Raw genomic sequence first — 57,671 nt, 5'->3', positions numbered from 1 at the left:
CGCGCCAGGCTCTCGCGCTGGCTGCGGCTGCGCGTGATGCGCCCCACCAGCGAGCGCACCGTGCGGGCCCCCAGCACGAACACCACCAGCACCACCAGGCCAAAGAAAATATTGGGCAAGGCCAGCATCAGGTCGCGGCCAATCTGGTGCAGCTTCTGCCAGGCAAGGGAAAAATCCATGGAATAGAAAAATAAGGCGTAGCGCCGTTGGCCCGAAGTGGCAGCCGGGCCAACGGCGGCGGGGCTTTCCTTACGGGCAAAACGCCGCTGGGTGGGGAGCCGGGCGGGCGGGCCTACCCTCGCCTACCCAGCCGGGCGGCCCCCGCCCCCTAGGTAGCTACCCGGCGGCAGCCCGGCCGTTGGGCCCCGGCGCCCGTATCCTACCGAATGCCCGAACTCTCCTCCCGCTACGCCCGCGCCTTGGCTTGGCTCGACCAGCGCATCATCCGCCCTTTTTACACTGACCGGGTGCGGCGGCTGATTTTGCAGAGCTTCCCGTTCTGGATTGCCTCGGTGCTCACGGGCGTGGTGGCCGTGGGCTACGAGAAAGTATTTGGCTGGGCCGAGGAAATAAGCTTTGCCTGGCTGGAACGCGCGCCCTGGCTGGCGTTTGTGCTCACGCCGCTGGCCTTCGGTGTCTCGTGGCTGCTAGTGCGGCAGGGCGCCCCGGCGGCGCGGGGCAGCGGCATTCCGCAGGTGATGGCGGGCATCGAGCTCTCCAACGCCAGCCAGCACCGCCGCACGGCGTATTTGCTGAGCCTGCGGGTGGCCATCATCAAGGTATTGAGCAGCGTGGTGCTGCTGCTGGGCGGCGGCGTCATCGGCCGCGAGGGGCCGACCATTCAGGTGTCGGCGGCCATCTTTCGGGCCATTAATAAGTTGCAGCCCGCGGGCTGGCCGCAGCTCTCACGCCAGATTGCGCTAGTGACGGGCGGCGCGGCGGGCCTGGCGGCGGCCTTCAACACGCCCCTAGGTGGCATCGTGTTCGTGGTGGAGGAGCTGACCCAGATGCACATGGCCCGGTTTCGGATGGCCGTGTTCACGGCCGTTATCATCGCCGGCCTCACGGCCCAGACGTTTTTGGGGCCTTACCTGTACCTAGGGTTTCCCAAGATTATTCCGGTGGCCGGCTGGGGGCAATTGCTGGTGGTAGTGGTGGCGCTGGTTTGCGGGCTGGCGGGCGCGGTGTTTGCCAAAACGCTGCTCTGGCTGGGGCGCTACCGGCAGCGGTTCACGACCTTGGCGGCTCAGGCGGGCTGGGTGCTGGGCTGCGGGCTGCTGCTGGGTGGGCTGGCCTACCTGGTGGGCCGCGAGGGCGTGGGCACGGGCAAGCCCATCATCAACCGGCTACTGTTTCAGAACGACGGGGCCACGCCCTGGTATCTGTTTCCGGTGCGCTTCGCGGGTATGGCGCTCAGCTACAGCAGCGGCGGGGCGGGCGGCGTGTTTGCCACTTCGCTCAGCGCCGGGGCCATCCTAGGCGACGGTATTTGCCAGGTATTCGACGTGGCCGTGGCCGACCGCAACTTGCTGATTTTGGTGAGCATGGTAAGCTTCCTCACCGGCGTGGTGCGCTCGCCCTTCACGGCCGCCATTCTGGTGCTGGAGATGACGGACCGGCACTCCGCTATTTTTCAGTTGCTTCTCAGCGGCCTGCTGGCCCAGGGCGTGGCCGCGCTGATAGACCCGCACTCGCTCTACGAGCACCTCAAGGTCGGCTTCATCCGCGAAACGGGCGAGCAGGAGCGGGCCGCCCGGCTCGCCCCAGGCGCACCAGCACCGGCCCAGGAGCCGGACTAGGCTCCTGCTTCGGCGTTAGTATTTCCGTAAGTGCTAGCTCGACCATCGCATTAGGAGGTAATTAGTATCCACGCCGGCCCGCCGGCCGTAGATTGCCCCGTCCCTACCCTATGCCGGACGAGTAGCGCTTGCTTCTACCGGCCTTCTACTGTGCTGCTTGTATGACTGCTGCGGTTCCACTCGCCGATTTATTTACGGCGCAAGACTGGCTTACCCTCCTCGATGTCTCGCTGACGGGCATCCACCTGGTGCGGCCCCTCTACGAGCCGAATGGGCCCGCCATCGTGGACTTCGCCCTGGAGTACCTCAACCCGGCCGCCCAGCGCATGGCGGGCTTGCCCGAGCAGCCCGGCGGCACGCTACTGGGTCACTTCCCACACACGCTCGCCGAAGGGATTTTTCAGTACTACCAGCGGGTGTTTGAGACGGGTGAACAGCTTACGTACCAAACTAACTACCAGGCCGATGGGCTAGACAACTACTTCAAGCTCAGCGCCCGGCGCAGCGGCGAGCATTTGGTTGTCAGCTTCACCGATACCAGCGACCAGGACCGCAGCGCCGTCGAACAAGCCCTGCGCGACAGCCAGGCCCGCGAGCAGCGGGCCCTGGCCGAAGCCGAGCGCCAGCGGGCCGAGCTGCAGCGCGTCTTCCAGGACGTTCCCGTGGCGATGGGCCTGCTGCGCGGACCCAACTTTGTGATAGAGTGGGCCAACCAGCCTATGGGGCAGCTCTGGGGGCGGCCGGTGGCCCAGGTGCAGGGGCGCCCGCACTTTGAGGCCCTGCCCGACCTGGCGGGCCAGGGCTTTGAGCAGGTCTTTGCCGATGTCCTCGCCACGGGCCAGACGCACGTCTCGCAAGAATTGCCCGTCCGCATCGCGCAAACTCAGCAAGCCTACCTAGGCTATTTCAATGTCACCTACCTGCCCGTGTACGACGGGCCAACGCGCATTACGGGCGTCTTGTGCGTAGCAATCGACGTGACGAGCCAGGTGCGCGCTCGCCAGCAGCTAGAGCAGCTCAATGCCGACCTAGGGGCCCAGGTAGCCAAGCGCGCCGGCGAGGCCCTGGCCTTGCAAGCCGCCCTGCTGGCCACCGCCCAGCGCCAGGCGCAGGAGCGGGAAGAGTTTTACCGGCTGTTCGAGCAAATACCCGTTATCGTGGCGCTGTTGCGCGCCCCGGAGCACGTTATCCACTACTGCAACCCCGCTTTTCAGCGGCTCTTTCCGGGCCGGGCCCTGCTGGGCCGACGCTACGCCGAGGCCATGCCCGAAATTGTGGCCGCCGGCCTGATTCCGGAGCTGGACCGGGTGTACGCCACGGGCCACCCCTACTACGGCTCGGCGCTGCCCGTCGTCACCACGCCGCCCGATGGCTCCGCCCCTCACCAGCGGTACTACGATTTTAGCTACCAGGCTTACCGCGAAGACGAGCACATCGTGGGTGTCTCCATTTTTGCGTACGATGTAACCGAGCAGGTGCTGGCCCGCCAGGCGCGCGAGGCCCAGCAGCAACTGGTGAGCATCGTGCTAGAGCAGGCGCCCGTGGGCATCGCCATTCAGACCGGACCCGATTTGGTATACGAGTTTCATAACCCTAGCTACCTGCGCATGGTACCCGACCGGCAGCTAGTAGGGCGGCGCTTTTTTGACGTGTTCCCCGAAATGGCCGGTACCACGGTCGAAACCCTGCTCCGCCACGTGTATGAAACGGGCGAAACGCAGCAGGAGCACGAGCTACTCATCCCCGTGGCCCGCGCCGACGGCAGCACCGAGCTGGAGGACCGCTACTTCACCATCGTGTACCAAGCCCGGCGCAACGAGCAGGGCCGCATCACCGGCATTCTGGCGTTCGTGATGGAAGTAACTGAGCAGGTGCGGGCCCGCCAGCAGGTGCAGGCCCTGAACGGGGCGCTGGCGGCCATCAACCAGGAGCTGCTTGAGAGCAACCGCCAGCTCACGCGCACCAACGTGGACCTGGACACCTTCGTGTACACGGCCTCGCACGATTTGAAAGCGCCGATTACCAACATCGAGAGCATCGTGCTGGCCCTGCGCGACACGCTGCCGCCCGAGCTGCAGCAAAACGGGCTGGTGGCCCACCTGCTCGACCTGCTCAACCAGACGGTGGCCCGCTTTCAATTCACCATCGCCCAGCTCACGGACATTTCGCGGCTGCAGCTGGCCCACGTGGGGCCCGCCGAGCCGGTAAACCTGGCCGCGGTGGTGCAGGACGTGCGCCTGGACCTGATGCCCGCCATTGCGGCGGCGGGTGCCCAGCTCACGGTGGCGGTGCCGGCCGGGCTGGTCGTGTCCTTCTCGCCGGCCAACCTGCGCAGCATCGTCTACAACCTGCTCAGCAACGCCGTGAAGTACCGGGCGCCCGACCGCGCTCCGCATGTGCAGGTGCGCGCCCAGCACACGCCGCAGGCCGTGGTGCTGGAAGTGCAGGATAATGGCCTGGGCATGAGCGCGGTGCAGCAGCGCCAGCTTTTTGGCTTGTTTCAGCGCCTGCATACCCACGTGGAGGGCTCGGGCGTGGGCCTCTACATCACGAAGCGCCTGATTGAGAACGCTGGCGGCACCATTACCGTGCAGAGCCAGCCCAACGCGGGAACCACTTTCACCGTTAGGTTCCCTAGCTAAGTATCCGCTTCCCATCTATATGCTACCCTTACCCAGTGTGTTGCTGGTCGATGACGACCCCACCACCAATTTTCTCAATAAGCTGCTGCTAACCAATATGGGCGTGACCGAGCAGGTGCTCGTGGCCGAAAACGGCGAGCAGGCCCTGCGCACCCTCGACCAAACCTGCACGGCGCTGGCTAATGTGGCGTGCCCTAGGCTCATTTTTCTCGACATGAACATGCCCGTGCTCAACGGCCTGGGGTTTCTGGAAGTCTACGTGCAGATGCCGCTGGCGCAGCAGCAAGCCATTGTCATCGTCATGCTCACTACTTCGCTGCATGAGCACGACTTGGCGCGGGCGCAGCAGCTCCCCATTGCCGGCTTTCTCAACAAGCCGCTGACCCGCGAGAAGGTCACAACTTTGCTGGAGCAGCACTTCGCCAGGTAAATCCCGATTAGAGCGCTGCCCGGCGTAGCGCTGAGCACAATAGCCGGGTGCGTATTGCAGCTTAATATACTATTGGCTAGCGCGATGAAGCCTATAACAATATAACTGCCGGTGGCAGCGGGAACGCTAGGGCGATATACCGTGTAGCTTGCGCTACGCTTACTTACCAGCTAACCGTATGGATGTGTTGAAACGGCACCGCGTCAGCGTGTCCGGCACGGGGGCCCGACCCCTAGTATTTGTGCACGGCTTTGGCTGCGACCAGCACATGTGGCGGCTGGTGGCCCCCGCCTTCGAGGCCGAGTACCGGGTGGTGCTGCTCGACCTGGTGGGGGCCGGCGGCTCCGACCTGGCTGCCTACGACCCGGCCCGCTACAGCACCCTAAGTGCGCATGCCGAGGACGTGCGCGAGGTGCTCCGCGCGCTGGACTTGCACGACGTAGTATTCGTGGGCCATTCGGTGAGCGCGATGATTGGGGTGCTGGCCGCCGTGCAGGAGCCGGCGCGGTTTGCCCGCCTCGTGCTGGTGGCGCCCTCACCGCGCTACCTCAACGCGAGCGGCTACACGGGCGGCTTCGAGCCGGCCGACATTGCCGAGCTGCTGGAGGCCATGGATACCAACTACCTAGGGTGGTCGGCGGCGTTTGCGCCCGTGGTGATGGCCCACCCCGACCAGCCGGAGCTGGCCGCCGGGCTGGCCAACAGCTTTTGCCGCACCGACCCGGCCATTGCCCGGCACTTCGCCGGCGTCACATTTCTGGGCGATAACCGGGCAGACCTGCGCCACGTGCGCACCCCCGCCCTGATTTTGCAGAGCGCCCAAGACTTGCTCGCGCCGCTGGCCGTGGGCACCTACCTGCACCACGAGCTGGCCGGCAGCCAGCTCGTGGTGCTGGATACCAGCGGCCACTGCCCGCACGTCAGTGCCCCGGCGGCTACCATTGCCGCCATTCGTGCATATTTGCAGGCAGCCCGCTCGCTCCCTGCATGAAAGCCGATGACGACCAGTCCACTCCACCCCTCGACCTGCGCCTGACGCAGGAAAGCGCCGAGGACCTCTACGAGCAAGCGCCGTGCGGCTACTGCTCGTGCCTGCCCGACGGCACGCTGGTGAAAGTAAACCAAACCCTGCTGACCTGGCTGGGGTACACCCGCCCGGAGCTGGTGGCGCAACGCAGCCTCCAGCAACTCCTGACCCTAGGTGGAGCGCTGCACTTCGAGATGCACGGCATGCCCCTGCTGCTGCTGCAAGGTTACGTGCGCGAGCTGAGCTACCAGCTGCGGCGCAAGGATGGCACCACCCAGCCCGTGCTGCTGACGGCTACGCTGGTGCGCAATCAAGATGGCTCGCCGCTGGTGGTGCGGGTCATGCTCTTCGACATCACCGCCCGCCAGCAGTATGAGCAGGAGCTGCTGCGGGCCAAGCAGCTGGCCGACGACCAGCGCGCGCAGCTGGCCCAGGCCAACGCCGCCCTCACCGAAAACAATCAGCTGCTCACGCGCACCAACGCCGACCTCGACACGTTCATCTACACGGCCTCGCACGACCTGCGGGTGCCCATTGCCAACATCGAGGGCCTGCTGGCGCTGCTGGGCAGCGAGCTGCCCGCCGCGGTGCGGCAGGGGCCGGAAGTGGCGCACATTCTCGCCCTGATGAAGACGTCGGTAGACCGCTTCACCACCACCATCCACCAGCTCACCGACATCACCCAGCTGCAGCAGTCGCAGACCACACCCGCCGAGACGGTGGACCTGGCCGCGCTGTTCGACGCCGTGTGCCTCGACCTGGCCCCGCAGCTGCCCGCCGCGGCCCAGCTCACCCGGGCGGTAGACCAGTGCCCGCACTTCTTCTTCGCCTCCAATCACTTGCGCAGTATTCTCTACAACTTGCTCAGCAACGGTATCAAGTACTGCCACCCCGACCGGCCGCCCGTGGTGCAGGTGCGCTGCCGCCGGGCCGGCCACCAGGTTGTGCTAGAAGTGCAGGACAATGGCCTGGGCCTGAGTGCCGAACAGCAAGGCCAGCTCTTCGGCCTGTTTCAGCGCCTGCACAACCACGTGGAGGGCACCGGCATTGGCCTCTATATGGTCAAGCGCATTGTCGAAAATGCGGGCGGCACCATCACGGTGCAAAGCCAGCCCGATGTGGGCTCCACCTTCATAGTCACCCTGCCGGCCGGCGTTGCGTAGGGGTTGTGGAAGGCTAAGCGAAGCCCACCAGCAAGCCGATGCCGCAGTGGCCTACTGCCCGCTGGCGCAACCTAGGCCGCTGCTGGCCAGGTGCTGCTGCACCAGCTGGTGCAACACGGACTGCGTAAGCGGCTTGGTTACGTAAGCGCTGGCCAGTGCTTGGGCGCGCTCCCTATCCGCCTCCGCGGCTGAGGAGGACACAACGACGGTGGTCATCACCTGGCAATGAAGGGCGGGCAGCGCCTGCTGCTGGCGCAAAAATTCCAGGCCGTTCATCACGGGCATGTTGATATCAACCAGCACGAGCACAGACAAGGGCGGCTGCGTCGAGGCGCATAACTCCTGCAGTACCTCCAGCGCTTGCTGGCCATTGCTGGCTTCCAGTACCCTGCCCGGCACCTGCTCCTGCCGCAATAAGCGGCAAGTAAGAAAGCGAGCAACGGCATCATCATCTACCACCAGCGTCACCGAAGAAGTATCCATAGCTACAAGGCATAATGTGCGTAACCCACCCATTCTCTACGGGTTTTACCCAGCAGTTGGTTTACCGCTGGGTGTGTTTAGGATGAAATAAGCTAGGTAGCCGCGTGAGTATGAAGTTTTGTTGAGGGCAAAAAAATGTGGCTAGCCCCCCGATTTCGCCCCGCAAGCCGCCGCCGCCTAGCCAACAATTGCCAGCTCGCTACCCGCTCTGGCCCGCCCCAGGAGCACCGGGGCCGTAGCACACCCACCAGCAAAGCCCAGCAGCCGGCCGGCCGCGCCCTGGGCTACACCGCCCACAAAACGGAGTGGGCCAGCCTCACTAGGCCTCCCGCATACCAACAGCCGCAACCGGCGCACCGGGTAAATGAGGCGCCGGCGCGGCGCGGAAGCCAGCACCCAGGCCGCTACCCGGCGCAGACCGCTTCAGCGGCCTTCTGCCCGGCTGAACAAAACAATTTTTAAACGCCGCGTTCGGGCGACGGGCCTCCGGATTAACACGGACTTATCTGGGAAGCAAACTCATAGCTCGAACTACGTATCTTACCATAAGCATAACCTAATGCGTAGAAAAACAAGTAGTTTTACTACGAAAGCTAAAACACAGGTTATTATATAAATTTATAGATATACTTTTCGTCCCATCGCGTTTCTTCATCAGGCTGCCCCATGCCAACTCTCGTCATGCTCCCCGAGCCCGTCGGGCAGGTGTTCGAAACGCTGCCCGACCTCTACCTGGTTCTCTCGCCCGAGCTGCTGGTGCTCACCGCGTCGGACGCCTACCTAGGCGCCCTGCAGCTGCCGCGCGCCGCCCTGCTGGGCCAGCCCTGGCCGGCCGCGCTGCCCACCACGCAGCCGGCCCTGGTGGCGGCCAGCCTGCGCCAGGCCTTGGCCACCCGGCAGCCGCAGGCCCTGCCCCCGCACCCCTACCAGGTGGGCCCGCCCGGCGGCCCCGCTGCACCGCGCTACTACACCGCGCTCACCACGCCCGTGCTCGATGCGCAGGGCCAGCTCGCCTACCTCGTGCACCGGCTGGAAGCAGCCGCCCCGCCCGACGACCCGGCGCAGCCACCCGAAAAAACGCTTTTACAGAAAGCCGAGATAATCGGCCAGATGGGTAGCTACGAGGGCGACGTGGCGACCCTGCACTTCTACTTTTCCGACAACCTATTTCGGCTGATGGGCTACGCGCCCCAGTCCTTCGTGCCCACGCTCGACTGGCTCGACTCGATTTCGGAGCCCGAGGATGCGGCGGCCGTGCGCCAGGTTATCGAGCAGGCCCTGCGCACCCGGCAGACTTACCAGTACCACCGCCGCATCTGGCGGCCCGATGGGCAGCAGCGGCACCTGGTGAGCACCGGCCAGGTGGCCTGCGATGCCGCCGGCCAGCCCACCAAGCTCCTGGGTACGGTGCAAGACGTGACCGAGCAGCAGCAGGCCCAAGCCGAAATTCAGCGGCAGGCGCACTTCATTCAGCAGGTGGCCGATGCCGTGCCGGGCACCATCAGCGTGTTTGACTTTGCCGAGCAGCGCATAGTGTACATCAACCGCGCCCAGTTTTTGCGCCTCGGCTACACCGAGCAGGAGCTGGCTGCCCTAGGCGACCTGCGCTGGATAGAGGAGCTGGTGCACCCCGCCGACCAGCCCCTGCTGCGCCAGCACCTGGCCGCGCTGGCCGCCGCCCCCGACGACGAAATTCGCAAGCTCGACTACCGCCTGCGCCACCGCGAGGGGCATTGGGAATGGCGCCGCACCCGGGCCAAGGTATTCCGGCGCGATGCGGCCGGCGTGCCGCTCCAGTACATCAGCCTCAACGAGAACACCACCCGCGAAAAGCAAGCCGAAGAGGCCCTGCGCAACGAGCACCGCCGTCTCAAAGAAGCCCAGGCCCTGGGCCACCTAGGGTGGTTTGAGTGGCGCGTGGCCACTGGGCACATGCACTGGTCAGAAGAGCTGTACCACCTGCACGGCCTGGCGCCCCAGGCCGACATCAGCCTCGCCGACGCCCAGGCCTTTGTGTACCCCAGCGACTTGCCCGCCTACGAGGAGCTGCACCGCACGCTGGGCGCCCGGCCCGGCACCGCCCAGCACCAGCAGCGCATCGTCACGGCCCAGGGCGAGGTGCGGGTGGTGGCGCGGCAGCTCGAAAGCCTGGCCGACGAGCAGGGCCGCGTGTGGCTGGTGCGCGGCACCGTGCACGACGTAACCGAGCAGGTGCAGGCCGCCGCCGCCCTGCAGCAGCACGTGCAGCGCCTGCAGCAGTCCGAGGAAGTAGCCAACCTAGGCAGCTGGGAATACACTGTGGCCACCGGCGCGCTGGTGTGGTCCGAGGGCCTGTACCGCCTGCTGGGCCTGCCGCCGGGCCGCCTCGTAGGGCCGCGCACCTACCTCGACGTAGTGGTGCCCGCCGACCGCGCCTTGGCCGAGCAGCTGCTGCGGCAGGCCCGGCAGGGCCACCTGGCCTACGAGGAAAACGTGCGCGTGCTGGTCGAGGGCCAGATAAAAACGTTGCGCGTCAAGGCCTTGCAAACCACCGACGCCAGCGGGCACGCCGAGCGCCTGCTGGGGGTAGCCTTCGACATCAGCCCTGTGACGCGACTGGAGGCCGAGAACCTGCACCTGCGGCTGCGCCAGCAGCAAGAGCTGCTGGCCGCCACCGTGCAGGCCCAGGAAGAAGAGCGCCGCCGCATTGCCGAGAGCCTGCACAACGGCCTGGGGCAGCTGCTCTACGCCACCAAGCTGCAGCTCGACCAGCTCACTAGCGCGCCCCTGCTGGCCAGCGCGCCCGAGTTGGCCGCCACCCACCAGGCCACCAAGCGCCTGCTGAGCGAAGCCATGCGCCAGACCCGCACTATCTCGCACGAGCTGATGCCGGGCCTGGTCGAGGAGTTTGGCCTGGAAACGGCCTTGCGCGACATCTGCCGGAGCATGCACAGCGCGTCGTTTCAGCTGCACTGCCTCAGCTTCTTAGACGAAGCCCACCCCCTGCCCCGGCCCCTGGAAGTAGTGCTCTACCGCCTGGCCCAGGAGCTGACCCAGAACGTGGTGAAACACGCCCGGGCCACCCAGGCCACCCTCGAAATCGAAACCCTGCCCGGCTGGGCCGTGCTGCGGGTCGAGGACAACGGCCAGGGCTTTGCACCCGCCACCGCCCAGGCGGGCATCGGCCTGCGCACCCTGCACGAGCGCGTAGCCCAGTTTGGGGGCACCGTGCACATCGACTCGGCGCCCGCGCAAGGCACGCACGTGCAGGTGCGCCTGCCTCTGCCGAATGGAGACGCCTAGGGGCGGAGCGGAATACGAATGCGGACGTAGGCGCCGGCCCTGGGGTGCGTGCCCACCTGCATAGCCCCGCCAAGCAGCGTTACCTGGTCGCGGATGCTGCGCAGGCCCAGGCCGGTGGAAGCGGCGGGCGGCGTGGCAAAGCCGGGGCCGTTGTCTTCGGCCCGCAGCAGCACCGCGCCCGGCATGGTTTCGAGCTCCAGGCTGGCTTCGGTGGCACCTAGGGCGTGCTTCACAATGTTTTGGGCCAGCTCCTGGGCCATGCGGTAGAGAGCCAGCTGCAAGGCCGGCGCCAGCGGGGCCACCTCGGCATCGAGCTGCACCAAGCAGTGCAGGCGCCGCTGCGGGCTGCTCATCTTGTGGCAGATGTCTTGCAGGGCCGCCGCCAGGCCAAACTCTTCCAGCACCAGCGGCACCAGCTCGTGCGAGAGCGTGCGGGTTTGGCGGATGGCCTCGCCCAGCAGCTTGTCGGCCTCGCGATGGGCGGGCTGCCACGCGCCGCCGGGCAGCGGGCGCAGCTGGTCGAGGCGCAGCTTGGTGGCGTACAAAATCTGGCCGATGCCGTTGTGCAGGCCTTCGGCGATGCGGCGGCGCTCGGCCTCCTGGGCGGCCTGCACCGCCTCAAACAGCGCTTGCTGTTGGCTCAGGCGCAGGCGCAGGTTTTCCTGCTCCAGTCGCTGCAACTGGCTGATGTCCAGGTCCACGCCCAGCACCCGCGCGGGCTGGCCCGCCTCGTCGTGCAGCACCACGGCCTTGAGGCGCACGGTCTTGACCTGCCCGCCCACGCGCAGGTGCAGAATGCCCTCGGCATCGGCGGCGCCCGTCGTGAGTTGGCGCACCAGCTGCTCGGCCCGGGGCCGGTCGGCGTCCACCACGTGGTCGAGGTAGATGGCGGGCGTCACGGGCTGGCCCAGGGGCAGGCCTAGCAGCTGGTACATGCCGTCGGACCAGCGCATAGCGCCCGTGGCCAGCTCGTAGTCCCAGCTGCCTAGGCCCGCTACGGCCTCGGCCTGCTCTAGCAGGCGCAGGTTTTTGATACGCTCCTGCTCGGCGTTTTTGCGCTCCGTAATGTCGAGGTTGGTGGCCACCAGGGCATCGCCCATGCGCACAAACTGGCACGAGAACCACTGGTTAAAGCCCTCGTAGTCGTAGAAATACTCCATGCCCTGGGGCCGGCCGGTGGCCAGCGTGCGCAGCATCAGGTCGTAGATGCCGGTGAGCCGCACGCCGGGGTATTCCTGGGCGTAGAGCTTGCCCACCAGGTCGGTGCGCCCGGTTTCGCGCTCCAGCTCCCGGTTTACCAGGTTGATGCGGAAGTCCTGCACCCGCCCGGCCTCGTCGCGCACGGCGTGCAGCACCGACATCGAGAGCAGGCTGGTGTCGAAGACCGAGCGCAGCAGGTCGCGGTTTTGTTGCAGCTCGTAGGTGCGCTCGGCCACCAGCTGCTCTAGGTGGGCGTTGAGCTCGGCCAGCTGCTGCTGCGCCTGCTTGCGGGCCGTGATGTCGGTGGCCGTACCAATCCACTCGGCCAGCTCGCCCTGCGCATCGAGCAGCGGCACGGCCCGCGACGCCACCCAGCCCTCGGTGCCATCGGCGCGGTACACGCGGTGCTCCAGCTCGTAGGGGCTTTTGCTGATAATGGCGGCCTGAATGGCGGCCCAGGTGCGGGCCTGCTCGGCCGGCGGCAGGTAGCGCTCGGCCCAGGTAGTGCTCGGCTTCGGGGTGTCGGCCAGGAAGTTTTTACCTTCCAGAATCAGCATCTGCCGCCAGTCGGGGCTCATGCGGTAGAGCGTGTCGGAACTGGCCGTGACGAAGAGGCGAAACTGCTCTTCCGACTTTTGAAGGGCGGCTTCGCTGCGGGCGCGCGCCAGGCGCAGGTAGACGCGGGCGGCCAGCTCCCGAATGAGCTCCTGCTCATCGGGGCGCCAGTCGCCGGCCTCGGCCCGCCCCACGGTCAGCAGAAATTTCCAGCGCTCATCCTGCACGTAGGGCACGTCTAGGAGCGAGCCAATGCCGAGCGCGCGCAGCACCTCGGCGGGCGCCTGCACCAGCGCGCTGGGCGGCGCGGCGGTGAGCGCGGCCGGCTGGCCGGCCGCATAGTGCTGGCGGCCGGCGGCGGTGAGGTAGTCCGAAATGCGCGCCGCGCCCAGCCGGCCCGGCAGGTGGGCATCGTGCCGCCAGTCGTACACCACTTCGAGGCGGTCGGCGGCCTCGTCCACCATTGCAAAGTGGCAGCGCGCCAGCTGCAAATGGTCGGCGAGGCGGCCCGCGATGCGACCTAGGATATCTTCGGCGCTAGCCAGCGGGGCAAAGTCGGCGCTGGTTTCGGCCAGAAAAGCCAAGTTGGCTTCGTAGCGCTTGCGCGCCGTGATGTTGGTGAGCACGTTGGCCAGGGTGCGGCTGCCGGGGCCGCCCACCCGCGCGGTGTACACGTCGAACCAGCGGCCCAGCTCGGGCACGTACTGCTCGTAGCGAATGGACTCCCCGGTCTGCGCCACGTGGCCGAGCCGCGCCAGCCGGCTTTCCTCGATGTTGGGCATCAGCTCGCGCGCGCGCTTGCCCACCGCCGTGCGCGGCAGGCCGCTCATTTTTTCGTGCGCCTGGTTCATCTCCAGAATGCGGTAGTCCACGGCCTTATCCACCTCATCCACAAGCACTTCCACGGTGGTAAAGCCTTCGTCGATAGAGTCGAACAGGGTGCGGTATTTTTCTTCGGAGCGGGCCAGCGCTTCCTCGGCGCGGGCGCGCTCCACGGCGGCCCAGGTGCGGTGGGCCGTTTCCTCCACCAGCGCCACCTGCTGCGGCGTCCAGGCGCGGGGCGCGCTTTGGTTGGCCACCAGGGTAGCCACCAGCCGCCCCTGCCGCAGCAGGGGCACCACCACGGCGGCCCGAATGTCGTTGGCGCGGTAGTCGGGGCGCTGCGCCTCGGGCAGGGTGGGGTCGGTGTCCACGTCGTGGCACACCCAGGTCTGGCCATCGGCCAGCCAGGGCATGGGCCAGTCGCCCAGCGGGTAGCGGCGGGCGTGGCTGGGGGTACCCAGCCGGTGCCAGTCGTGGATGACGACGTACCGCTCGGCGGCTTCGTCGATGTCCACGTAGTAGGCCCGGTCCACGCCTAGGTGCTGGCCCAGCACACGGGCGGCCGTGGCCTGAATATCGACCGAGCTGGTGAGCAGCCGCAGCGCATCGCTGAGCTGGAGCAGAAACGCCTGCCGCTCTTCGGCCTGCTTGCGGGCGGTGCTGTCTTTAAAAAACACCGACAGCCCACCGGCCTGGCTGGGGTAGATGCTCACATCGACCCAGGTGCCGAGCACCGGCGACACCGTTTCGTAGTGCGCCGGCTGGCCCGTCTGCCGCACCAGGTAGTGCTGGCGGTACGACTCGCCGCCCACGGCCTGCGGAAACTCCGTCCAATGGTGGCGGCCCACCAGGGCGCCGGCCTCGCGGCCCCAGAGCTGGGCGGCCCTTTGGTTGACGTAGGTGTAATGAAACCCGGCATCGAGGTCGTAGAAGGCGTCGCTGGTGTTTTCGAGCACGCCCACCAACTGGGCGTGCGCCGCCTGCAGGGCGGCTTCGGCCCGGGCGCGCTCGAGGCGGGCGTAGAGGCGGGTGGCCATCTGCTGCAACAGCTCCACCTCGTCGGGCCACCAGTCGCCGGGCTGGGCGCGGGCGGCGGTCAGCATAAAGCGCCAGCGCCCATCCACGAGGTGCGGGATGTTGACCAACGAGCCGAACCCAAACGAAACCAGGGCTTCGGGGCCGTTGGTGAGCAGCGGGTTGGGCGCCTGGCCGGTGCTCACCAGCGGCCGGCCCGCGCCTAGGTGCTGCTGGCCCGCGGCCGTTACGATGGCCGAAAGGGCGTGCTCGCCCAGCCGCGGCGGCAGGTGCGTGGCCTCCCACCGCCAGTCGAAAATAATTTCGAGGCGGTCGGCCTCGGGGTCTACCACGGCCAGGCAAAAGCGCGACAGGTGCAGGTACTCGGCCAGCTGCTCGCCCACGCGGCTCATAATCTGCTCGGCACTGAGCAGGGGCGCAAAATCGACGTTGAGGTCGGCCAGAAAAGCCAGGTTGGCTTCGCGGCGCTTGCGCTTAGTCACGTTGCGAAAAATGACCCCTAGGTGCCGGCTGCCGGCCCCGCCAATGCGCGACACCGTGAGCTGAAACCATTGGTGGCCCAGGCTGTGCAGCTCGTATTCGAGGTGCAGCGGCTCGCCGGTGGCCACCACGGTGGCGTATTTTTCCAGCAGAAAGTCCAGCCGCTCCGGTATCACTTCGGAGCGCCGCTGGCCGCGCAGCTCCCGCCCCACGTGCTTCACGAAGGCCGGGTTGGTTTCCTGGTACACAAAATCCACGGGCTGGCCGGCGGCATCCACCAGCAGTTCCAGGATGGCAAAGCCCTCGTCGGCGGTGGCAAACAGGGCCCGGTATTTTTCTTCCGGGCCCGCCGGGGCAGCGGCTTCGGCGGGCGGGCGGGCGGGGCTGGCCTGCCAGTACACCACCACCTGGCCCGCCTGCCGGGCGCTGGTCTGGGTTATCCACTGCTGGGTGGCGGGCAAAAAAAACTCGGCCGGCGGCAGCGTGGCGCCGGCGGCCAGCGCCCGCAGCGCCTGGTAGAGGTCGGGGGGCAGGCCGGTGGGCGCGAGCGCGGCCAGCGGCTGGCCCAGCACCACCGCCGCCGGCTGGCCCCACCACGCTGCGCCCTGCCGGTTGAGGGCCTGCACCGTGGCATCGGCCCCGAGCACTAGCACGCCCCAGGGCAAGGTATCGAGCAGCAAACTAGCCGAAAGGTCGGCTGCAATCAAGTGGTCCATGAGAAAAAGCGCGGGTGCGGCGGGGCGGGCTGGGTACTGGCAATTACCTTGCCGCTACCCTAGGGCGCCCCCCTGGGCAGGGGCCGCCCTAGGGTAGCGGCAAGGGCATGGCCTTATACGAAGTAAACCAGCTGCGCGGACCTAGCAAGGGCGCACCGACCAGCACACCGGGCGGCGGGGCCGCGGGCCGCCCGGGCGGCGTTGGGGCCAGCCAGCGCGGGGGCAGCAAGGGTAGCAAAGACGAGCGGCAGGTGGTGGGCACCTGTTGCGCAGCACCGTTTTCGGAACGAGAGTAAAAGAGAACAGCAGGCGGCGTGAGCTAGCGAAGATACTGGCCCTGGGCCGGCCCACGCTGAAGTATTGCGCAAAAATGCGGCGGCCGGCCGGGCGCTCATCCAGCCCGCCGCACTCGTGGCAAGGCGTTCGTTGGGGGCGCCGGCCGGCAAGTACCTAGGGGATAATTACGTGTTTTGCTTGCCCAAAACCAGTAGCCGTCCCCTTGGGGGAGAGGCCGCCACTTCAGAATTTTGTGTGGTCCTCTACTCACTACTTCATACGCTATGACCTACGACCCTAAGTTTGGCCCCGCCGCGCAAACGCCGGCGCAGCGCGCCTGGGTACTGGCCCAGATGCAGCGCATGCTGCCGGGCCTTGCCAAGAAGATGAGCGCCTGCACCCAGCAGCTCTACGCCCGCTACGTGGCCGGCGAGCTTACCTGGTATCAGGTCAGCCAGGCCCGGGAGGCGGCCCTCGCCACGGGCGGCGGCCCGCTTTAACCGCTTCGACACTACCCCCGGCCGCTTGGCCGCCCGGTCAAAGTCCAGCGTCGGCCCCCATACCGGCTGCTGGCACTATTTAAAAAAGCCTCGCCCACCCAGGCAAGGCTTTTTTAATGCTGTTGATTACCAGTCGTTACCGCCCTGGGCTGGTTATTTATGGCTGGGTAGCCGCATCCAAATGCCTCCCCTTCTTTAGTTTGCGGCGTCTGGATAGTTACCTTTTGTAGCGCGCGTATCTTTTCGCGCCCCTTTGCGCTGCCATGCCCCCTGCTTCTTCGTTGCAGGTCCTTGACCTGTTTCCCGCCGACGCGCTGCTCACCACGGTCCTCGACCTGTCGCCGACGGGCATGGTGCTTTGCGCACCCGTGCACGACCAAGCCGGCCACCTCGTGGATGTGGCGCTGGCCTACCTCAACCCCGCCGCGCAGCGCCTGCTGCACCTGCCGGCGCAGCCCGGCACCACCTTCACGCAGCAGTTTGCCGGTAGCCGCACCGATGGCAGCTGGGCGCTGGTGCACGGCGCGTTTGGGGCGCCCGCGCCGGGCCACCCGGCGGCGGCGCCCGCCGTGCGCGGCCCCCAGCACCGCCTGCACCTGGCGGCCCAGCGCGTGGGCGGCGGGCTACTGCTGAGCTTCAGCGAGGCGCCCGCCGGGCCCGAAGCGCCCGCCCCGCCTGCGGAGCCGGGCCGCCTGGCCGAACGCAGCCAGCAGCTCGAGCGCTTCGATGCGGTGCTGGGCAGCTTGCAGGAGTTCGTGTATTTATTTGACCTGGAGGGCCGCTTTCGCTACGTGAACCAGCCGCTGCTGGACCTGTGGGGGCTGCCCCTAGAGCAGGCCCTCGGCAAGAATTTCTTTGACCTAGGATACCCCGCGCCGCTCGCCACGCAGCTGCAGACTCAGATTCAGCAGGTGGCCGCCACCCGGCAGCCCGTGACGGGCGAAACGGCCTACACCAGCCCCACCGGCGAAACCGGCGAATTTGAGTACACCTTCGTGCCCCTGCTCGGCCCCGATGGCGCGGTGGAGGCCGTGGGCGGCCGCACCCACCCCGCAACGGAGCACCGGCGGGCCGCCGCCGCCCTGCGCGCCAGCGAGGCCAAGTACCGCACGCTCTTCGAAACCATCGACGAAGGTTTCTGCCTGATTGAGATGCTGTTCGACGGTGCGCAGCGGCCCGTGAACTACCGCTTTGTGGAGGTGAACCCCGCCTTTGAGCGGCAAACGGGCCTGGCCGGCGCCACCGGGCGCACCATCGGCGAGCTGGCCCCGCAGCTCGAGCAGCATTGGTTTAACACCTACGGGGCCGTGGCGCGCACCGGCCAGCCGGTGCGCTTCGAGCAGCGGGCCGCGCAGCTGCACCGCTGGTTCGACGTGTACGCCTTTCGGGTGGGCGAGCCCGGGCAGCACCGGGTGGCCGTGCTGTTCACCGACATTTCGCAGCGCCGGCAGGCCGAGGAAATCCTGCGCCAGAGCGAGCAGCAGCACGCGTTTCTGCTGCAGCTCAGCGACCAGCTGCGCCCGCTGGTAGACGCGGCCGACATTCAGTACCAGGCCGCCTGCGCCCTGGGGCGGTACCTAGGGGCCAGCCGCGTGGGCTACGCCGAAGACCTGGGCGACGGCCAGCACATTGAAGTCACGCGCAACTACACCCAGCCGGGCGTGCCCAGCCTCGCGGGCCATTACCACTATGACGACTACGGCCCCGAGCTGCTGCAAACCCTCAAAGAAGGGCGCACCGTGGTGCGCCCCGACATTGCCCACGACCCCACGCTCACGGCCGCGGAGAAGGCGGCCCACGCCGCGCTCCAGCTCGGGGCTACCGTCAACGTGCCGCTGCGCAAGGATGGGCAGCTCAGGGCGGTGCTGTTTATGCACTACCCCACGGCCCACGCCTGGACCGCCGACGAGCTGGCCCTGCTCGAAGAAACGGCCGAGCGCACCTGGGCCGCCGTGATGCGCGCCCGCGTAGAAGCGGCCCTGCGCGAGTCGGAAGAGCGGTTTCGGGTGATGGCCGACGCCGTGCCGCAGATAGTGTGGATAATGGACGCGGACGGCCGCACCGAGTTTTTCAACCGGCAGTGGGGCCTCTACACCGGCGGCCCCCTGGAGCCGAGCACGGCCGCCACGGTGGCCAACAACTACGTGCACCCCGACGATGGCGCCCCCACAATACGGGCTTTTGAGGAGGCGCGACGCACCGGTACCATCTTCCAGGTCGAGCACCGCATTCGGGCGGCCGATGGCACGTACCGCTGGTTTTTGGTGCGCGCCGAGCCCTTCCGCGACCCTACGAGCGGCCAGATTCTCCGCTGGTTTGGCTCTTCCGTCGACATCCACGACCGCAAGCAGGTGGAGGAAGCGCTGCTCCGCAGCCAGGAGCGGCTGCAAAAAGCGCTCTCCATCGACACGGTGGGCATCCTGTTTTTTGACCTGGCGGGCGACCTGCACGACGGCAACGCGGCCTTCGAGCGCATGAGCGGCTACGCGCGCGCCGAGCTGGCCCAGGGCCAGATACACCTGGACGCGCTCACAGCGCCGGGCTTCGCGGCGGCCACGCAGCAGGCCCTGCACGAGCTGCGCACCACCGGCGAGAGCACGCCCTTCGAGAAGCAGTACCAGCGCCCCGACGGCTCGTACTGGTGGGGGCTGTCGGCGGGCAAGCGCCTGAGCGACACCGAGTGCGTCAAGTTTGTGCTCGACATCACGGAGGCCAAGCGGGCGGAAGAAGCCCTGCGCCACTCGCAGCAGCTGTTGCAGCGCTCCAACGAGCAGCTCACGCGCACCAACGTCGACCTCGACAACTTCATCTACACCGCCTCGCATGATTTAAAATCACCCATCACCAACATCGAGGGCCTGCTGCACGAGCTGCAGGCCCAGCTGCCGGCCGCCGCCCAGCGGGCGTATGACCTAGGGCCACTGCTGACCATGATGCAGGAATCGGTGGCCCGCTTTCAGCGCACCATCGACCACTTGAGCGACATCACTAAGCTGCAAAAGGAGCACGACCAGCCCATTACCGAGGTGTTGCTGCCGCCCGTGGTGGAGGATATCTGCCAGGACCTGCTGCCCCTGCTGAAAGCCACCGGGGCGCAGGTAGAAGTCGACTTCGCGGCCTACCCTAGGGTGCTGTTCTCGCCCAAGAACCTGCGCTCGCTGCTCTACAACCTGCTCAGCAATGCCGTAAAGTACCGCCACCCCGCCCGCCCGCCCCGGGTCCGGCTCTCCTGCTACCCCGACCCCACCGGCCAGTACCTCGTGCTGCGCGTGCAAGACAACGGGTTGGGCGTCGAGGCCAGCCATTACCAGGAGCTTTTCGCCATGTTCCGGCGCCTGCACAGCCACGTGGAGGGGTCCGGCATTGGGCTGTACATGGTCAAGCGCATGGTCGAAAACGTGGGCGGGCGCATTGAGGTCGACAGCCAGGTGGGCCTGGGTTCCACTTTCTCGGTGTATTTGCCCTACCCGCCTGGCTCCGCTGCGCAGCCTTCTCTGTAACGAAGTACCGGGCCAGGAGCCAGCAGCTTCGCAGCCCACAGCTCGCCAGATTTCTGGTTACCCGCTCGCCCTAGGTCAGGAAATTAGGCAATTGCGGAACGCGGCCACTGCGCGGCGGCTCAGCCGAAAACCGGGCGCGCGGGCGGCGCTTATTACGGGCTGGCTGCTAAACAAACATTTGTTTGTGTTTATTTGCACGTGAAAAGAACGCGCCGCCCCCGGCGGCCGTTCTAGTGCTACTCCCTTCCCACCCGCCAACAGCCCTTCCCATGCTGTTCAACCCCGCCATCGAGCGGCTGCCGCTGCCACAGCTGCGCGCCCTCCAAAACGCCCGGCTCAAGGAGCAGGTGGCGTACGCGTACGAGCGGGTACCCTTTTACCGGCGCAAGTTTGAGGCCTTAGGGGTGCATCCGGCCACATTTCGGGGCTTGGAGGACCTGGGCAAGCTGGGCTTTACCAAGAAGACGGATTTTCGGGATAACTATCCCTTCGGCCTGTTTGCGGTGCCCGAGCACGAGGTCGCGCGCCTGCACTGCTCCAGCGGCACCACGGGCAAGGCCACAGTAGTTGGCTACACGGCCCACGACCTCGCGATTTTTGCCGAAGTAGTGGCCCGCTCGCTGGCCGCCGCCGGCTGCCGGCCCGGCATGAAGCTCCAGAATGCCTATGGCTACGGCCTCTTCACGGGCGGCCTGGGCGTGCACTACGGCGCCGAAAAGCTGGGCCTGACGGTCATCCCCGTTTCGGGTGGCAGCACCGACCGGCAGCTGCAGCTCTTGCAGGATTTCCGGCCCGAAATTCTCTGCGCCACGCCCTCTTACGCGCAGGTGCTGGCCGAGGAACTCAAGCGCCGCGGTATCAGCCCCGAAGCGCTTAATTTGAAGTACGCCGTGCTGGGCGCCGAGCCTTGGACCGACGCCATCCGGCAGCAGGTAGAGGCCGGCCTGCACGTGAAAGCCACCAATATCTACGGCCTCAGCGAAATCATGGGCCCCGGCGTGTCGCAGGAAGACGTGAACGAGCGTGGCACCGGCAGCTACGTGTGGGAAGACCATTTCTACCCCGAAATAGTGGACCAGCACACCGGCGAGCTGGTGCCCGAAGGCGACCTAGGCGTGTTGGTATTCACAACCTTGACCAAAAAGGCCATGCCCATCCTGCGGTACTGGACCAACGATATCACCAACCTCACCTACGACCACTCGGTGAGCCGCACGCACGTGAAAATGGGCCCGATTCGGGGCCGGGCCGACGACATGCTCATCATTCGCGGGGTCAATTTCTTCCACACGCAAGTCGAGGATATCCTCAGCGGCCTGCCCCAGGTGAGCCCCTACTACCAGGTGGTGGCCTCGCGCCGCGGCAGCCTCGACGAGGTAGAAGTGCGCGTAGAAATCGCCGAGGACCTCATGCGCGACCTGGGCCTGGAAACCGTGACCGCCGACACCATCCAGCAGCACGACTGCCTGCGGGCGCTGCAAGGCTCCTTTGCCAAGAAAATAAAGGACAACATCGGCCTCAGCATGAAGGTGACGCTGCTCGGCTTCGGCACGCTGCCGCGCAGCGAGGGCGGTAAGCTCAGCCGCGTGCGCGACCTGCGGGCGCTGACTTAGCAAGCTATTCCGTCATGCTGAGCGCAGCGGAGTCGAAGCATGACGAACGTATTTATTGAACAGAATCAGCAATTACATGCCTCCCAAAACCACTCTCAGCCCCGCCCCGACGGCCCTGCCGCCCGCCTCGGGCGCGGCGCGGCTGGTGAAAAAGCGCCGCCCCGAGCAGCGGCAGCTCATCCTCGACGAAGCGGCTCATCTATTTAAGGAGCGCGGCTTCGGCAGCTCGTCGATGCGCGACCTAGGAGCGCGGGTGGGCCTCGACGCGGCTAGCATGTACAACCACATCAAGTCGAAGGACGAGATTCTGGATACCATCTGCTTTCAAGTATCGGACACCTACATCGCGCAGCTGACCGAGGCAGAGCAAATGGCCGGGACGCACCTCGATAAAATAACCGAGCTACTGCGGCGCCACGTGCGCCTGATGACCACGAACGGCGCCGCCGTATCGGTAGCCAACAACGAGTGGAAGGCGCTGACCGAGCCGCGCCTGACCGAATTTAAGCAGGCCCGCAAGCGCTACGAAAAAGGCTTTGCGGCGCTGATTGAGCAGGGCATCGCGGCGGGCGAATTGCAGTCCGTGAACGTGTCGGTGGCCTTATTTACGCTGCTCTCGGCGGTGCGCTGGGTCGAGCTGTGGTACCGGCCGGGCCGCAGCTTGTCGGCCGCCGAACTGGAAACCGACCTCCTTACCATGCTCCTCGACGGGCTGAAAAAACCTACCGCATGAGCCGCTTTCACAAACTCAAAATCAAGCACATCGCCCGCGAAACGCCCGACTGCGTGCGCGTGACGCTCGACGTGCCCACCGAGCTGCGCGAGGCGTTCCGCTTCATGCAGGGGCAGTACCTCACCTTCCGGCGCGTGCACAACGGCGAGGAACTACGCCGCTCGTACTCCATTTGCAGCAGTCCGCTCGATGGCGAGTGGCAGGTAGCCATTAAGAAAGTGCCGGAAGGCCGCTTCTCGGGCCTAGCCGTGGATGGGCTGCGCGCCGGCGAGGAGTTGGAGGTGATGCCGCCGGCCGGGCACTTTTACACCGCGCTGCACCCCGCGCAGGCCAAGCACTACGTGGCCTTTGCGGCGGGTAGCGGCATTACGCCCATTTTTAGTATCGTGAAGACGGTACTACTGACAGAGCCTAACAGCCGCGTGACGCTGGTGTACGGCAACCGCGGCCGCAATTCCATCATCTTCAAAGAAGCCCTGGAAGCGCTCAAAAACAAGTTTCTCAGCCGCCTGAGCGTGTACCACATCCTGAGCCGCGAGCAGGGCGACGCCGACTTGCTCTTCGGCCGCATTGATGAGCAGAAGGCCCGGCAATTCTTGGAAAAAGTGGTGCCCGCCAGCCAGATTGACGAGTGCTTCCTGTGCGGCCCCGAGGACATGGTAAACGGCGTGCGTACGGCCCTGACCAGCGCAGGCGTGGCGCCCGAAAAAATTCACTTTGAGCTATTTGGCTCGGCCAGCGCGGGCCAGGCCGGCGCGGCCAAAACCAAGCTGCCGCCCGCGGGCGAAGACGACAAAAAGAGCCTGGTAACGCTGAAACTCGACGGTGGCGCGCGGTTGTTAGAGATGTCGTACTACGGCAATACCATCCTCGACGCGGCCCTGGAAAGCGGCATCGACGCACCATACTCCTGCAAAAACGGTATGTGTAGCACCTGCCTCGCCCGCGTGACCAACGGCCGCGTGGAGATGGACGTAAACTACTCGCTCTCTGTCGACGAGGTAGCGCGGGGCTACGTGCTCACCTGCCAGGCCCGGCCCGTGACGGAGCAGGTAACCGTGGATTTTGACCAGTAATTTGACTTGTTTGAAGTGGTGAAACCGCCTGTCATTGCGAGCGTAGCGAAGCAATCTTTCCTTGTCGTCTGCTCACGTCTGCCATGCGTGAAGGAAAGATTGCTTCGCTGCGCTCGCAATGACAAGCGGTTTGGAAAACGCATTAATCAACAATAGATAACCAATATGGAAACCCTAACCGCCCCCGCCCTCACCCAGGAAGAACAGTTCCAGGCCCGCATCGACGCCGACGTGCGTATCGAGCCTAAGGACTGGATGCCCGACGCCTACCGCAAAACCCTGATTCGGCAGATTTCGCAGCACGCGCACTCCGAGCTGGTGGGGATGCTGCCCGAGGGCAACTGGATTACGCGTGCTCCGTCGCTTAAGCGCAAGTCCATCCTGCTCTCGAAGGTACAGGACGAGGCCGGCCACGGCCTTTACCTCTATAGCGCCGCCGAAACCCTAGGCACCAGCCGCGACCAGATGCTGGCCGACCTGCACTCGGGCAAGGCCAAGTACAGCAGCATCTTCAACTACCCCACCCTGAGCTGGGCCGACATGGGCTGCGTGGGGTGGCTGGTCGATGGCGCCGCCATCCTCAACCAGGTGCCGCTGTGCCGCACCAGCTACGGGCCGTATGCGCGGGCTATGGTGCGGGTGTGCAAGGAAGAAAGCTTCCACCAGCGCCAGGGCTTCGAGGTGATGCAAACGCTATGCGAGGGCGCGCCCGCTCAGAAAGAAATGGCCCAGGAGTCGCTCAACCGCTGGTGGTGGCCCACGCTGATGATGTTCGGCCCGGCCGACGATGCCTCGCCCAACACCGAGCAGAGTATGAAGTGGCGCATCAAGCGCTTCACCAACGACGAGCTGCGTCAAAAATTCGTGGACATGATGGTGCCTCAGGCCGAGTTCCTAGGCCTGACCGTGCCGGATGAAAAGCTGCGCTGGAATGAGGAGCGCAAAGCCTACGACTTCGGCGAGGTGAACTGGGAAGAATTCTGGCAAGTAGTGAAGGGCAACGGCCTCTGCAACGCCGACCGCCTGCAAGCCCGCGTGCAAGCGCATGAGGAAGGGGCTTGGGTCCGTGAAGCGGCTAATGCGCACGCCGCGAAGCGCAAGGCGCGTACGGCGGCGGTAGCGGCTTAAATTCCAACGTCCGTCATGCAGAGCGTAGCGAAGCATCTCGCTCGCACCGTTGCTGGCAAAAGAGGTTAGTGCAGCACGCGAGATGCTTCGCTACGCTCTGCATGACAATGCTTTATAACACATTATGAACCAGTCCGAATGGCCTCTGTGGGAGGTCTTTATCCGCAGCAAGCAGGGCCTCGACCACAAGCACATGGGTAGCCTGCACGCCGCCGATGCCACCATGGCTATCCAAAACGCGCGCGACGTGTACACGCGCCGCCTGGAGGGCGTGAGCATCTGGGTGGTTGAGTCGACGCATATCCACGCCTCAAACCCCGACGATGCCGAAGCTTTCTTCGACCCGGCGGCCGATAAAGTGTACCGGCACCCCACGTTCTACGACGTGCCGGATTCCATTAAACACATGTAATGCTGCCCGTTATGCAAGCCGTCCCTTCCGAATCTGCCGCCCTGGCCACCTACCCCGCCGAGGTGCGGCAGCAGCTGTTTCAGTACGTGCTGCAACTGGCCGATACCAGCCTCATCCTAGGCCACCGCCTGAGCGAATGGTGCGGTCACGGCCCCATCTTGGAGCAGGATTTGGCGATGGCCAACATCGCGCTGGACCTGCTGGGAGAAACCCGCAGCCTCTACCAGTACGCCGCCGAACTGGAGGGCCTAGGCCGCACTGAGGACGACCTGGCCTACCTGCGCGCGGCCGTGGAGTATCGCAATCCGCTGCTAGTGGAGCAGCCCAACGGCGACTTTGCGCACACTATCGTGCGGCAGTTTCTGTTCGATAATTTCCACTATCCCTTCCTGCAACAACTCAAAAGCAGCCCCGACGAGCGCCTGGCGGGCATTGCCGAAAAAGCCGTGAAGGAAGCCGCCTACCACCTCAAGTGGAGCTCGGAGTGGATAATTCGCCTCGGCGACGGCACGCCCGAAAGCCGGCAGCGCGTGGAAAAAGCCATCGCCAGCCTCTGGCGTTATGCTGCCGAGCTGACCACGCCCACCACCGCCGAAAAGGCGTTGCAGGCCGCGTGTATCATTCCCGACTACGCCACTTTGCAGCCCGCAATGGCCGCCCACCTGGCCCACGTATTGGAAGAAGCCACGCTGCCGACCCCGCCAGCCAGCACGTTTGCCTTAGCGGGTGGCAAGCAAGGGCGGCACAGCGAGCACCTAGGGTACATTCTCACCGAGCTGCAGTACGTACAGCGCGCCTACCCCGGCCTTACATGGTAGCCACAGCCCTCACCGAAGCCCGCGTTTGGGAGCTGCTCGACGAGGTGCTCGACCCCGAGGTGCCGGTGCTCAGCATTCTAGACCTGGGCATCGTGCGCGGCGTGCGGGTGGCGGATGGGCAGGTGACGGTCGACATCACGCCCACGTACTCGGGCTGCCCGGCCATGAACACCATCGCCACCGACATCCGCCTGCGGCTGCTGGCCGAAGGGATTGCCAACGTGACGATTCACAACCAGCTCAGCCCCGCCTGGACTACTGATTGGATGACGCCCGCTGGCCGCCAGAAGCTGCAAGCCTACGGCATCGCGCCGCCCGTCGATGGCACGGCGACGGGGCACGTGCTCAATCTTTTCGGGCAGGATACGGCCGTGCGCTGTCCGCAGTGCCAGTCGGATAATACGCGGCTAGTCAGTCAGTTCGGGTCTACCGCCTGCAAGGCATCGTACCAGTGCAACGATTGCTACGAGCCGTTCGATTATTTCAAATGCCACTAGCTAGCTACCCACCTCAATTCTTTCCATGCCTGATTCCCAGCCCCTGCTTTTCTCCCTCGCCGACGGCGTCGCCACGCTGACTTTCAACCGGCCCGCCGTTTTCAATAGCGTCAACCGCGAGGTGGCCCTAGGTCTCCAGCAGCACCTGCGCGCCTGCCAGGCCGACGCCAGCGTGCGCGCCGTGGTGCTCACGGGCACCGGCCGCGCCTTTTGTGCCGGCCAGGACCTGGCCGAAATAACCGGCCCGAATGCCCCCGACGTGGCCGAAATCGTGGAGCAGCTCTACAATCCGATTGTGCTGCTCATCCGCGAGCTCGATAAGCCGGTACTGGCCGCCGTGAACGGCGTGGCGGCCGGCGCGGGCGCCAACCTGGCGCTGGCCTGCGACATTGTGGTGGCCAAGGAATCGGCCTCGTTTATTCAGGCATTCAGCAAGATAGGTCTGGTGCCCGACAGCGGCGGCACGTATTTCCTACCCCGCCTCGTGGGCTTGCAGCGCGCCAGCGCCCTCATGCTGCTCGGCGATAAGGTGAGCGCCGCCGAAGCCGTGCAGATGGGCATGATTCACAAATTTTTCGCCGACGAAGCCTTCGACCAGGAAGTAGCCGCGCTGGCCCGCAAGCTCGCCAACTTGCCCACCAAAGGCTTGGCCTACACCAAGCACCTGCTCAACCGCACCTTCGGCAACGACGTGGCCCAGCAGCTGCGCGCCGAGGGCGATTACCAGCTGCGCGCCGGCCACACCGCCGACTATCGCGAGGGCGTGGCCGCCTTTATGGAAAAGCGCCAGCCCACCTTTACGGGGCAGTAATAATGTAGCTTGGACTCTGCGAGTCCGAGTGCGAGCGCAGCTCGCATAAACGTATGGGAACGCTCGTCGGCGCAAGATGCGAGCTGCGCTCGCGCTCGGACTCGCAGAGTCCAAGCTACACTTTTCAACTATGCAATACATGACCATCGGCATCATCGGCAGCGGGGCAATGGGCGCGGGCATTGCGCAGGTGGTCGCCACGGCCGGCCACCCCGTGCGCCTGCTTGACCAAAACGCGGCGGCCCTCGAAAAAGCCACCGCCGGCATTGCCACCAGCCTGCGCCGGCTGGCCGAAAAAGGCAAGCTGACCACCGAGGCCGCCGACGCGGCCGTGGCCCGCCTGCTCCCCACCGAAACGATGGCCGACTTCGCCGATTGCGGCCTGGTTATCGAGGCCATTGTGGAAGACCTAGGGGTAAAGCAGCAGCTTTTCAGGGGGGTAGAGGCCATCGTGTCGGCTGATTGCTGGCTGGCGAGCAATACCTCGTCGCTGTCCATCACGGCCATTGCGGCGGCTTGCCAGCGGCCCGAGCGGTTCGTGGGCATTCATTTTTTCAACCCGGCGCCGCTCATGCAGCTGGTGGAGGTAATACCCGCGGTGCAAACCCGCGCCGGGCTGGCCGAGGAGGTGAAAGCGCTGGTAGCCAGTTGGGGCAAGCGCCCGGTGCTGGCCCAGGATACGCCCGGCTTCATCGTCAACCGCGTGGCGCGGCCGTTCTACGGCGAGGCCATTCGCATCCTGGAAGAAGGCATTGCCGACATCGCCACCATCGACTGGGCGCTGACCGACCTAGGGGGCTTCCGCATGGGGCCGTTTGCGCTGATGGATTTTATCGGCCACGACGTCAATTTTCGCGTCACGGAATCGGTCTTCACGGCCTTTTTCTACGACCCGCGCTACCGGCCGTCCTTTACCCAGAAGCGGCTCTTTGAGGCCGGCTACCTGGGGCGCAAAACCGGCCGCGGCTTCTACGACTACGCGCCGGGCGCCAGTCAGCCCACGCCCACCAAAGACGAAGCCCTGGGCTACACTATTTTAAATCGGGTGCTGGCCATGCTCATCAACGAGGCCGCCGAGGCGCTGTATCTGCGCGTAGCCTCGGCCCCAGACCTAGAACTGGCCATGACCACCGGCGTCAATTACCCCAAAGGCCTGCTGGCCTGGGCCGACGAGCTAGGTCCGCTGCAAGTACTGGCCACCCTCGACGGCCTCTACGCCGAATACCACGACGACCGCTACCGCGCCAGCCCACTGCTGCGGCGGCTGGCGGCTGGTAATCAGCAATTTTTGAATACTACTCATCAGTAAAGTTTCTCGCAGAGGTTGGCAGAGAACAAACGCCAAGCCTCTGCCAACCTCTGCGAAAATCCTCTGCGGACCTCTGCGAGAAAACCCATCCATGATTCCCACCCTCGAAAACTACATCCTAGGCCGCTGGGCCGCCGGCGCCGCCGACCCCCACGAGCTGCTCGACGCCAGCACCGGCGAGGTTATCGCGCTGGCCAATACCGAAGGCTTCGACTTTGCCGAAATCCTGGCCTACGGCCGTCGCGTGGGCAACCCGGCCCTGCGCCGCATGACCTTCCACGAGCGCGGGCGGATGCTAAAGGCGCTGGCCTTTCACTTGCAGGAAAAGAAAGAGATTTTCTACGAGCTGAGCTACCGCTCGGGCGCCACGCGGGCCGACTCCTGGATTGATATTGAGGGTGGTATCGGCAATTTATTCGCCAATGCCTCGCTGCGGCGCAAGTTTCCCGACAAGCCGTTTTACGTGGAGGGCGAGCCGGTGGGCCTGAGCAAGGGCGGCACCTTCATGGCGCAACACCTGCTGGTACCTAGGGAAGGCGTGGCGGTGCACATCAACGCCTACAACTTCCCCATTTGGGGCATGCTGGAGAAAATCGCGGTGAACCTGCTGGCCGGCATGCCCGCCGTGGTGAAGCCCGCCGTACCCGCCGCTTACCTCACCGAGGCCGTGGTGCGCGAAATTATCGCCAGCGGCATCCTGCCCGCGGGCGCGTTGCAGCTGGTGGTGGGCTCGGGCCAGGGCATTCTGGACCACGTCACGTACCAGGATGTGGTGACCTTCACGGGCTCAGCCGCCACCGGCGCCCGGCTGCGGGCGCACCCGCGCATCATCAGCGAGGCGGTGCCGTTTACGCTGGAAGCCGACTCGCTCAACGCCGCCGTGCTGGGGCCCGATGCCGTGCCCGGCACGCCGGAGTTTGACCTGTTTATCAAGGAAGTGCGCAAAGAAATGACGGCCAAGTGCGGGCAGAAGTGCACCGCCATCCGCCGCGCCATCGTGCCCGACCGCCTGCTCGAAGACGTGCAGATTGCCCTAGGTAAGGCGCTGGCCCAAACAACCATCGGCCACCCGCAGGCCGAGGGCGTGCGCATGGGCGCGCTCGCCGGCCGCGAGCAGGCCGAGCGCCTGCGCGAGCAAGTGCGCCAGCTCGCCAAGACCACGCCCATCGTCTACGGCGACCTCGACCACGTGGAAATCCTGGGTAAGGAGCGCGGCGCCGACGCGGCCAAGGGCGCCTTTATTTCGCCCATCGTGCTGCGCAACGACCAGCCTTTCAAGCACCTGGAGTCGCACGAGCTGGAAGCATTTGGCCCGGTGGTGACGCTGATGCCTTACCACGACCTCGGCGAGGCCGTGGCGCTGGCCAACCTCGGCAAAGGCTCGCTGGTCTGCTCGCTGGCCACCAACGACCCGCGCACGGCGCAGGATTTCGTGCTGGGCGCGGCTACGCACCACGGCCGCATTCTGGTCATTAACAACGACATGGCCAAGGAAAGTACCGGCCACGGCTCGCCGCTGCCGCAGCTGGTGCACGGGGGCCCCGGCCGCGCCGGGGGCGGCCAGGAAATGGGCGGCATCCGCGGCGTCGAGCACTTTATGCAGCGGGTGGCGTTGCAGGGCTCGCCGAGCATGATTGCGGCCATTACGGAGGTGTATCAGCCTGGCGCGAAGCAAATTGAGAAGGACAAGCACCCATTTCAGCACTACTTCGAGGAGCTGGAAATCGGCCAGACCTACACCACCCACAAACACACGGTGACGGATGCCGACATCACGAACTTCGCGCAGGTGTCGGGTGATAATTTTTACGCCCACGTCGATGCTACCTCGCTGGAGGGCACGCTGTTCACGGGCCGCGTGGCCCACGGGTATTACATTCTGAGCAAGGCGGCCGGCATGTTCGTGGACCCGCGCAAGGGGCCGGTTTTGCTGAATTACGGCCTCGATGAATGCCGCTTCACCAAGCCCGTGTACCCCGGCACCACCATCGGCGTGACGCTAACGGTGAAGGAGAAAATTGGCCAGGAAAAACGCGACGCCGACGACGTAGCCAAGGGCATCGTGCGCTGGCTCGTGACCGTAACCGACCAAACCGGCGACACAGTGGCCGTGGCCACGATTCTGACGATGGTGAAGAAGAAAAATCAGGAATAATTTTTTCGCGCAGTGTTTCGCGGTGTTGAAGCGCAGTGTTTCGCAGTGCCGAGCAAACACCCCGAAACCCTGCGCTTTAACACCCCGAAACACTGCGCGAAACCCGTATGAACGACTCCCTCACCGCTGGCCACGTGGCCGCCATCACCGATGCCCTAGGCATTGCTACCATCTCGTTTTTTCACCCGGCGCACAACTCGCTGCCCGGCCAGTTGCTACGCCAGCTAGCCGCTACCATCACGGCCGTGGGTCAGGCCGATACTACGAAAGTTATCATTCTGCGCAGCGAAGGCGAGCGCACGTTTTGCGCCGGCGCGAGCTTCGACGAACTAATCGCCATTGAGGATGAAGCCCAGGGCCAGCAATTTTTCTCGGGCTTCGCGCAGGTGATAAACGCCTGCCGTACCTGCCCAAAAGTCATTATTGGCCGGGTGCAGGGCAAGGCCATCGGCGGCGGCGTGGGCGTGGCGGCGGCCACCGATTATTGCTTAGCCACCGCGCAAGCGTCCGTGAAACTCAGCGAGCTAGTCGTGGGCATCGGGCCGTTTGTGGTGGGGCCGATAGTGGAGCGCAAAATCGGCACGGCGGCCTATGCGCAGCTGGCGCTGGATGCGGCCGAGTTTCGCTCTGCCACCTGGGCGCAGGCGCGCGGCCTCTATGCCGACGTGCTGGAAACCATCGAGGCCCTGGATGCCGCCGTGCAGGCCTTTGCCGCCAAGCTCGCCGCCTACAACCCCGAAGCGCTAACCGAGCTGAAGCGCGTAATCTGGGCGGGCACCGACGATTGGGACGCGTTGCTGGCCGAGCGCGCCGCCATCAGCGGGCGGCTGGTGCTATCGGCGTTTACCCGGCAGGCCATTCAGCAGTTCAAGGCCCGGTAGCTCACTGCCGATAGTCAAGCGCCCTAGGTCGGGCGAGCGGCCCGCTCCATGCGCCTAGCGAGCGGCCAGCTGGTAGGTGAGCGATGCTTGCAGCGTCTGGCAAAAAACCCGGCCCTGATAGTCGTAGTAAAAGGTGAGCAGGTCGATAGTAGGACTGCGGGCGCTGGAAACCAGCCCTTGAAAACCCCGCACACTCACGCCAAAACCCGCGGGCAGGTCCACGCCGACCCCTACGCACGGCCCAATATCGAAGCGCCGGTACCGGCTCGCGATGTTCCGGTCAACGTTCTGGTAGGTCAAACCGCTCCAACCGCTGAACTCATCGGTCCCCCTTTCGCTACCCCCAACTAGCAGGCTCACTTGCGGGCCGACTTCGAGGTAGGCCGGGCCAAATTTTACCCGCGCGAGCAGGGGCAGGTTAACGTAAGCCAAGCGCAGCCGGTAGTCGCCGCGGTAGCCGCCATCGGCGGCATCGGAGCGGAAGGCATGCAAATCGGCCATCTCGCGGCTGAACTGGATTTCCGGCACCACGGAAAAACGCTTACCCAGCTTGACCTGGTAATATGCCCCAGCCTGGTAACCCAGCTTGCTAGCGGTGGTAGCCCCCGTCTGGCTGACAGAGGGGTCGGGGTCTTTAGCCGTGAGGTGCGTGAGGGTGCCGCCCACCCGCAGGCCAAATTGGGCGTGGGCCAGCGGGCTGAGTAAGAGGCCGCCGCCCAGTAGGAACAGGAATCGCTGCATAGAAGTAAGGTAGAGAAGCGAGTAAATGAGCCACCCGCGCGCCCATTGGTTGCAGGCCAGCCCATTTCGCTTCAATACCCAAACAAGTTAAAACGCTAGATTAAGTAACAAAAAAGAAGGGTCAAGCCGTGCGGCCTGACCCTTCTTTATCAATGGCTTACGAGCCGCGGCGCTACCTAGGCGTTGGTGGTCGTGGTGAGGTTTACCTCGATGTTGCCTTTCGTGGCGCGCGAGTAGGGGCAGATGCCGTGGGCGGCTTCCACCAGGGCTTCGGCCTGGGCTTGCTCCATGCCGGGCAGGTTCACGTGCAGGTCGGCCGAGATGCCGTAGCCGCCGTCTTCGGCTTGGCCAAAGCCGATGAGGGCTTCTACCGATACGTTTTCAAGCTTCACCTTGGCCTGGCGAGCGGCCACGCCGAGGGCGCCCTCAAAGCAGGCTGCGTAGCCGGCGGCAAAAAGCTGCTCGGGGTTGGTGGCGCCGGCTTTGCCGGGGCCGCCCATTTCTTTGGGCGTGCTCAGGGTAAGGTCGAGCACCTTGTTGTCGGAAGTCACGTGGCCGTCGCGGCCACCAATGGCCTTAGCCTGGGCGGTAAACACCTTGTTGATTTTCATGAGGTTGTCTGAAAAAATTAAGAAATAAAAAGCAAGCTTGGGTTGGCGGCGGGGGAGCTGCCGGAGTAAAGAGCTGGTTTTAGACTTCCTACCCCCCTTGCGAAAGCCAGAAATAACAATTGCAGCGGAAGGCAACAGCCCAGTAGTTGGGCAATAAACGCGATTGATTGCGTAATGTTCAGTTGTGCACAATCTATTTTTATTATGAACAGCTATCGGACTGGTAAATAAGCTATTTACTTTTAAGTAAGCCCCGCACCCCACCTCAAGGCAGTGCTTTATTTACCAACACAGCCCCGACCTTCGGGTGAAAGTTGGGGCTGTGCGGGGGCTTGGCGCTGGTACCGCGGCTGCGGGCCTCCTCTACTTGCGGCGAGCTTTGGCGCTGGGCGCGGGGGCGCCCAGTACCTCCACGATGGGCTGGCCGGTGCAGGCGCTGGGCAGCTTGCTGTTTACTAGCATGGCGGCGGTGGGCGCAATGTCAGTGATGGTGTGGGGCGCGTAGCTGACACCGGCCGGGATGCCCATGCCCCACCACAGCAGCGGCACGTGGGTATCGTAGGCGTAGCCGGTGCCGTGGCTGGCGCCCACGCCAATGTCGCCGGTCCAGCCGGGCAGCAGCTCGTAGCGCACGTCGCCGAAGCGCGGGTAGTAGAGGCCGGCCACCAGCCGGGCCTCGGGGCCGGTGGTGTAGCCGCCGTTGAGCAGCTGCGTGGTAGTGCTCACCTGCGTGATGCCGGGCTGGTCGCGCAGAAACTCGGCCAGTACCTGCTGGGCGTGGGGCAGCTCAATTTTGCGCTGGGCCAGCAGCGGGCGGTTGAGGTGATACGAGTTATTAATCTCTTTTTCAAGCCACTGGCCGGGGCCAAACTGCGCCACCAGGTAGGCACCCGCCGCTTGGTAGGTACCCTTGCGGTCGAAGGTGCCCACGGGCAATTGGTGGTCGGCGAGATAGCGGGTCACCTCGCTGGCGCCGTGGTCGGCGGTCAGGAAGATGGTGTAGTTGCCCTTGCCCACGGTTTGGTCGAGGGCTTTTAGCAGGCGCGCTATTTCGAGGTCGAGGCGCAGGTAGAGGTCGTTTTCTTCCTTGGAAAGCGGCCCGAAGGTGTGGCCCACCGCGTCGGGGCTCGAGTAGCTGATGGCCAGCAAATCGGGCACGTCGTCGCGCCCTAGGTCGGTGTTTTTGAGCGCGGCCAGGGCCAGGTCGGTCAGCAGGTTGTCGCCGAAGGGCGAGGTGTACAGGCTCTCGTAGGCGGGCGGCGCGTTGAGCGGGGCCAGCTTGGCGAAGTCGTAGGGGAAGGTGGCGGCCGTTTTGCCCTTAAAAATGCGCTCGTAGCGGTTCGAGTCGGCCACGCTGTTGAGGTAGGCCGAGGCGGGCTTCAGTGGCGCCCAGGTTTGCTGGCGGTAGGCGTCGGCTTTTTTCTGGGCGTTGAACTCATTGACCCAGGCCGGCAGCTTGGGCACGTAGTAAGTGCTCGAAATGAAGTCGCCGGTGTTGGTATCGAACCAGTAGGCGCCGTCGGCCATGTGGCCGGCGGGCAGGGCCGAGGCACGGTCCTTCAAGGACAGCGCCAGCACCTTGCTGCGGCCGCCATAGGTCATCTTAAGCTCGTCGCCGAGGGTGGTACTGAGCTGGTTACGGGCCGACACGCCCAGGCCTTTGCTGGTGGTGCCCACGAGCTGCACGGTGGTGTCGTCGGTACAATACACGTCGTGGCGCAGGCGGCGGTCATACCACGAGTTGCCCACGATGCCGTGGTAGCGCGGCGTGGTGCCGGTGTACACGCTGGAGTGGCCCGGCCCGGTCACCGTGGGGATGTAATTGTAGTGCGTGTTGCGGCACTGGAAGCCCTCGCGCAACAGCCGGTTGAAGCCATCGGGCCCAAACTCGGGGCTGAAACGGGTGAGGTAATCGGGCCGCATTTGGTCGACCATGATGCCGACCAGCAGCTTAGGCGTGGGGCGAATTTGGGCAACCGCCGAGCTACCTAGGAGCAGGCCGGCGGCGAGGAAGTAGGAAGAGAACATGAGAAAAAAAATCGGGGCGCGAACCGATAGCAGTTACACCCCGGCACCTAGAGCAATTGCCGGACTGGCGGACAGTTTCTTGTTGAATTAAAAATTCAAGATAAATAAATTAAAAATTTGCAGCTCAATAGCTTGCCTAATTTTTAATTTATTATCTTGAATTTTTAATTTTATTTATGGAGTTGAAAAATTGCGCTTAGTTTACCACCAGCTTGGTGGCGGCGCCATCGTCGGCGCGCAACAGGTACAGGCCAGCCGCTAGGCCGTTGGTATCGAGGCGGTCGGTGGCGCGCAACTGTCGCACGGGGCGGCCGGCCAGGTCGTGCAGGGTGCCCGACACGGCCCGGCTCAGGCGCACGGGCGCGCCCTGGCTGGGGTTGGGGTAGGCGGCCAGCGGCTCGGTACCCTGACCCGGGCGGGCGGCGGTGGGCGTGCTGACCTGGATGCTGTACACGGCAATGGTGCTGCTCACCTCGTTGGCCAGCAGCAGTAGCGGCTGCCCGGTGGGGCTGTCGGCGGCCGGAATGAAGACGATGCCCTCGGGCCCTAGGTCACCAGTACTGGCCGTGAGGCTACGGTTGTTGGCGTAGGTTTCGAGCACCGGGGCGGCCGGGTTATTGATGTTGAACACCATCACGCCGCCCACTCGCTCCAGCGACACAAAGGCGTAGAGGTTGGCGCCGATGCGGCCGGTGGTCACGCCCTCGGGCTCGGGGCCCTTGTCGTCCGAGCGGTTTTTGCGGGTGGGCGCTTCAAAGGCGTTGCTGGCGTTGAAGAGGGCGCCGTAGGTAGGGTCGGCGGCCGTCACGCGCTCGAGCAGGTTGCCGCTGTCGTGGACCTCGGCGCCGGTGGCGGCGTTGTAGATGCTGAACGAGCGGCCGCCGAAGACGTAAATTTCGTCGAAGTCACCGTCGCCGTCGGTGTCGCCCAGCTTGTTGGTCACGTTGAGACGACCCAGCACGTTGTTGTTTTTCAGTAGGTTGGCGTAGGGAAAAGCCGTGGCGTCGAGCGGATAGGCCGCATTGCCAAGGCGCACGGCTTCAATGAGTCCGGGATTGGCCGAGGTGCCGTACTCGCGGGCGTCGCCCTCATTAGCCGTGAGTAGGTAGGAAACACCGCCCATCTCAAAGCTGGCAATGGCATCGGGCTGGCGCATGCCCTTGAGGGGCCAGTTAGCCATCAAAATATCGGTGGTCTGGTCGGAGGCGTCGAGGCTGCGGCCAGGCTGGGTGTGGTCGCTGTAGCCCACCGGGCGCAGGCCGGTTATCTGCTTGGTAGCCAGGTCGAGCACCGCGATGGCGTTGTTTTCCTGCAAGGTGATGTAGGCCGTTTGCGAGTTGGCGCTCACTGCAATATACTCGGGCTCCAGGTCCTGGGCCACCGTGCTGGGCGAGGCCGCCAAGCCGCCGTAGATGCGGATACCCTGGGCCCGCAGCGCGGCGGCCTGGGTGTTATAGGCCGTGAAGGTGGCCGTCGTCACGTTGGTTTGCGCGAGGCTGGCGATGCCGCCCGACACGTCGATGACCGACACACTACCCTCGGGGTCGGTGGTGTAGGCGGCGTTGGGCTCGCCCTCGTTGGCCGTGAGCACGTAGCGGCCATCGGGCGAGAAGGTAATCATGTCGGGCAGGGCACCCACGGTCACCTGCTTGAGAAACACGCCGTTCTGGTCAAAAAATACCACGCTGCCGTTTTGCTGCGGGCTGCTGTTTTCGATGGCGCAGGCCACCACCCCGTTGCGCACGGCCACTGAGTTGAGGCCGCCGTAAGTGCCGATAGGGACTGAGGCCACCGCCGCGATAGCGGCCGGATTAGCCAAATTCAGAATATCGAGCTTGCCGCCTATCGAGTTGGCCACGTACAGGCGCTTGGTAGTAGCGTCATAGGCCGAAATCTCGGCCGAGTTAATCTGGTTGGTACCGCTGAAGGGTGTGGCCGTTTGGTAGCTCTGCACTAGGCTCAGGGCCAGATTATTGGCCCGTACCGGCACGGGCGTGTCGTTGTCGCGGATGTAGACTAAAATGTCGTTGGCCGTGGCCGACACCGTGGCGTTGGTCGGGCTGACTAATCGCACCACAAAGTACTCGGTTTCCTCGGCCGTGGCGTCGTCCAAGATAGGAATGGTGAGCGTCTGGGCCCCCGTGGCACCGGCCGGGAAGGTCAGGGTCTGGGTCGTGGCGTAGGTATAATCCTGCCCGGCCGTGGCCGTACCAAACGGCTGCACCGTCACTTGCACCGTGCTAGCCGCCGCGCCGGGGTTGGTGATACTAAGCGGGATGCTGACCGTGCCCGCCCCTTCGGCCACCGTGAGCGTGGCGCTGGGCCGGGCAATGGTGGGCGTGGTTTGGGCGCGGGCAGCTCCGGCCGCCAGGCCTAGCAAGAGGGTAGCGGGAAGAAATGCGGAGAAGTTCAGGTGCATAGACGCGGCGGCTTGGTTAAAACGCCAAAGCTACCGGCCGACTATTTCGACAGTGTGAGGAAGGTATTATGAAATAAATTCGGGGCATCAGCCTATTTCCGCCAGGCCGCCGCCCCGTCTCACCGCGCAGGGCCCCATCGCCGCCCGGCAATCAGCAAAAAACACCCCGCCCGGCACCTAGGGCGCCGCCTTGTCGGTTTTCAGACAAGGCGGCGCCCTAGGTGCCGGGCGGGGCGCAAGGGGCGGAGGCGCTTATTCCTGCGTAGCGGCTACCGAAGTGGCGGCGTCGGGCGTGGGCTTGGCGTCGGTGGGACGGCGCTTGGGCGCGGCGGCGCGGCGCGGGGCCACCACGGCGGCGGGGCGGGCGGGCTGCGGGCGGGCGGCCCGGGGGGCCGAGGCTGCGGGGGCGCTTTTGGCGGCAGCTTTCGCAGTAGAGGCCTTGGCAGTAGTGGCTTTGGTGGCCGTTTTCTTGGCTTTGGCCGCCTGCTTGGCTTGCTTGCCGCGCTGCTTCACCAGCTTCTGAGAGAGGCGCTGAATGAGCTTGCTGATGGCTTTGGAAGGCGCTTCACCCTCTTTGCCCTCCGGGCTCAGGTAGGGCTGCAAGGCGCCGGTGAGCTCGCCGGCCAGGGCCTGGCGCACGCGCTTGGCGCTGGGTGCAGCGGCAGGAGCCGGCTTCTTTTCGGGCTTGGCTTTCTTTTTCTTCAGCAGCTGCTTGGCCAGCTTATTCAGGGTTTTGGTCACGGCCTTGGAGGGCTCGCTGCCGCTCGCCTCTGCCCCCAGGTGGGGGGTCACTGCCGTGGTCAGGTGGCTGGCCAAGGCTTTTTTAGCTTTACTCATAGGTAGGTGGGAATGAGAATGAAAAGAGGCTGCTACCGAGCGGTTAGGCCCGGTATTTCTGCTAAGCAAACTATTCTGTATAAACTTGTTAGAGCATTCCAGATAGGACTGCTCAATTAAAGTGCAATAGTACGACTTATCCCTGTTTAAACTGCAAATTGCTGTGTTAAGCTTTTTTGCTGGCCAGCTACTAGCAAGGTCGCTGAACAACCAGCTGCCTTGCCCGGCGCGCAAAGCAGCCTAGGTGCGTCGGCGCAAGTACCGGCGGCGGACAGTAGGCGGGCGGCGGGCGGGCAGAACTCAACGGCTATTTCAGCCGCTGCGCAACTGGTGCCGAAATTGCATTTATCAGGAATAAGGAATAATTATACATTATCACAGCAAAAGGTAATGCGGTACTAGCACAAAAGCTACTTTCTATAATAATTATAAATTATTATCAATTATGGTACTATTTTTATAGATTGGGTTATTCTTAACTTTGCATCTCGTTATTATTAGTGATTTGCTATGCGTTATATAATTATACTTTTCCGTTTTATCATCTTGGGCTACAGCCTGCCTGCGGCGGCCTTTACTTACTACGTGAGTCCGCTGGGCGATGATGCGCAGGCCGGCACCACGGTGAGCACGGCTTGGCGCACCATCGGGCGGGTAAATGCGGCGACCCTGCTGCCCGGCGACCGGGTGCTGTTTGAGGGCGGGCAGACCTTTGCGGGCAGCATCGACCTGGGCCGCAACGCTGGCACGCCCGACCGCCCCCTAGTGGTGGGCTCGTATGGCCGGCAGGCGGCCGTTATTGCCAGTGGCACCTCCTTTGGGCTATATGCCTACAATAGCGCGGGCGTTGAGGTCCGCCACTTGGTTTTTCGGGGCGATGGCCGGAGCGTCAATACGGAACAGGGCGTAAATTTTTACATCGACACGCCCGATACGCACCTTCAGTACCTGCGCCTCGACAGCCTCGAGGTGAGCGGCTACCACTACAACGGCATCATCGTCGGCAGCTGGAGCGGTACCAGTGGCTACGCCGATGTGCACATCACCAACTGCCAGGCGCACGCCAACGGCGAGGGCGGGATAGTTTCCTACGCGGAGGCCCTGGCGGCGCACCACAACTGGTACGTGGGCAACTGCCAGGCGTTTGATAATGCGGGCCTGCCCGATGTCACGTATACCAATACGGGCAGTGGCATCGTCATGTCGGGCATCGATGGCGTGCTGGTGGAGAAGTGCGAAGCCTACCACAACGGCTGGCTCAATGCCAACCAGAGCGGGGGCCCGGTGGGCATTTGGGGCTACTGCTGCAACAACCTGGTGATTCAGCACTGCGAGTCGCACCACAATAGCTCGGGCACGCGCCACGATGGCGGGGGCTTTGATTTGGATGGGGGCTGCACCAATTCGATACTCCAGTACAACTACTCGCACCACAACGGGGGCCCGGGCTACCTGCTGGCGCAGTACTACGGCGCCCCGCCCATGCACGACCTGACGGTACGCTACAACGTGAGCGAGGACGATGCCCGCCAGTACAGCCAGGGCGCCATCCAGGTATGGTCGTCGGGGGCGAGCGGGGGTATTCAGCGCGCGCTCATTCACAATAACACCGTTGTCGTGACTCCCCCAGCCGATGGCTCGCAGCCCAAAGCACTGCTCATTATGAGCGACGCGTTTAGCGATTTGCTGCTTCGCAACAACGTGCTGGTTACCGCCGGGGGGCTGCCGGTGCTGAGCACCGCCAGCACGACCAGCCTGCGCCTGGAAGCCAACTGCTACTGGAACGCCACCCAGCTGCGCCTCGACTGGGCGGGCACCACGTATGCCGACCTAGGCAGTTGGCGCGCCGCTACGGGCCAGGAGCAGCTGGCCGATGGCCGGGCCACCGGCGTGAGCGCCGACCCCAAGCTCGCCAGCGCCGACCCTACCCTGGCCCCCACCCCCGGCTCGCCCATCCAGGGCGCGGGCCTCAACCTACGGGCCGAATTCAACGTCAGCCCCGGTCCGCAGGATTTTGTGGGCAATCCCACGCCCACCAAAACTTCCCCCAGCAACATCGGCGCGATTGAAACGCTGGCGGCGCCGCTGCCGGTGGTCCTCACCGAGTTTACAGCCGTGCAAGCCGGCACCGCCGCTCTACTGAGCTGGCGCACAGCCTCCGAGCAGAACAACGCATACTTCGCCGTTGAGGGCAGCCCCGATGGGATAGTTTTTAAGCGTCTGGGCCTCGTGGCGGGGCACGGCACCAGCACACTGGCCCACCCCTACCAGTACCGCGACACGGCCCTGGTGCGCGCGGCCACCGGCGCAGTGTACTACCGCCTGCAGCAAGTGGACACGAACGGCCGCGTGACCTACTCACCCACGCGCGTGCTCACGCCGGTCGTTGCCCTTGGCACCAGGGCCGGGGCCGCCGGGCCAGTCCTGCAGCTATATCCTAACCCCGCCCAACCCCAGGAGCTAGTCGTGGTGGAAGGCCCGGCCGGCACCCGCGTGCACGTGTTAACTGTGCGCGGGCAGTTGGTAGCGAGCGCGGTAGTAGCCGCCAGCGGCCAGGCTAGCCTGTGCTTAACCACTTTAACCCCAGGGCTTTATATCGTGCAGTGCGGCCAGCAGCGGGCAAAGCTCACCGTAAACTAGCTGGTTCATTAATCCGGGCCGGGCGGCGCAGCCTTCGCCTACCTAGGCCGGGGCTGCGGGGTGTAAGTGGGCCCGAGGCACCTAGGGCCGGCCGGGGTCCAGGCCAGGGGGTCGATGCAGAGCTCGCGGGCGGTCATGGCGGCGTTCCAGGCGTGGTACACCAGGTACTCGGTGCGGCCGTCGGGACTCATGGTGTGGCAGTGGTGGCCGGGGCCGCGCACGTGGCCGGGCACCGAGTGCAGCACCCGCGCCCCGGCATCGGAGCCCGAGTCGAGGTAGGGACCCAGCACGTGCTCGGCCACGCAGTAATCGACGCCGTAGCGGTCGGTGAGGAAGTTGGCGCCGCTGAAAAAGCAGTAGTACTTGCCGGCGTGGCGGCGCACGAACGGACCTTCCAGGGTGTGCCACTGCGCAAAGGTGCGGTTGCCGTAGAGCGGCATCAGGCGGTTAGCCTCGAAGAGCGTCCAGCGGTGGCGGGCGCGCAGCACGGTGCGGGGCGCGTTGGCGAGCTGGGTCATGCTGGTGAGGCGGTCGACCACCAGGCCGGTGCCGGGGTAGTAGCCGTCGGCGGTGTCGGTAAAGTCGCGGGCGTAGAACAGGTACCACTGCCCATCGGTGTCCTGAAAGGCGTGGGCGTCGATGGTAAACTGGCTATCGGGCACCGGCAGGGCGGCTACTTCGGTGTACGGCCCCTCGGGCCGGGGGCTGGTGGCCACGTGCAGTTGGTGCCCCACGGTGGCCCCGATGGCCCCGCCGCCCCGCGAGTAGTACATGTAAAACGTGCCCTTGTGCTCCACCACCTCCGGCGCCCAGAAGTCAAATTCCTCACTACCAGCCGGGGGCGTGAGCGCCCCACCCAAGGGCCGCCAGTCAACCAGATTCTCCGATTGCAAGAGCGTAAAAATGCGGCCATCGGCGGTGCGCCCGCGCCCGGTGGTGCCGAAGGCGTAGTAGTGCTTTTCGTGTTTTAAGACGAAGGGGTCCGGGAAATTGCCGGCCAGCACGGGGTTGGTATAGGTGCGGGCCGCCGCCGCGGCAAGGGGCTGACGCATAGCAAGTAGGGCAAGCCCGGTGAGGGAACCAGTGAGAAAAGAACGACGGGTGGGCATGGGCAGGAAAGCGTAATTCCCGCCGCACGGCCGCGGCGGGTAAACCAAGTTACGCTACTTTACTGCCGCCGGGCTTGGCGCCCCGGCGGGCACCGCTACGGCACCTAGGGTAGCCGGCCGCACGGGCTGGCCGGGCTGCCAGTCCAGCACGTAGACGGGTTGGGCGGGCAGGTTTTCGAGGGTTTCGCCATCGCCCTGGCCGGTGCGCTGCACGAAGAGGCTCAGCACCTGCTCTTTTTTCCAGCGCTCGGTGTCGTAGCTGGGCTCCCAGTTGCCGACGCTGGCAGTGGTGAGGTCAGCGGCGGTCCAGGTATTCGTCCCTAGGTCGGCGCATTGCAGCACCGAAGCGCGGTCCTGGCGCTCGGCATCGCGGAAGAGCAGGTAGGCGGCCGTGCGGCCTTTCTGGGTGGAAGCCAGCAGTTGCGGCCGCGAAATCGGGATGCGCTTGGTGCCCACGCCGCTCAGGCTAAAGGGCGTGGTGCGCTGGCTGATTTGGGTGGTGCGCCACTGTTTATCTTTCAAGTAAATAAGCTGATACTGCGGCACCTGCGTGCCCGCCGGCCGCCAGTAGCTGGCGATGTAGGGCGCGCCCGCCGCATCGGTCGTGATGGTGGTTTGGTTTATCAGCTCGCTGTTTTGCGGAATGCGGGCGGCGTACTCGGCCGTGCCCGCCGTGATGGGCAGCTTATACGTTTCGCCAGTGCTCTTCTGCCAGGTCTGGCCGCCGTCGAGCGAACGGGCGTAGGCCATGTCGTGGTTGGAGGCCACGTTGGGGCTTTCGCGCCACACCCACGACACGTGAATGGTGCCCATAGGGTCGATACAGGCCTGCCAGTAGGCATTGCGCTGGCCCTCGCCGTCGATGAGCACGTCGTGCAGGCGCGTCCATTTCTGCGTTTTCACCGCGTAGCGGTTCAGCACGAGGTTACCGTTGCCCGAGCCGCCGTCGCGGTACATGAAGAGCAGGTCGCCCGAGGGGTAGCGGTAAAACTCGGGGTAGCTCACTTTCTGCTCGCGGTCGCCGGTCATGGGTTGCAGCTCGCTCATTGTCAGCGAGCCGGGCGCCGTGCTGCGGCAGTAGTGCAGGGGGTTGTTGTGGTGGTCGAAAGACAGGTGCAGGTAGCCCGCGCCATCTGCCATGAGACTGATGACGTTGTGCGCGTCCTTCACATTGCCCTGGTACTTGGTGCGCTGCACCTGCCACGGCCCGGCGGGCAGGCGGCGCTTACCCAGCGTCACGTAGCCTAGGGAGTCGTAGTAGGCCACGTACTGGTTTTGGCCCTGGCTCACGACCGAATTCTTGCGGAAAATCGCGCCGTTCACGTTGTTTTTGGCCCAGCCTAGGCCCACGGGCGTTTGGGCGCGGGCGCCTAGGGCGGTCGTGAGTAGAGCGAGCAGCAACAGCCGCAAAAAGCGAGTTAGAAACATTACAAGATTGTGAATTATTGGGTCGCCAGGCCGCGAATCATAGTGGTGCCGGGTGGGTGTACTTTAGGTTTGTAGGGCACCGAGCGAATATTTACGACGGTCGTAGCTGCGGTGCCCGGCGTAGCCTGGGTTATGTCAAAGCCCGCAATCGCGTCGGTGAGTATTCGCAACGACTCATCTTGAATAGGAGCGCCATTAAACTCAAACCCGACCGGGCCGTGCAGCCCCAGCCCGCGTTTGATGGCCGCCAATGACCTCGCTTTCAGTTTTGTTTTAGGATTGGTTTTCAGCGTAATGCTGATAATACCGGGCGCAGTCAGGCTGCGCCATTGCACTGGGCCACTGCCTGATTTATAAATTTCAATCTTATCTATTTGCTGCGGGTTTATGGCGCTTAGCGCGCTCGTGCTGGTGAGGTAGCGCCCATTTATAATGCACACCGGCTCCGGAATAGTGGGCCGACTTTGCTGCGGTGTGGTGGCCGTGGGCGCCGGGGCAGCCGACTGCTTCGGTGGCAGTTCGGCTCCTATATCTACCCTAGGCGGAGCTACTACTGGGGTTGCCGGAGGCAGGGGCGCAATGGCTGCCTGCTGCGCCCAACCTAGGTGCCCCGCGAGGCAGCCGGCGGCGAGTAGCATCAGAGGAATAATCTGGCGAGCGGGCATAAAATCACTGTTGTGAGAAGTTTGTCCTTGCGAGCGTAGCGAAGCAATCGCACCTAAGCGGCTCGTTCTAGTGTGATTGCTTCGCTACGCTCGCAATAACAAACGTTTTTTAATCGCTCAATAGCTACCTAGGGCTGCGGCTTCTCGCCGCCCACCAGGCGCAGGGTGTAGCTGTAGCTATACTGCTTGGCCAGCAGGCGGTACTGGTCGTGGGGCAGAGCGCCCCAGCTGTTGTCGCCGCCCACGCCGCGCTGGGCCAGGTCGAGGTGCAGCCAGGTTTGACCGTGGGCCTTGAGGTCGGTGGGGTGCTGCTGCTTTTTGCTAAGGCCGGGGTCTAGGTCTTCGGAGCGGAAGGGCAGCGCGCTGAAGCAGAGGGGCTGGCCGGCACCCTCCACGCGCAGGCCTTGGCCGGCGGCATCGGTGAGGGTGAGCCAGCGCACGTCGGTGTGGTAGCCGTACTCCTGCGGCCGGATGTAGGTACCGGGGAAGCTGCGCCGCACCGAGTCTTGGTAGGTGCCGAGCAGGGCAGCCGAGTTGCGGTCGGCGTAGTTTTCCCAAGGGCCGCGGCCGTAGTAGCGCAGTTGGTCGAAGCTGCGGGGCACCTCCAGGCGCATGCCGAAGCGCGGCATTTCGGGCAGGGTTTTGTCTTTCAAATCGATGCTGGCCGTGACGCGCACGGCGCCATCGGGCTGCACCAGGTAGGCCACGGTGTAGGGCACACCTAGGTCGGCCAATTGGTACTCCACGGTGAGGAGCAGGCCGGCGACCGACTGCTCGCCCACCGTCACGCGCTGCACCGGGCGGTTGGCGTGGGCGCCGCGCCACACGCCGAGGCTTTGGGGCATGTTATTGCCAAAGTCATTATCAGTAGGTGCGCGCCAGAAATACGGCTCGGGAAACGAGCCCAGCATGCGCTGCTCGCCGCGGCGGTAGCTCGTCAGGCGGCCCTGCTTGGTGTTGAACTCGCCGCGCACTTCGCCGGCGGTCCAGGTCAGCCGGTCGCCATCGCGCTTGATTTCCAGCGTACCGGCCGGGGCTGGCGCGGCCGCGAAATAGGCTGGGGCGGGCGTGAGCACGAACTGCTCGCGGGCTACTTCGTGGCCGGCCGGCACGAGCGGCGCGGCGGCTTTGGTGACGGCGAAGACGTTGAGCACATACTCGGCGCCGGCCTCTTGCTTCAGGGCGGGCAGGGCCATCTTGAACTCCTTTTGCTGGCGCGGACCGAGCTTACCCACCGCGAAGGAGCCGGTTTTGGCCACTGCACCGTTGCGCAGCAGCTCCCAGCGGAAGGCGTATTGGTCAAGGTTTTTGAAGGAAAACCAGTTGATGACCGTCACGCGCCCGCTGGCGGGCTGGGCGGCGCTGAAGCGGATATCCTGGTACACTTTCTTGACTTCGAGCAGGCCGGGGTGCGGGGTGCGGTCGGCGGCCACGAGGCCGTTGGCGCAGAAGTTCTCGTCGTTCTGCATATGGTAGCCGCCTAGGTCGCCGCCGTAGGCGAAAAACGGCCGCCCGTCGGGCGTGCGGGTAGCCAGTCCCTGGTCAACCCAATCCCAGATAAAACCGCCCTGCATGTGCGGGTGGGTGCGTATCAAGTCCCAGTACTCCTGAAAGTTGCCGCTGCTGTTGCCCATGGCGTGCGAGTACTCGCACATGATGTAGGGCCGGGTTTTGTCGGTGGCTTCGGCGTATTTTTTCATCGACCCCATGCCGGGGTACATGGGCGCCACGATGTCGGTATCGACGTCCTCGCCGGCCTGCTCGAAGGAGATGGGGCGGCTGGGGTCGCGCTGCTTGAGCCAGGTGTACGCCTCGTGGAACACTGGCCCGTTGCCGCACTCGTTGCCCAGGCTCCAGATGATGACCGAGGCGTGGTTTTTGTCGCGCTCGACCAGCCGGTTGATGCGGTCGCGGTGGGCGGCCTTCCACTCGGGCAGGTAGGCGGGGTGCTTGGTTTTGTCGAACGTGCCCTGCAGCTCGGCGCCGTAGCCGTGGGTTTCGATGTTGGCCTCGTCCACGAGGTAAAAGCCCAGCTCGTCGCACAGGCGCAGCCAGCGCTCATCGTCGGGGTAGTGGCAGCTGCGGATGGCGTTGATGTTGTGCTGCTTCATCAGCTCCAGGTCGCGGCGCATGCCGGCCTCCGTAACTACGCGGCCGGTGGTAGGCTCCAACTCGTGGCGGTTCACGCCGTGCACTTCCACGGGCACGCCATTCACCATGAGCTGAGCGTTTTTGATTTCGACCTTGCGGAAACCGATTTTGGTGCCGGTCACGGCCAGCACTTTGCCCTGGGCGTCGGCTAGGGTCAGGCGCAGTTGGTAGAGGGTCGGTATTTCAGCGCTCCAGGGACGCACGCCTTTGATGCTGCCGCTCAGCTTCACCTCCTGGGTAGCGGCGGCGGTGGGCGCGGCCACGGCCTGCTGCTGGCGCAGCACCACCTTGCCGCTGGGGTCCACGACCTCGGCCGTGAGGCGGGCGGCGGGCGCGCTGCCAAAGCTGCGCACCGTTACTTCGGTGCTAAACTGGCCGTTCTTGTAGCTCGGGTCGAGGTCGGCGTGGGCGAAGAAATCCCAAATCGTGTGCCTAGGGAGCGCCGTGAGGAACACGTCGCGGTCGAGGCCCGAGAGGCGCCAGAAGTCCTGGTCTTCGAGGTACGAGCCATCGTGCCAGCGCAGTACCTGCACGGCCAGCTGGTTGTCGCCGGGCTTGAGGAATTTGGTGATGTCAAATTCAGCCGGCGACTTGGCGGCCTTGCTGATGCCCACGCGCTGCCCATTTACATACACAAACGCGCAGCCCGAGATGGCGCCAAAGTGCAGCAGCACCTCGCGCCCCGCCCAGCCGGCCGGCACCGTGAAGCTGCGCCGATAGGTGCCCACCGGGTTGTTGCTAGGGTCGATAAACGGCTGGTTGCGCGGAAACGGGTAGGTAATGTTAGTGTAAATCGGAATCCCAAAACCCTGGATTTCCCAGTTGCCGGGCACGGTGATGGGCTTCCAGCTAGCATCGTTGAAGCTGGGCTGGAAGAAGTCCAGCGGCCGGTCGGCGGGCCGGGCCACGTAGTTAAATTTCCAGGTGCCGTTCAGGCTCTGGTACCAGGGCGAGCGGGCGTAGTCGTCGGCGGCCACGTCGGCCGGCTGCTCGTAGAGCTGGAAGCTGGCACGAGGCGCCTCCTGGCCCTGTTGCACCAGCTGGGGGTTTTGCCACTCGGCGGGGTCAGGGGCCTGGGCGGCGGCCACGCCGCTAGCCAGCAGCAGCGCCGCGAGCGGCAAACGGAAATTGGGCATAAGGGGGGCGGGAAAAGACAAAATGGGTAGCGTGACAATTCCGCTAACCGAGCCTACCAAGTCGAGGGCAATACTACTTCCGGCTAGGCCGCAAGGACGGGGGTATTTTCAGAGAAATGCGGGGCCATACTCTTTGTCGCGCTTACTATGCAATACTTTGTTAGGCACTTATCTACTTTAGCTCCACTACCACTACCGACTTGGGCGGCAGCGTTATAGCCAGCTTGTCGCCCTTCTTCTTGGCGCCGGTGAAGGCGGCCAGCTTGAGGTTGTTGGGCTTGTCGAAGGTGTTGTAGTCGCTCACGCTGGCCGAGGTCAGGATGCGGCCGGTCACGGTTTTGAAGCTCACGCCGGGCAGGGCGGTTTCGAGAGTCAGGGCGTTTTTGGGGTCGAGGTTGACCAGCGAAATGTGCACCGCGCCGTTCTTGTCTTTTGAGGCCGAGGCGTTGAGGGCCGGGATTTTCTCGCCGCCTAGGGTGTAGTCGGGGCTCTGAAATTGCATAGGCAGGTACTGCGCGTCCTGGTGCACTTGGTAGAGGTCAAACACGTGGTAGGTGGGCGTGAGCAGCATCTTCTCCTTATCAGTCAGCACCAAAGCTTGCAGCACGTTAATGGCCTGGGCGAGGTTGGCGCCCTTCACGCGGTCGCAGTGGTTGTTGAAGATATTGAGGGTGGTGCCGGCCAGCAGCGCGTCGCGCAGCGTGTTTTGCTGGTACAAAAAGCCGGGATTAGTGCCAGGCTCCACGTCGGTCCAGATGCCCCACTCATCCACGAGCAGCGCCACCTTTTTATCCTTGTCGTACTTGTCCATAATGGCGGCGTGCTTGGTCACTATCGCGTCCATTTTCAGGCCGTTGCGCATGGTGTTGAAGTACTCCTGCTCGCCAAAGCCGGTGGCTTTGCCCTTGCTGCCGGTCCAGCTGCCGGTGGGCAGCGTGTACTGGTGCAGGGTGAGACCCCACATCTGGTTGAGGGGGATGTTTTTCATGCACGTTTCGGTCCAGTTGGCGTCGTCGCCGTTGGCGCCGCTCACGATGCGCTTGAGCCGGGTGCCGGGGTAGTCATGGGCGAAGGTGGCGTAGCGCTTGTACACGCTGGTGTAGTAGTCGGCCGTCATGTTGCCGCCGCAACCCCAGCTCTCGTTGCCGATGCCCCACCACGCTACCTTGTAGGGCTCGGCGTGGCCGTTTTTCTTGCGCTCCTGCACCATGGGCGTGTCCTCGTCCGAGTTCAGGTACTCCATCCAGTTGCTCATTTCCTGCACGGTGCCGCTGCCCACGTTGGCGGCCAGGTAGGGCTCGGTGCCCAGCAGGCCGCACAGCTCCAGAAACTCGTGGGTACCGAAGCTATTGTCTTCCAGAGTATTACCCCACCACAGATTCAGCATCTTGGGGCGCTGGGCGGCGGGCCCTACCCCATCGTGCCAGTGGTAGGTATCGGCAAAGCAGCCACCGGGCCAGCGCAGGTTAGGCACGTGAATCTTCTTGAGCGCGTCCACAATGTCCATCCGGATGCGGCCTTGCTTGGGCACGTTCAGGCCGGGCTCGACCCAAAAGCCACCGTAGATGCAGCGCCCCAGGTGCTCGGCAAACTGCCCTTGAATGTGCTTGCTGACAATGAGTTTGGAGTCGCCGGGCTGCACGGTAAGCTGCACGGTTTGGGCTTGGGCGGCGGCCAGCGGCGCGGCCAAGCCGAGCGCTGCCAGCGTGAGCCGGCGAAAAGAAAAGGTGGGCATGAGTGGGGAGAAATTGTGGAGATTGGAGAGTTAAGAGCGTTCAGGCTCAGCGCTTACCGCGCAGCCGAATCACCGTCAGCGAATACGGCTGCGCGGTATAAGCAAACTGCCTAGTCGCTTTATAAGCAGTAACTTGCGGCATTACCGTGCGGGGACTGGCGAAGGTGTTTTTTGCGTCTTTGTCGCCCATAAAAGTGGTGCGGGTGGCCGTCCTATTCAGGCCCTTGAAGCCCGCTAAATCGACCTGGAACGGCTGGGCGGTGGCGCTGGCGTTTACCAGCTTCAGGATAACATCGCCAGTTTTAGCGTCGCGCACGCAGGAGGCGGCTACGGTGGTGTCGGCTATGGCGCCGGAGGGCGGCGTCACCACGCCGGATACGTAGTCGGTGCCCTGGTTTTGGCCGAAAAGCTGCTGCACGTAGTAATTCACGGTGGGCACTACCGTGCTGTTGGTGAAGTAGATGAGGTCAGGGTTCCACTGCGTGTGGCCTTCCTTGGCCAGCAGCGGCGCGTAGCTGGCCAGCTGCACCACGTCGCCGTTGCGCTCCAGGGAGGTCATATAGGCGGCTTCTGCGATGGCGTTGAACAGGGTATTGCCCCACGAGGCGTACTCGCCTAGGTACACCTTGGGCTTGGTGCGGTCGTAGGTGTCGTAGCGCCGGTTATTGGTCAAAAACCACTTGGGCTTCTCGTAGTAGTGCTCGTCCACGAGCGGCACGTTAAGCTGGCTAGCGATAGCCCAGCCCTTGTCGTAGTCCTCACCCTTGGGCGACGGCCCCACCGTGCCGATTACCTTGACCTTAGGGTACTTGGCTCGCACGGCCGCGTAAATTATCTTGAACCGCTCCTCAAACTCCGGCGTGATTTTATCTTCGTTGCCGATGCCGATGTACTCCAGGTTGAAGGGCGCGGGATGGCCCGCCGCGGCCCGCTTGGCACCCCAAGTAGAGGTGGCGGGGCCGTTGGCATATTCCACCAGGTCAACCACGTCTTGGGTGTAGGCGGCCATGTCGGCCAGCGGCACGCACTGCTGGCCGGTGCCGCCAATCTTCCAGGTGCCGCCCGAGTTTTGGCAGCTCACGCCAGCGGCTACTACGGGCAGCGGCTTAGCCCCAATGTCTTCGCAAAACTGGAAGTACTCGAAGTACCCTAGACCGGCCGTTTGGTGGTAGTTCCAGATGTTGCGCTGGGCCACGCGCTGCTCCACCGGGCCCACCGTTTTTTTCCAGTCATAGAGGTTGTCGAGGCCGTCGCCGTGGGCCAGGCAGCCGCCCGGAAAGCGCACAAACTTGGGCTGGAGGTCGCCGATAACCTGGGCTAGGTCGGCGCGCAGGCCGTTGGGGCGATTATGAAAGGTCTTCTGCGGAAACAGCGAAATCATGTCCAGGTCCACCACACCTTTACCGGTAGCCAGCACCACCAGGCTGGCCTCGGGGTCGGCGGCCGTGAGCGCGAAAGTGGCGCGATACTGCTGCCAGCCGGCGGCCTGGGCCGATAGGGTGGTTTCGGCCAATACCTTGTCTTTCTTATCGCGCAGCTGCACCAGCAGCGGCATGGCCGTGCCTGACTTCACCCGCGCCCACACCGAGAAATCGTAATTCTCGCCTGCTTTCAACGCAATGCCGTCGAAGCCCGCATTTTTCAGACCTAGGCCTTTTTGCAAGGGGTTTTCGACGCGCAGCTGCACATAGTGCGGGTTGTTGGCGTGCAGCGGGGCGGCGCTTTCTACCGATACGCGGCCCATGGCGTAGCCCTCGTGCAGATAGTCCCAGCTCGTGAGTGGGTGCCAGCCGCCGTGGTCGCTGGGCGTGTACTCGAAGGAACGGTTTTGCACCAGCTCGCCGTACAGCCCGCCATCGGCAGCGTAGTTGATGTCCTCGAAGAAGATGCCGAACAAGTCGGGGCTGATGGCTTTGGTGGTTGGTTTGGCCTGGCCTACCGCCAGCAGCGGTGCGGCTAGTACGGCCGCACAAAGCAGCGGCCGCAGGGAGGAGAAGAGAGTGGTCAACGGCTTATTGTTTAGCGGTGAAATGGTACATCTCACTGGCGGCCAGCAAGAACGCACCGACCCCAAAGTTGGCCGTCGAGTTCTTATCGACTACCTGCCCAGGGATGGCTTTTTCGCCGATGGGCTGCACGTAGCCCACGGTGCCATCGGGCTGCAAAGCGGTACCCGTGAGGTACTGCCAGCCGCGCTGGGCGGTAGGCAGGTACTCTTTTTTGTCGAGCACGCCGTGGTTGATGCCCCACAAATAGGCGTAGGTGTTGAAGGCGGTGCCGCTGGTTTCGGGGCCGGGAGCGTGCGCCGGGTCGAGCAGGCTGCGGGTCCAGTAGCCCTCGGGCTGCTGGGCTTTTTTGAGGGCGGCGGCCAGCCCTAGGTACTTAGTGAGGTATTCGGCGCGGTGCGGGTCAGTGGCGGGCAGGTCGGCCAGCACTTTGGCCAGGCCGGCAAATACCCAGCCATCGCCCCGCGCCCAAAAGTCCTTCTGACCGTTGGCCGACTTGTGCTGCGGGTACACGTACTTGGCATCGCGGTAGTAGAGGCCGGTTTCGGCGTCGTACATGATGCTATTGGCGTAGCCGAAGTACTGGTGCAGCTTATCCAGGTACTGCGGGTTTTTGGTAATGTTATAGAGCTTGGTCATCACGGGCATCACCATGTAGAGGCCGTCGGCCCACCACCAGTAGTCGTTGCGCTGGGTGCTCATTTCGTACTCCATCACCTCGCGGGCGCGGGCAATGCGGATGGGCTCGCGCTTGATTTTGTAGAGGTCGGCGTAGGTCTGGAAACAAATCTGCCAGTCACCAAACAACACGTAGTCAGGGGTTTCGCCATACTTATACTGCCAATTATCTCGGTCGGTTGAGGTGGCGCCCTGCCACTTGTTATACACGGCCCAGTCCTCGGCATACTGGCGGTACTTCTTGTTTTTGGTCACGGCGTAGGCGGCCATGTTGCCGGTCTGGTAGGCGGCGTGGTCCCAAAACGAGCGCACCTGCGCCGGGTGCTCGGCCTGCCAGTGGTCGTTTACTTTCGTGATGAGGGCCAGCACCTCCGCTTTCTTGGGCGGGGCCAGCCCTAGGTTACCGCCGCTGGGCCAACGCTTGGCGAGGCGCGCGGCCTCGGCGGCCGTGATAGGCAGCACGGTGCCGTGCCGCGGGTGAAAATCCATGCTGATGTCCTTGTCTACCACCGCAAAGTGCTGAAGGTCGCTGGTGCGGGTAAACTGGTACTTGCCCTTGGTGTAGAGGTCGTACATCAGGATGTAGTCGTTCGAATTATTGAGCTTGAAGGTACCGGCGCCCTCCACCGGGTCCTTGGTTTGCTGCACGTAGGGGTCGCGTAGCACGTAGCCGCTGGTCAACTTATCCGACACGGCGATTTTGATGCCGTTGCCGTTGCCTTCGGTCTTGAAGAACAAGTAAAACATGCCATCCTTCGCCACAATGTCGCCGTCTATGCACGAGCCGTTGGTGGGCGAGAAAAACAGCTGCTTGGGCTCGCCCTCCAGGTCGGTAAAATCCTTGTTGGCGTAGGCGTAGTAGATTTTGTCGGGCTCCGAGCCGTGCTGCAACGAGAAGTACACCAAGTACTTCTTCGCCTGGGCGTCGTAGATGGTTTGCGGCGCCCACACCCGTTTCAGGTTCTCCTGACCCGCGTAGCGTTTCTGAAAATTGATGGTGCTGTGCATCCAGTTTACCAAGTCCTTGGACTTGAGCAGCACCATACCGCGGTTTGAACTCCAGCCCTTGGCCGATACCATGTCGGTGGCCACCATGTAGAACGTCTTACCATCGTCCCCACGCATGATGTGCGGGTCGCGCACGCCGCCCGTCTCGCTGATGGCAGCCGAGCTGACGACCGGCTGATTACCATTCAAGGCGCGGTAGTGGTAGCCATCGGTGCTGAGCGCGAAGCGGATAGCTTCCTCCTTAATATCGTTGCCAGTGAAGTAGGCGAAGAGGTAGGCGCTGGTTGGGTCGGCTTTGAGCGGGCGGGCGGTAGCGGGTGCGGCCAGGGCACCTAGGGCGCTCAGCAGCAATAGAAATAGGTGAAGGGGACGTTTCATCAACTGAATTGGGGGTAGGCGGCACTGCTTTTTGTAATCGTGTCATGCTTCGACTTCGCTGCGCTGCGCTCAGCATGACACGATTCTTTCACTTATATCCTCTCACTTACAGCTTAACACTCGTTTGCTTGCCGGCGTATTTCACTTCCTTGGCGGGAGCATCATCGGCCCCTACGCCGGTGCCGTGCTGCTCATCGACCAGGATGACACGGAAGGTGCGCGCCTGTTGCATGCCGGTAAAGGAGCCGGCGCGGTTGTAGAAGGTGAGCTGCCGGGCCTTATCGTTCCAGCGCAGGCGGATGGTAGCAAAGGCGCCTTTTTCGTAGTTGTAGTTGTCGTTTTCGTCCTCGTAGAGCGTGAATTCGCCGTTGGCGCCGGGGTAGACACGGATTTCGAGCGGGGCGCCATCCTTCTCGCCCGTGTACTGCTGGCGCGGCCCTAGGGGCAGCACCGAGCCGGCGCGCACGTAGAGCGGCAGCACGTCGATGGGCGTTTCGCGCCGCACGGTTTGGCCGCCGGCCTGGCGCTTCCCGGTCCAGAAATCGACCCAGCTGGCGCCGGTCGGCAGGTAGACCTCCACGTTTTTCGTTTGGGAGAAATCAGCCGGTACGGGCACGTTTTTGTCGGGCCGGTTCACGTACTGCGCCTCCGTGACGGGGCGCACCAAAAAGGCGGGGCCGAACAGGTACTCAGTGCTCAGGTCGGCCACCTTGGCATCCTGCGGGAAGTCCATGGGCAGGGCGCGCAGCAGCGTGCCGGCGCGGCTGGTCACGCTCCACATATTAGAGTAGAGGTAGGGCAGCAGGCGGTAGCGCAGGTCGATGTACTTGGCTTGCGCATCGAACGCCCAGGAGCCGCGCTCGCCAAACTGGTAAATCTCGCGCGGCGTGCCCTCGCCGTGGGCGCGCATCATGGGCGTGAAGGCCGCGAACTGCTGCCAGCGCGTAAACAGCTCCTGAAACGCGGGGTCCTTCACGCCTTTGGGGTACTGCCCGTTGGGGAAAAACCCGCCGATATCGCAGTTCCAGTACGGCAGGCCGGCCATACTCAGGCTGAGGGCGGCCGGGATTTGCTTGGCCAGCACGTCCCAGCGCGAGTCTACGTCGCCCGACCACGTCATGGTACCGTTTCGCTGCTGCCCGGCAAAGGCCGAGCGCGTGAGGATGAACACGCGCTTATCGCTAGTGGCCTGGCGCTGATGCTCGTACACGCCGCCGGTGGTCACGAGCGGGTAGGCGTTGCGCATCTTGCGGAAGCTGCCCAGGGCCGTTTCGTTGTCGTCGTCAGTGTCGAAGGGCTGGAGTTGGTCGGGCTCGGTGGCGTCCATCCACCAGGCATCCATGCCGAGTTTGAAGATACCCTGGTTCAGGTACTTCCAGTAGATATCGCGGGCAGCGGGGTCGAAGGCGTCGTACACCTTCACGTGCGGCGTGCGCGGCCAAGTGATGAAGTCGAAGAGCATGTCCTTGCTGGCCAGCTCCTGGTAGGGCTTGCTTTTCCGGCCAAAGGAGGGCCAAATCGAAATCATTTGGTGGGCGTGCAGGGCGTGCACCCGGTCTAACATGGCCTGCGGATTAGGGAAGCCGGGGTTGTTGAAGGCCATGTCGTTCCAGAGGTCGTTGTCCTCGCCCCAGTACTGCCAGTCCTGCACGATGCCATCGAGCGGCACGCCCAGGGCGCGGTATTTTTCGACTACGCCCACCGTCTCATTCTGGCTGCGGTAGCGCTCTTTACTCTGCCAAAAGCCCAGGGTCCAGCGCGGAAACATCGGCGCCTGGCCCGTGAGCTGGCGGTAGCGGGCCACCACGCCATCGGCCGTGCCCTGGCCATTGAGCAGGTAGTAATCGACGCAGTCGCCAATCTCCGAATCGAACACCGTGCCGGCGGCCGCATCCGTGAATTTGGTGGTGGAGTAGTTGTCCCACAGCACGCCGTAGCCCCGGCTGGAGTGCAGCACGGGCAGTGCGATATCGAGGTTTTTCTGCTTCAGCAGCACCTCTTGGCCGCGGTAGTTGAGGTGGCCATCCTGGTGCTGGCCCAGGCCATACACTGCCTCGCCCGGCGCCAGCTGAAAAAGCTGCCGCACGCGGTAGGTCGCGGTGTTCAAGTCCTTTTTGGCCGTAAAACGCGACCCTAGGGCCTGCTCGCTCAACAGCGGCTGGCCCTGGGCCGTGCGAAAGCTCACCTGCCCGGTTTTCTCATTCACCACCACCTGGGTAGTCGGGCTGCTGATGGTCACTTGGCCGTTTTTAGCGCTGTATTTCAGCTTGCCCGGCGCGGGCGCCTGCACCACTACCAGGCTCTTTTTCGCCGTTTCCTTGGCCCTAGGCTGCTTGAGCACGCGTACTATTTCGGGCGAGTAAAACTGCACCTCCACCGTGAGCGAATCGGTGCTGACCCGCAGGCCAGTAGCCGTGGGCTGGTACTGCTGGGCGTGGGCGGCGGACGAAAGAAGCAGGCCCAGGCCGGCCAAAGGCAGAAAACGAGTAAGTAGGTACGTCAAGACGGGTGGGAAATGAGGTTAGGTTAAGCAACACTGCCCGCCGTGCTTGGCATGAGCAAGCACGGCGGGCGGGCGGGCGGGCACTATTTGCTGCCGCTGGGCACTTCGGCCGGGCGCGTCACGAGGTCCACGTCCACTATTTTGGCCGGAAACCAGACGGTCATTTCGCCCTTGCCACGGTTGGCCCAGGCGTAGTACGGGATGGCGGTCAGCGTCTGCGGCACGGTCTGGATGGTGCTGGCGGCAGCATCGACCTGCACGGCGGGCACGGTGGCGGTGAGGGTCGTCACGCCATTGAGTAGCTCAGGGCGGTAGGCGGCGGTGAAGGTGGCCGTGGGCGGCACCACGAAGTTGCTGGCTTTGCCCTGGTTATCAGTCCACTCGGCGCAGTACATCAGCGGGCCGCGCTGCAAGGCCACCTTGCCTAGGTCGTCTTTTACATTGGGGTTGGCCACCACGCGGCGCACGTCCATGGGCAGGGTCATTTCGACCACGTCGCCCTTGCGCCACTTGCGCGGCAGCACGGCGTAGCCGTTGCGCAGGGTGTAGGCGGTGGGCTTGCCGTTTATCTTAATGACTACTGGCTCTTTAGCGGGCGTGGCGAAGGTGTAGAGGTTGGAGGGCATGGCCTCGCCCCGCGCCCAGCCGGGCACGCGCACCAGCAGGTTGAAGTCGGCGCTGGCGGCCGGATTCACCACAAATTTTAGGGCGCCGTCCCAGGGGTAGTTGTTTTGCTGCACCAGCTGCACCGGCTTTTTATTCACCGTCAGGTTGGCCGTACTGCTCACGAACAGGTTCACGTACAAGTCTTTGTCGTGCTGACCGTACACGTAGCCGGGCAGGCTCGGGAAGAGCCGCGCCAGGTTGGTGGGGCAGCACGAGCAGTCGAACCAACCCGCGCGCGCCGGCTCGGTGTCCTTCGACCCTTGGCCGCCCTTTATCTGCATGGCGTTGGTGTAGAAGAACGACTTGCCATCGAGCCCTACCCCCGAAATCAGGCCGTTGTAGAGCACTTTCTCCATGATGTCGGCGTACTTGGCGTCGCCGTGCAGCTGGAACATGCGCTGCTGCCAGTACACGTCGGCCACCGAGGCGCAGGTTTCGTTGTAGGCCGTGGCGTTGGGCAGCTCGTAGTTGGCGCCGAAGCGCTCGCCGCTGCCCACCGCGCCGGTGCCGCCCTGCACGTACATCTTCTTGGTTACCATGTTTTTCCAGATGGTATCCACGGCGGCCAGCAGCGGCTTGTCGCCGGTGAGGGCGGCCACGTCGGCCATGGCCGAGTACAGGTATTCGGCGCGCACGGCGTGGCCTTCAGCCTCGGTTTGGGCGACCACGGGCTTGTCGTCCTGCCAGTATTTACCGTTTTTCCACTCGTCCTCGCTCTTGAGGTCGTAGCCCTTGTACTGCCCGCGCTGGTCGAGGAAGAACTTGGCCGTGTTCAGGTATTTCGCCTGGCCCGTCACGCGGTAGAGCTTCACCAAACCCATCTCCACGATTTCGTGACCGGGCGCCACGGCGCGCCGGCCGGGGCCGAATACCGAGCACACCAAGTCGGCGTTTTTGAGGGCGATGTTGAGCAGGTTTTTCTGGCCAGTAGCTTGATAATGAGCCACGGCGGCTTCGTAGAGGTGGCCCGAGTTATAGAGCTCGTGGCTGAGCTCGCGCTCCTTTTCCCAGCGCTCCTTGCCGGCCCAGCTGTGCGGGTGGGCGGGGTCGATGGTGCGGGCCGTGTAGAGGTAGCCGTCGGGCTCCTGGGCGGCGGCCACCTTCTTGATGAGCGCATCGACGTACTCCTTCAGGTGCTCGTCGGGGTACAAACTCAGCGAGTACGACGCGCCCTCGATGGTCTTGTAAATGTCAGTGTCGTCGAAGGGAAAGGTGGTGGCAAACTTGCCCGTGTGGGCCGCCGCCATCTCGAAGTTCTTGACCCGGTTGGTAGCCTCGCAGCGCTGAAACGACGCCGGAATGGTAACGTCGGTATTGGTTTTGAGGCGCGGCAGCCAGAAGTTATCCGTCAGCTTGACTTGCGTGAACGACACCGGCCGGATGGGGTAGTCGGCCACGGCCTGGGCTTGGGCAGCCCCCGCTGCCCCTAGGAGGCACGAAGCGGTGGCAAAATGCTTTACCCGCTGAGTTAAAGAAGCGTAACGCATGTAAAAAGTGGGGTGGGATGTAGAGAAAAAGGCATTCAGCTACCTACTGACGCTAGACTGACGCTAGGTACTGGTAATAATCGCAACCGAACAAGGGCAGCA

General features: G+C 64.1%; 38 protein-coding genes (1 of these 38 cut by a window edge). 21 read left to right on the top strand and 17 right to left on the bottom strand.

The annotated features are described in order from the left end of the window. Nucleotides 1-179 carry the 5' end (the start) of a mechanosensitive ion channel family protein gene (locus ACFSDX_RS01625; RefSeq protein ID WP_382311446.1) on the bottom strand. It extends 772 nt beyond the left edge of the window, so only the first 179 of its 951 coding nucleotides appear in the window; the start codon lies at nt 177-179; its stop codon lies off the left edge, out of view. A gap of 207 nt (nt 180-386) precedes the next feature. Here ACFSDX_RS01625 and ACFSDX_RS01620 point away from each other — a divergent pair, with 207 nt between their 5' ends. The 5 genes from ACFSDX_RS01620 to ACFSDX_RS01600 all read left to right on the top strand — a co-directional run bounded on the left by ACFSDX_RS01620 (nt 387) and on the right by ACFSDX_RS01600 (nt 7,061). Next, complete coding sequence (locus ACFSDX_RS01620; protein WP_382311445.1) at nt 387-1,799, top strand: chloride channel protein; 1,413 nt, start codon at nt 387-389, stop codon at nt 1,797-1,799. Between the two features lie 161 nt (nt 1,800-1,960). Next, nucleotides 1,961-4,441 carry a PAS domain-containing sensor histidine kinase gene (locus tag ACFSDX_RS01615; protein ID WP_382311444.1) on the top strand — a complete coding sequence of 827 codons (2,481 nt, stop codon included), beginning with the start codon at nt 1,961-1,963 and terminating at the stop codon, nt 4,439-4,441. A 19-nt stretch (nt 4,442-4,460) separates the two neighbouring features. Then, entirely contained in the window at nt 4,461-4,871 is a 411-nt protein-coding gene (locus ACFSDX_RS01610) for a response regulator (protein ID WP_382311443.1), read from the top strand. A gap of 178 nt (nt 4,872-5,049) precedes the next feature. After that, complete coding sequence (locus ACFSDX_RS01605; protein WP_382311442.1) at nt 5,050-5,862, top strand: alpha/beta fold hydrolase; 813 nt, start codon at nt 5,050-5,052, stop codon at nt 5,860-5,862. After that, nucleotides 5,859-7,061 (top strand): sensor histidine kinase, encoded by a 1,203-nt coding sequence (locus ACFSDX_RS01600; RefSeq protein ID WP_382311441.1) that lies wholly within the window; start codon nt 5,859-5,861, stop codon nt 7,059-7,061. The genes ACFSDX_RS01605 and ACFSDX_RS01600 overlap by 4 nt, the downstream gene beginning before the upstream one ends. Nucleotides 7,062-7,112: 51 nt before the next feature. Here the strand turns inward: ACFSDX_RS01600 and ACFSDX_RS01595 are convergent, their stop codons facing one another. Then, entirely contained in the window at nt 7,113-7,544 is a 432-nt protein-coding gene (locus tag ACFSDX_RS01595; protein ID WP_382311440.1) for a response regulator, read from the bottom strand. 666 nt (nt 7,545-8,210) lie between these two features. Here ACFSDX_RS01595 and ACFSDX_RS01590 point away from each other — a divergent pair. Further along, the gene (locus tag ACFSDX_RS01590; RefSeq protein WP_382311439.1) at nt 8,211-10,826 is read left to right on the top strand and encodes a PAS domain-containing protein; all 2,616 of its coding nucleotides are present in this window, start codon (nt 8,211-8,213) and stop codon (nt 10,824-10,826) included. Here the strand turns inward: ACFSDX_RS01590 and ACFSDX_RS01585 are convergent. Then, entirely contained in the window at nt 10,823-15,634 is a 4,812-nt protein-coding gene (locus ACFSDX_RS01585) for a PAS domain-containing protein (protein WP_382311438.1), read from the bottom strand. The two genes, ACFSDX_RS01590 and ACFSDX_RS01585, sit on opposite strands and share 4 nt — an antisense overlap. 107 nt (nt 15,635-15,741) lie before the next feature. Here ACFSDX_RS01585 and ACFSDX_RS01580 point away from each other — a divergent pair, with 107 nt between their 5' ends. The 14 genes from ACFSDX_RS01580 (at nt 15,742) to ACFSDX_RS01515 (ending at nt 31,343) form a co-directional block, all read left to right on the top strand. Then, entirely contained in the window at nt 15,742-15,930 is a 189-nt protein-coding gene (locus ACFSDX_RS01580; RefSeq protein ID WP_382311437.1) for a hypothetical protein, read from the top strand. A gap of 264 nt (nt 15,931-16,194) precedes the next feature. After that, nucleotides 16,195-16,410, top strand: coding sequence for a hypothetical protein (locus tag ACFSDX_RS01575; RefSeq protein WP_382311436.1), 216 nt, complete (start codon nt 16,195-16,197; stop codon nt 16,408-16,410). Between the two features lie 263 nt (nt 16,411-16,673). Further along, nucleotides 16,674-19,910: a PAS domain S-box protein gene (locus ACFSDX_RS01570; RefSeq protein WP_382311435.1), complete on the top strand. Its 3,237-nt coding sequence runs from the start codon at nt 16,674-16,676 to the stop codon at nt 19,908-19,910. 269 nt (nt 19,911-20,179) lie between these two features. Next, the gene (locus ACFSDX_RS01565; protein WP_382311434.1) at nt 20,180-21,523 is read left to right on the top strand and encodes a phenylacetate--CoA ligase family protein; all 1,344 of its coding nucleotides are present in this window, start codon (nt 20,180-20,182) and stop codon (nt 21,521-21,523) included. 76 nt (nt 21,524-21,599) lie between these two features. Beyond that, nucleotides 21,600-22,256, top strand: a complete 657-nt coding sequence (locus ACFSDX_RS01560; protein ID WP_382311433.1) for a TetR/AcrR family transcriptional regulator — start codon at nt 21,600-21,602, stop codon at nt 22,254-22,256. Further along, on the top strand, nt 22,253-23,332 hold the full coding sequence (paaE, locus tag ACFSDX_RS01555) for a 1,2-phenylacetyl-CoA epoxidase subunit PaaE (RefSeq protein ID WP_382311432.1): 1,080 nt from the start codon (nt 22,253-22,255) through the stop codon (nt 23,330-23,332). Before ACFSDX_RS01560 ends, paaE begins: the two co-directional genes overlap by 4 nt. Nucleotides 23,333-23,497: 165 nt before the next feature. After that, nucleotides 23,498-24,460: a 1,2-phenylacetyl-CoA epoxidase subunit PaaA gene (gene paaA / locus ACFSDX_RS01550; protein ID WP_382311431.1), complete on the top strand. Its 963-nt coding sequence runs from the start codon at nt 23,498-23,500 to the stop codon at nt 24,458-24,460. 124 nt (nt 24,461-24,584) lie between these two features. Beyond that, entirely contained in the window at nt 24,585-24,872 is a 288-nt protein-coding gene (gene paaB / locus ACFSDX_RS01545; protein WP_382311430.1) for a 1,2-phenylacetyl-CoA epoxidase subunit PaaB, read from the top strand. An 11-nt stretch (nt 24,873-24,883) separates the two neighbouring features. Further along, entirely contained in the window at nt 24,884-25,690 is an 807-nt protein-coding gene (gene paaC / locus ACFSDX_RS01540; RefSeq protein WP_382311429.1) for a 1,2-phenylacetyl-CoA epoxidase subunit PaaC, read from the top strand. Further along, nucleotides 25,684-26,187, top strand: coding sequence for a 1,2-phenylacetyl-CoA epoxidase subunit PaaD (gene paaD / locus ACFSDX_RS01535; protein ID WP_382311428.1), 504 nt, complete (start codon nt 25,684-25,686; stop codon nt 26,185-26,187). The genes paaC and paaD overlap by 7 nt, the downstream gene beginning before the upstream one ends. Nucleotides 26,188-26,212: 25 nt before the next feature. Then, entirely contained in the window at nt 26,213-26,998 is a 786-nt protein-coding gene (locus ACFSDX_RS01530) for an enoyl-CoA hydratase-related protein (protein ID WP_382311427.1), read from the top strand. A 130-nt stretch (nt 26,999-27,128) separates the two neighbouring features. Beyond that, nucleotides 27,129-28,307 (top strand): 3-hydroxyacyl-CoA dehydrogenase NAD-binding domain-containing protein, encoded by a 1,179-nt coding sequence (locus tag ACFSDX_RS01525; protein ID WP_382311425.1) that lies wholly within the window; start codon nt 27,129-27,131, stop codon nt 28,305-28,307. Between the two features lie 91 nt (nt 28,308-28,398). Next, on the top strand, nt 28,399-30,462 hold the full coding sequence (gene paaZ, locus ACFSDX_RS01520; protein WP_382311423.1) for a phenylacetic acid degradation bifunctional protein PaaZ: 2,064 nt from the start codon (nt 28,399-28,401) through the stop codon (nt 30,460-30,462). 107 nt (nt 30,463-30,569) lie between these two features. Continuing rightward, nucleotides 30,570-31,343, top strand: a complete 774-nt coding sequence (locus ACFSDX_RS01515; protein WP_382311421.1) for an enoyl-CoA hydratase/isomerase family protein — start codon at nt 30,570-30,572, stop codon at nt 31,341-31,343. Nucleotides 31,344-31,397: 54 nt separating this feature from the next. On the opposite strand, the gene ACFSDX_RS01510 is transcribed toward ACFSDX_RS01515, so the two are convergent. The 5 genes from ACFSDX_RS01510 to ACFSDX_RS01490 all read right to left on the bottom strand — a co-directional run bounded on the left by ACFSDX_RS01510 (nt 31,398) and on the right by ACFSDX_RS01490 (nt 37,979). Continuing rightward, the gene (locus ACFSDX_RS01510) at nt 31,398-32,084 is read right to left on the bottom strand and encodes a porin family protein (protein WP_382311420.1); all 687 of its coding nucleotides are present in this window, start codon (nt 32,082-32,084) and stop codon (nt 31,398-31,400) included. Nucleotides 32,085-32,260: 176 nt separating this feature from the next. After that, nucleotides 32,261-32,695, bottom strand: a complete 435-nt coding sequence (locus tag ACFSDX_RS01505; RefSeq protein ID WP_382311418.1) for an organic hydroperoxide resistance protein — start codon at nt 32,693-32,695, stop codon at nt 32,261-32,263. 363 nt (nt 32,696-33,058) lie between these two features. Further along, on the bottom strand, nt 33,059-34,723 hold the full coding sequence (locus ACFSDX_RS01500; protein ID WP_382311416.1) for an alkaline phosphatase family protein: 1,665 nt from the start codon (nt 34,721-34,723) through the stop codon (nt 33,059-33,061). 196 nt (nt 34,724-34,919) lie between these two features. After that, nucleotides 34,920-37,142: a choice-of-anchor I family protein gene (locus ACFSDX_RS01495; RefSeq protein WP_382311415.1), complete on the bottom strand. Its 2,223-nt coding sequence runs from the start codon at nt 37,140-37,142 to the stop codon at nt 34,920-34,922. A 252-nt stretch (nt 37,143-37,394) separates the two neighbouring features. Continuing rightward, the gene (locus ACFSDX_RS01490) at nt 37,395-37,979 is read right to left on the bottom strand and encodes a hypothetical protein (protein ID WP_382311413.1); all 585 of its coding nucleotides are present in this window, start codon (nt 37,977-37,979) and stop codon (nt 37,395-37,397) included. 510 nt (nt 37,980-38,489) lie between these two features. On the opposite strand from ACFSDX_RS01490, the gene ACFSDX_RS01485 reads away from it, so the two are divergent. Then, nucleotides 38,490-40,619: a right-handed parallel beta-helix repeat-containing protein gene (locus ACFSDX_RS01485; protein WP_382311411.1), complete on the top strand. Its 2,130-nt coding sequence runs from the start codon at nt 38,490-38,492 to the stop codon at nt 40,617-40,619. Between the two features lie 38 nt (nt 40,620-40,657). Here the strand turns inward: ACFSDX_RS01485 and ACFSDX_RS01480 are convergent, their stop codons facing one another. The 9 genes from ACFSDX_RS01480 to ACFSDX_RS01440 all read right to left on the bottom strand — a co-directional run bounded on the left by ACFSDX_RS01480 (nt 40,658) and on the right by ACFSDX_RS01440 (nt 57,569). Then, nucleotides 40,658-41,671 (bottom strand): glycoside hydrolase family 43 protein, encoded by a 1,014-nt coding sequence (locus ACFSDX_RS01480; RefSeq protein WP_382311409.1) that lies wholly within the window; start codon nt 41,669-41,671, stop codon nt 40,658-40,660. Between the two features lie 111 nt (nt 41,672-41,782). Then, nucleotides 41,783-43,156, bottom strand: coding sequence for a BNR repeat-containing protein (locus ACFSDX_RS01475; RefSeq protein ID WP_382311407.1), 1,374 nt, complete (start codon nt 43,154-43,156; stop codon nt 41,783-41,785). Nucleotides 43,157-43,170: 14 nt separating this feature from the next. Continuing rightward, complete coding sequence (locus ACFSDX_RS01470; protein ID WP_382311405.1) at nt 43,171-43,821, bottom strand: hypothetical protein; 651 nt, start codon at nt 43,819-43,821, stop codon at nt 43,171-43,173. Nucleotides 43,822-43,949: 128 nt separating this feature from the next. Further along, complete coding sequence (lacZ, locus tag ACFSDX_RS01465; protein WP_382311403.1) at nt 43,950-47,108, bottom strand: beta-galactosidase, LacZ type; 3,159 nt, start codon at nt 47,106-47,108, stop codon at nt 43,950-43,952. A gap of 172 nt (nt 47,109-47,280) precedes the next feature. Then, a complete protein-coding gene (locus tag ACFSDX_RS01460) occupies nt 47,281-48,843 on the bottom strand; it encodes an alpha-N-arabinofuranosidase (RefSeq protein ID WP_382311401.1) in 1,563 nt (520 codons plus the stop codon). Between the two features lie 46 nt (nt 48,844-48,889). Beyond that, nucleotides 48,890-50,851 carry an alpha-L-arabinofuranosidase C-terminal domain-containing protein gene (locus tag ACFSDX_RS01455; RefSeq protein ID WP_382311399.1) on the bottom strand — a complete coding sequence of 654 codons (1,962 nt, stop codon included), beginning with the start codon at nt 50,849-50,851 and terminating at the stop codon, nt 48,890-48,892. Between the two features lie 4 nt (nt 50,852-50,855). Further along, nucleotides 50,856-52,913: a glycoside hydrolase family 88 protein gene (locus ACFSDX_RS01450; protein ID WP_382311398.1), complete on the bottom strand. Its 2,058-nt coding sequence runs from the start codon at nt 52,911-52,913 to the stop codon at nt 50,856-50,858. A gap of 106 nt (nt 52,914-53,019) precedes the next feature. After that, nucleotides 53,020-55,416: a glycoside hydrolase family 31 protein gene (locus ACFSDX_RS01445; RefSeq protein WP_382311396.1), complete on the bottom strand. Its 2,397-nt coding sequence runs from the start codon at nt 55,414-55,416 to the stop codon at nt 53,020-53,022. Nucleotides 55,417-55,499: 83 nt separating this feature from the next. Further along, nucleotides 55,500-57,569: a glycoside hydrolase family 127 protein gene (locus tag ACFSDX_RS01440; protein ID WP_382311394.1), complete on the bottom strand. Its 2,070-nt coding sequence runs from the start codon at nt 57,567-57,569 to the stop codon at nt 55,500-55,502. Nucleotides 57,570-57,671 lie beyond the last annotated feature (102 nt).

Source organism: Hymenobacter bucti (assembly GCF_042681145.1).
In the GTDB taxonomy this organism is placed as follows: Bacteria; Bacteroidota; Bacteroidia; order Cytophagales; family Hymenobacteraceae; genus Hymenobacter; species Hymenobacter bucti.
The sequence above is the reverse complement of the archived record's forward strand: the minus strand, read 5'-3'. Positions and strand labels throughout refer to the sequence as shown.

Excerpts from the sequence above, each read along its gene's own strand:
- ACFSDX_RS01595 (WP_382311440.1), bottom strand. The coding sequence starts at position 7,544 with ATGGATACTTCTTCGGTGACGCTGGTGGTAGATGATGATGCCGTTGCT.
- ACFSDX_RS01515 (WP_382311421.1), top strand. The coding sequence starts at position 30,570 with ATGAACGACTCCCTCACCGCTGGCCACGTGGCCGCCATCACCGATGCC.
- ACFSDX_RS01565 (WP_382311434.1), top strand. The coding sequence starts at position 20,180 with ATGCTGTTCAACCCCGCCATCGAGCGGCTGCCGCTGCCACAGCTGCGC.
- ACFSDX_RS01570 (WP_382311435.1), top strand. The coding sequence starts at position 16,674 with ATGCCCCCTGCTTCTTCGTTGCAGGTCCTTGACCTGTTTCCCGCCGAC.
- ACFSDX_RS01600 (WP_382311441.1), top strand. The coding sequence starts at position 5,859 with ATGAAAGCCGATGACGACCAGTCCACTCCACCCCTCGACCTGCGCCTG.
- lacZ (WP_382311403.1), bottom strand. The coding sequence starts at position 47,108 with ATGCCCAATTTCCGTTTGCCGCTCGCGGCGCTGCTGCTGGCTAGCGGC.
- paaZ (WP_382311423.1), top strand. The coding sequence starts at position 28,399 with ATGATTCCCACCCTCGAAAACTACATCCTAGGCCGCTGGGCCGCCGGC.
- ACFSDX_RS01500 (WP_382311416.1), bottom strand. The coding sequence starts at position 34,723 with ATGTTCTCTTCCTACTTCCTCGCCGCCGGCCTGCTCCTAGGTAGCTCG.
- ACFSDX_RS01530 (WP_382311427.1), top strand. The coding sequence starts at position 26,213 with ATGCCTGATTCCCAGCCCCTGCTTTTCTCCCTCGCCGACGGCGTCGCC.
- ACFSDX_RS01485 (WP_382311411.1), top strand. The coding sequence starts at position 38,490 with ATGCGTTATATAATTATACTTTTCCGTTTTATCATCTTGGGCTACAGC.
- ACFSDX_RS01620 (WP_382311445.1), top strand. The coding sequence starts at position 387 with ATGCCCGAACTCTCCTCCCGCTACGCCCGCGCCTTGGCTTGGCTCGAC.
- paaD (WP_382311428.1), top strand. The coding sequence starts at position 25,684 with ATGGTAGCCACAGCCCTCACCGAAGCCCGCGTTTGGGAGCTGCTCGAC.
- paaB (WP_382311430.1), top strand. The coding sequence starts at position 24,585 with ATGAACCAGTCCGAATGGCCTCTGTGGGAGGTCTTTATCCGCAGCAAG.
- ACFSDX_RS01585 (WP_382311438.1), bottom strand. The coding sequence starts at position 15,634 with ATGGACCACTTGATTGCAGCCGACCTTTCGGCTAGTTTGCTGCTCGAT.
- ACFSDX_RS01480 (WP_382311409.1), bottom strand. The coding sequence starts at position 41,671 with ATGCGTCAGCCCCTTGCCGCGGCGGCGGCCCGCACCTATACCAACCCC.
- ACFSDX_RS01460 (WP_382311401.1), bottom strand. The coding sequence starts at position 48,843 with ATGCCCACCTTTTCTTTTCGCCGGCTCACGCTGGCAGCGCTCGGCTTG.
- ACFSDX_RS01615 (WP_382311444.1), top strand. The coding sequence starts at position 1,961 with ATGACTGCTGCGGTTCCACTCGCCGATTTATTTACGGCGCAAGACTGG.
- ACFSDX_RS01490 (WP_382311413.1), bottom strand. The coding sequence starts at position 37,979 with ATGAGTAAAGCTAAAAAAGCCTTGGCCAGCCACCTGACCACGGCAGTG.
- paaA (WP_382311431.1), top strand. The coding sequence starts at position 23,498 with ATGGAAACCCTAACCGCCCCCGCCCTCACCCAGGAAGAACAGTTCCAG.
- ACFSDX_RS01525 (WP_382311425.1), top strand. The coding sequence starts at position 27,129 with ATGCAATACATGACCATCGGCATCATCGGCAGCGGGGCAATGGGCGCG.
- ACFSDX_RS01505 (WP_382311418.1), bottom strand. The coding sequence starts at position 32,695 with ATGAAAATCAACAAGGTGTTTACCGCCCAGGCTAAGGCCATTGGTGGC.
- ACFSDX_RS01560 (WP_382311433.1), top strand. The coding sequence starts at position 21,600 with ATGCCTCCCAAAACCACTCTCAGCCCCGCCCCGACGGCCCTGCCGCCC.
- ACFSDX_RS01580 (WP_382311437.1), top strand. The coding sequence starts at position 15,742 with ATGGCCTTATACGAAGTAAACCAGCTGCGCGGACCTAGCAAGGGCGCA.
- ACFSDX_RS01605 (WP_382311442.1), top strand. The coding sequence starts at position 5,050 with ATGGATGTGTTGAAACGGCACCGCGTCAGCGTGTCCGGCACGGGGGCC.
- ACFSDX_RS01590 (WP_382311439.1), top strand. The coding sequence starts at position 8,211 with ATGCCAACTCTCGTCATGCTCCCCGAGCCCGTCGGGCAGGTGTTCGAA.
- ACFSDX_RS01495 (WP_382311415.1), bottom strand. The coding sequence starts at position 37,142 with ATGCACCTGAACTTCTCCGCATTTCTTCCCGCTACCCTCTTGCTAGGC.
- paaE (WP_382311432.1), top strand. The coding sequence starts at position 22,253 with ATGAGCCGCTTTCACAAACTCAAAATCAAGCACATCGCCCGCGAAACG.
- ACFSDX_RS01510 (WP_382311420.1), bottom strand. The coding sequence starts at position 32,084 with ATGCAGCGATTCCTGTTCCTACTGGGCGGCGGCCTCTTACTCAGCCCG.
- ACFSDX_RS01475 (WP_382311407.1), bottom strand. The coding sequence starts at position 43,156 with ATGTTTCTAACTCGCTTTTTGCGGCTGTTGCTGCTCGCTCTACTCACG.
- ACFSDX_RS01440 (WP_382311394.1), bottom strand. The coding sequence starts at position 57,569 with ATGCGTTACGCTTCTTTAACTCAGCGGGTAAAGCATTTTGCCACCGCT.
- ACFSDX_RS01470 (WP_382311405.1), bottom strand. The coding sequence starts at position 43,821 with ATGCCCGCTCGCCAGATTATTCCTCTGATGCTACTCGCCGCCGGCTGC.
- ACFSDX_RS01610 (WP_382311443.1), top strand. The coding sequence starts at position 4,461 with ATGCTACCCTTACCCAGTGTGTTGCTGGTCGATGACGACCCCACCACC.
- paaC (WP_382311429.1), top strand. The coding sequence starts at position 24,884 with ATGCAAGCCGTCCCTTCCGAATCTGCCGCCCTGGCCACCTACCCCGCC.
- ACFSDX_RS01450 (WP_382311398.1), bottom strand. The coding sequence starts at position 52,913 with ATGAAACGTCCCCTTCACCTATTTCTATTGCTGCTGAGCGCCCTAGGT.
- ACFSDX_RS01575 (WP_382311436.1), top strand. The coding sequence starts at position 16,195 with ATGACCTACGACCCTAAGTTTGGCCCCGCCGCGCAAACGCCGGCGCAG.